Raw genomic sequence first — 55,965 nt, forward strand, 5'->3', positions numbered from 1 at the left:
CGCTGCGCTCCATCCGGGCTACCGAAAATCCTACAGCGCCTCGCCCTTCAACAGCCGCGGTATCTCACCGGTCAAACCCGCGGCTTGGCGGATAAAAAGATTCTTCAGCGGCGGGGCGCGATCGACGAGGCCGAGGCCGATGTCGCGGACGGTGCGCAGCAAGGTGGACTGGTTGGAGAACAGGAAGTTCAGCGAGTTGGTGGCAACGCCCATGGCCATGGTGTCGAAGCGGCGCCAGCGCTGATAACGTTCGAGCACGTCGACGCCGCCGATATCCATGCCGAGCCGCGCGGCGTCGACCACGACCTCGGCCAGCGCGGCGACGTCCTTCAGCCCCATGTTGAGACCCTGGCCCGCGATTGGGTGGATGACGTGGGCGGAATCGCCGACCAGCGCGAGGCGCTGGGCAATGAAGGAGCGTGCGACGAAATAGGACAGCGGAAACGCGCGCGGCTTGTCGAGCGCCTTCACCTCGCCGAGATGCAGGCCGAAGCGCTGCTCGAGCTCGCCGTGAAATTCCTCATCGCTCAACGCAATGATACGCGCGGCTTCGCTGCGACGCTCGGTCCATACCAGCGAGGAGCGCTTGCCCGAAAGCGGCAGGATAGCAAACGGACCCGCCGGCAGAAAATGCTCTTCGGCGCGGCCTTCGTGATCGCGCTCATGGCCGACAGTGACGACGATGCCGGATTGATCATATTCCCAGCCGTGGGTGGCGATGCCGGCGCGCTCGCGCAGTTTCGACTTCGCACCGTCGGCCGCAACCAGGAGGCTCGCTGCAATCACGCTGCCATCACCGAGCGTCACGTCGATACCTTCGGCCCGCGCGTCGTAAGACGACACTGTGGTCGCGCGGAGATCGACGCCCTCGGCCTCGGCGCGCACCACCAGCGCATCAATGAGGCGGCGGTTCTCGACCATATGCGCGAAGGGCTCGCCCGGCGCGACGTCGCCGGCAAAGTTGAGGAACGCCGGACGGGTGGCGTCTTCCAGCTTGGAATCGGTGACGATCATGTCGAGGATCGGCTGCGCCTCGCCCCTTACGTCGTCCCAGGCGCCGATCGCCTCGAACAGGCGGCGGCAGGCGGCCACGATCGCGGTCGCGCGCGGGTCCCGGCTCGGACGTGTGGAGAGCGCGGGGTCGGCGACGATGACGGGGATCTCGGGGCCGAGCCCCTGGCGCAGCGCCAGGGCCAGCGCCAGGCCCGCAAACGCGCCGCCACCGATGACAATGCTACCCTGTACCGACATACCCAATTCCCGGCTAAATCCTGGCCTTGCTAGCAGACTTGAGGTGGGCGAAACAGTGCGGTGAAACAAGGGCGGACAGCCCCCATTGTGTCAATCCGGAGCAGCGAACCCCGGGGCGGCAAGGCGAAAGCTGAAATCCATGTCCAAGAGCCTGATCGACCTCATCTCGATCCTCGACCTCGAACAGCTCGAGGTGAATCTGTTCCGCGGCAACAGTCCGAAGACCAGCTGGCAACGGGTGTTCGGCGGCCAGGTGATCGGACAGGCGATGGTTGCAGCGTGCCGCACCGTCGAGGGCCGGCTGCCGCATTCGCTGCATTGCTATTTCATCCTGCCGGGCGATCCGCAGATCCCGATCATCTACCAGGTCGAGCGCCTGCGCGACGGCAAGAGCTACTCGACGCGACGCGTCACCGCGATCCAGCACGGCAACGCGATCTTCTCGATCATGGTGTCATTCCATGCGGAGGAAGAGAGCGCGTTCGATCACCAGGACAAGATGCCCGACGTGCCGCCGCCGGAAAAGCTGACGGCGGAGGAAGTCGCGAAGCAGCCGATGTTCAAGGAGATGCCGGAGTTCATCCGCCGCTATTATGAATCCGACCGTCCGATCGAGCTGCGCCCGGTCGAGCTCGGCCGTTATTTCGGTGAGAGGATCGAGGACGGCCGCATCCATGTCTGGATCAAGACCGCGGCAACGCTGCCGGACGATCCGGCGCTGCACATGTGCGCGCTGGCCTATGCGTCGGACTTCTCGCTGCTCGATGCGATTATGGCGCGCTACGGCCGCACCCTGTTCGACAAGCGCATGATGCCCGCGAGCCTCGACCACGCGATGTGGTTTCACCGCCCGTTCCGCGCCGACGAATGGCTGCTCTACGCACAGGATTCGCCGAGCGCGCGAAGCGGCCGCGGCTTGACCCGCGGCTCGATCTTCAAGCCCGACGGCACGCTGGTGGCCTCCGTCGCGCAGGAAGGCTCGGTGCGCGAACGGAGAGCCTAAGAGGCACAAGCACGATCGATCGCGCTTGTGCCTTTCGAGGTCAGGCCCGGAGCGATCCCCGCGGAGCCAGAACCGTCTCCGACGCGAACCAGTTCATGATCCAGCGATAGACCCACGGGATCGGGATGATGAAGCCGCACAGGAATGCGGCCACGATGCCCCGCCAGAGAATCCCGAGACCGCTGCCGTTGAACACGATCTCGCGCCGCGTGCCTTCGATGCTGCGGCAGAACCAGCGCATCTGAGCCGCGGCGACCCAGGCCCAGCCGATGATGGTGATGATGGAAATCGCGAACAGCAGGCTCCAGCCGACATAGGCCCAAACCGTGCCGGTGAAGCTCAGGCCGAGCGGCTGCCCATTGGAGGCGAGATTCGCGACCATCCATTTGATCAGGAGCCAGTACAGAACGAGCTGGGCGATGAACAGCAAATTGCTCAGCAAGGGAACGCCGATGTAGCCGATCACGACCGCCAGAACGATGAAGCCGAAATACCAGGGCACCAGCGTCATCGCATTGCCGGTGAAGCTGAGATTGGGCCGCCCGGGGACCTTCACGCAGGACACGATCCATTTCGTGTACCAGACGAACACCCACGGCACCGGGATGATGAAGCACATGCCGATCAGCATCACGATGCTGCGCCAGGTGAACTCGAGGATGCCGAAATCGACCGCCAGCGATCCTCCGGCGCCACCGCCGCCGTAGCCCCCGGAGCCCATCATCGGCGGGCCGCCAGCCGGCATCATCGGGGGCGCACCGCCCCCGCCGATCAGGCCGGGGATTTCGGCCGCCTTCTGCCAGCCGGCCATGCCCTCCGACCACACCAGCGTATCCGGACGCACGACTCCCTGGGCGACGAGGTCACGGAATTGCCCTTCCGGATAGGGCCCCTGCTGCTTGCCCTCGGATGCGTAGAACCAACTCGCCATGAAGCGTCCCCCTCGAACATAGTTTTGTACCGGCCGCGACGCTTGGGTTCATCGCATCCATGCCAAAAACGCATTGTGGAGGATGAACGGCTGCCCTGTACAGAGGCGGCCGTTCACATGGCCCAACGATTTTCCGCTTCAATCTGCAAGTTTTTTATGCCATTTGCCCGGAAAGATGCCAGATTGACGCTGCGCCGGGGACATACGGCGCGGCGCATCCCGGGGAATAGGCCTGACCATGAAACTCGTCGTCGCGATCATCAAACCCTTCAAGCTCGATGAGGTCCGTCAGGCCCTGACGGCGATCGGCGTCCACGGCATGACCGTGACCGAAGTGAAGGGCTATGGCCGCCAAAAGGGCCACACCGAGATCTATCGCGGCGCCGAATATGTCGTGAATTTCCTGCCGAAGCTGCGGATCGAGATCGCGGTTGCCTCCGATATCGCCGAGAAGGCCGTCGCGGTCATCACCGCGACCGCGCGCACCGGCCAGATCGGCGACGGCAAGATCTTCGTCACGCCGATCGATCACGCGACCCGCATTCGCACCGGCGAGACCGACAGCGACGCGCTCTAGATTTTTGCTTTGACGCGTTTTCTTTTCGCGAACCGGTAACCGCTTCGCTCGACAACGCTCTTCTTCGATCGCACCGGGCAACGGCGCCACGGCGTGCGACACAATCAATAGCTGGGGGAAACGACATGGCGGGATTGTTGCGCCGCGCGGCTGCTATCGCCGCGCCGATCGGGCTTGGGTCGATCATGGCTTCGCCGGCGCGTGCCGCGGGCTCCGAGATCAACACTGCCGACACCGCCTGGATGATCGTCGCCACCGCGCTGGTGCTGATGATGACGATCCCGGGGCTCGCGCTGTTCTATTCCGGCATGGTGCGCAAGAAGAACGTCCTCGCCACCATGGCGCAGAGCCTCGCCGCAGTGACGATCATCTCCATTCTCTGGGTCGCGTTCGGCTATTCGTTGTGCTTCGTCGGCGACGGCCCGTGGATCGGCACGCTCGACCGCTGGTTTCTCTCCGGTATGACCATGGACAGCGTCAACCCGGCGGCGAAGACGATCCCGGAAGCGCTGTTCATGCTGTACCAGATGACGTTTGCGATCATCACGGTGGCGCTGGTCGCGGGCGCGGTGGCCGACCGGATGCGGTTCTCCGCTTATCTCCTCTTTTCCGTGGCCTGGTTCATCTTCGTCTACATTCCACTGGCGCATTGGGTGTGGGGCGGCGGCTTCCTCGCCGGAATGGGCGTGCTGGATTTCGCCGGCGGCCTCGTGGTGCATCTGTCGGCCGGCACCGCCGGCCTCGTCGCGGCGAAGGTGATGGGACGCCGTCACGGCTACGGCACCGAAAATCTCTCGCCGTTCGATCTGTCGCTTGCGGTGATGGGCACCGGCCTGTTGTGGGTCGGCTGGTTCGGCTTCAACGGCGGCTCGGCGGGCGCAGCCAATTCGCGCGCGGTGCTGGCGATCATCGCGACCCATCTCGCAGCCTGCTCCGGCGCGCTGACCTGGGGCGCGATCGAATGGTCGACGCGGCGCAAGCCATCCGTGCTCGGCATGATCTCCGGCGCGGTGGCCGGCCTCGGCACCATCACGCCGGCCTCGGGATTCGTGGCGCCCTGGCACGGCATCGTCATCGGCGTGATCGCAGGCCTCGTCTGCTACTGGGCCTGCACCTGGCTGAAGCACCGCTTCGACTATGACGATTCGCTCGACGTGTTCGGCGTCCACGGCATCGGGGGGATGACCGGGACCCTGCTGGCCGGCGTGTTCGCAACGAGCGCGATCGGCGGCACCGCCGGCGTGCTCGAAGGCCATCCGCAGCAGCTTCTTATCCAGCTCTACGGGGTCGCCGTCACCTTCGTCTGGTCGGCAGGCATGAGCTTCGTCCTGCTCAAGCTGGTCGGTCTGTTCGTGCCGTTGCGGGTCTCCCGCGAGCACGAACTCGAGGGCCTGGATATTTCGCAGCACGGCGAGGCGCTGCAGTAATTGGGCTTGCGCAACACATAAGCGTATGCTTATGTGTTGCCATGATCGAAGCCGACATCTTCAAAGCGCTGGCCGACCCGACCCGCCGCAAGGTCTTTGAGAAGCTTGCCGGCGGAAGCCTGAATGCCAGCGCCTTGCGCGACGGATTGGAGATCAGCCAACCGGCGATGTCGCAGCATCTCGCGGTGCTGCGCGGCGCGGGCCTGGTGCGCGAACAGCGGCAGGGCCGCTTTGTGAATTACGAAGTCGATCCCGAAGGAATCTCCGCGATCGGGGCCTGGCTTGCGCGCTACCGCGCCTATTGGCCGAAACGCATGGATGCCCTCGCCGATCTCTTGAAGGAGATGGATCAATGAGCGACGCCGTGAAGCCTGATCCCTCCGACGCAGACTTGGCGCTCAAAACAGACCTGGTGCTCGAATATGAATTCGATGCGCCGCCGGCCAAGGTCTGGCGCGCGGTGACCATTCCGGCTTTGCGCGAGCGCTGGTTGCCGGATTGCGATCTTGCGGGCGCCGAGCCGGAATCAGCGATCCCGGGCCAGGAGGTGCGCTACCGGCTTCGCGATTCCGAACCGCCGTTTCGCGAAAGCCATGTCATCTTCCGGATCGAGCCGAACGAGGACGGCGGCACCCGCTTTCGCATCATCCAGCAAGCCTGCGAGATCCGTATGAAGCTGCCGCAGCCGGCCAACAGCAATGGCTGCCTGATGCGCGCGGCCGCCTGACACCAACACCACTTCATCACCCGCAGAAAATGGAGGTCGCCGATGCGCGACATGCTTCAGCTCGTCCCTATGGTCGTCGAACAATCCGCCCGCGGCGAGCGATCCTTCGACATCTATTCGCGCCTGTTGCGCGAGCGCATCATCTTCCTCAATGGCGAGGTCAATGATGCGATGTCCGGACTGGTCTGCGCGCAGCTCCTGTTTCTGGAGGCGGAGAATCCGAACAAGCCGATCAATCTCTACATCAATTCCTATGGCGGCGTGGTCACCAGCGGCCTTGCGATGTACGACACCATGCAATTCATCAAGGCGCCGGTGCATACGCTGTGCATGGGCACCGCGCGCTCGATGGGCTCGTTTCTGCTGATGGCCGGCGAGCCCGGTCACCGCGCCGCCCTGCCCAATGCGAGCCTTCACGTGCATCAGCCGCTCGGCGGCTTTCAGGGCCAGGCGTCCGACATCCTGATCCACGCCACCGAAATGCAGGAAACCAAGCGGCGCATCATCCGGCTCTATGCCCAGCATTGCGGGCGCCCCGAACCGGACGTGGAACGGACCTTGGACCGCGACCATTTCATGACCGCGCAGCAGGCGGTCGACTGGGGGCTGATCGACCGGGTCTTCGCGGAACGCAGCGCCGCCTGACGGTCTCTGCCGGGGACCCGTCCGGCAAGTCTCGCCCGCTCAAGCAGGTTGGCCGGTTGCGCGCATTCCGTGAGCACAAGTGCGAGGGGCCCGATATTTCGCGGCACGACAAGCCCCGCAATAGGCGTCCGCCTTACGGAAATACCTTTCTGCTGCCCTACGTGTGAGCACCAATGTGTCGACAGCCTGTCGTGCCTTTATTTTAATCAGGCATGGTCAGGTATTGAGCGCGGCGTAATGGCGCACTGCACCGCACTACGCGTCAAACGCGAAAACACCCGTTTTCATAGTCCGTTAGGCAACACGCCCGATCTGGCACGGCATTTGATTCTAAGGGTCCTGGCTGTGCCCGCGTAGTGAACTTTCTCCCTCGTGGCGAACCAGTCGAGAAGCGCCCGGCCACGTCCGGACCGGGCCCAAGCGGGGATAGGACCCATGAAAATTGTTATGGCGATTATTAAGCCATTCAAGCTGGAAGAAGTCCGTGACGCCCTGACCGCCATCGGCGTTCACGGTCTCACGGTGACGGAAGTCAAGGGATATGGCCGCCAGAAGGGCCATACGGAAATCTATCGCGGCGCCGAATATGCCGTGAGCTTCCTGCCCAAGATCAAGATCGAGGTCGCTGTCGCCTCCGACCAGGTCGACAAGACCATCGACGCCATCACGACCGCCGCGAAAACCGGACAGATCGGCGACGGCAAGATCTTCGTCATCAATCTCGACCATGCGGTTCGCATCCGCACCGGCGAGGCCGATGCTGCGGCCCTTTGATTTCGCGCTCAATCAAAATTCAATCAGGAGTAAATGAAATGACGTTTAAGCGTCCCTATGGCGCGGGATTGGCGGCTCTCGCAGTCGGCCTGTTCGCTGCGACCGCAGCCTACGCCGAGCCAACGGTCAACAAGGGAGACAACGCCTGGATGCTGACATCGACAGTGCTCGTGCTGTTGATGACGATCCCCGGCCTCGCGCTGTTCTACGGCGGCCTCGTCCGTTCCAAGAACATGCTCTCCGTCCTGATGCAGGTGTTCTACACCGTCTGCGTCGTCACCGTGATCTGGGCCGTGTACGGCTACAGCCTCACCTTCACCGGCGGTTCCGACTTCATCGGCGGCTTCTCCAAGGCCTTCATGATGGGCGTCACCACCGACTCGAAGGCCGCGACCTTCTCGGTCGACGCCAACATCTCGGAGCTCATCTATATGTGCTTCCAGATGACCTTCGCGGCGATCACGCCCGCCCTCATCGTCGGCGCCTTCGCCGAACGCATGAAGTTCGCGGCGCTCGCGCTCTTCGTCCCGCTCTGGGTCACGCTGATCTACTTCCCGATCGCGCACATGGTCTGGTACTGGCCCGGCCCGGACATGATCCAGGACGCAGCCAAGGCTCTGGCTGCTGCGGCTGATGGCGCGGCGAAGACCGCAGCGCAGGCCAAGCTCGATGAGATCAACGCCGACGCAGGCTGGATCTTCAAGAAGGGCGCGATCGACTTTGCGGGCGGCACCGTGGTGCACATCAACGCCGGCATCGCAGGCCTCGTCGGCGCCCTGCTGATCGGCAAGCGCGTCGGCTACGGCAAGGAGCTGATGGCTCCGCACTCGCTGACGATGTCGATGATCGGCGCCTCGCTGCTCTGGGTCGGCTGGTTCGGCTTCAACGCCGGCTCCAACCTCGAAGCCAACGGCGGCGCAGCCCTCGCCATGACCAACTCCTTCGTCGCCACCGCAGCCGCCGCGCTGTCGTGGATGTTCGCGGAGTGGATCATCAAGGGTCACCCGTCGGTGCTCGGCGTCATCTCCGGCGCTGTCGCGGGCCTCGTGGCCGTCACGCCTGCCGCCGGCTTCTCCGGCGTGATGGGTGCGATCGTCCTCGGCCTCGTGGTCGGCGTGGTCTGCCTGTTCTTCTGCACCGTCGTGAAGAACGCGCTCGGCTACGACGACTCCCTCGATGTGTTCGGCGTGCACTGCGTCGGCGGCATCATCGGCGCCCTCGGCACCGGCATCCTCGTCAATCCGGCGCTGGGTGGTGCGGGCATCATCGACTACACCGCGATCCCGCCGAAGGTTGCCGATTACGACTTCGCGGCGCAGATGATCTCCCAGGTCTGGGGCGTCGGCACCACGCTGGTGTGGTCGGGCATCGGTTCGGCGATTCTCTACAAGGTCGTCGATGTGATCGTTGGCCTCCGCGCCAATGTCGAGAGCGAGCGTGAAGGCCTCGACATCACCGAGCACACAGAGCGCGCCTACAACATGTAAGTCTCCTCCCGGGCGCGGCCTCCTCGGAGGTCGCGCTCACAACTACGGTTTGGGGCACATACCCGGCAATGTCCCGACCGTTGAGGGGCTCCAGCGCAAGTTGGAGCCCCTTTCTTTTGGTCCCGTGCCGCTGGGCCGTCATAAGTTAAATTGCATTGCTGCGAGCTTGCTGAATATCATGCTCCCCGTTTGGAGCAGGATTTCATGCGTCTGCCCTATTGCCTGGTCTGGTGTTTCCTGTTGCTCGCTTTGTCGAGCCTCGATGCCCGTGCGGACAAGCGCGTCGCGCTGGTGATTGGCAACGGCGCCTACCGAAACGTTCCCCCGCTCGCCAATCCGACCAACGATGCGGCCGATGTCGGCGCGGCCCTCAAGCGATCGGGGTTCGATCCTGTGGTCGCGACCGACCTCGACCAGTCCGCCATGCAGGACACCATTCTTCGCTTCGCGCGTGAGGCCCGCGGCGCCGATGTCGCCCTGTTCTATTACAGTGGGCACGCGCTCCAGTTCGCCGGCGTCAACTATCTGGTGCCTGTCGATGCCGTCGTTCGCGACGAGGTCGATCTGCGCCGTCTGGTGCGCGCCGACGAGATCCTGGCGGATCTGCAGCAGGCCAAGAACCTGCGCATCCTCGTGCTCGACGCCTGCCGCGACAATCCATTTGCCGACGAGTTGCGGCGAAACGTCGGACAGGGCCGTGGCGTCACCGTCTCACGCGGCCTTGCCAAGATGGAAAGTCCCGAGGGCACCATCATTTCCTACGCGACACAGGCCGGCCGGACCGCCGACGACGGCAGCGGCCGCAACAGCCCCTACACCAGCGCGTTCCTGGAGCACATCGGCGACAAGGGCAACGTCAACACGGTATTTCAGACGATCAGCGCCGGCGTCTACCAGCGCTCCAAAGGCTCGCAAGTACCGGAGCTGTCGCTGTCGTTCTTCGGCGAGTTCTACCTGAACGGCAAGCCCGAGACGGCGGCGTTGTCGCCTGCGACGCCTCAGCTCGATCCCTGCGCGGAGGCCGGAGACCATTGGCGTAGCGCGGAAGCGCTGGGAACGCTCGCGGCATTCAAGGATCACCTCGCACGCTTCCCGGCCTGCGCGTTCGCAGATCTGGCAAAATCGCGCGTCGAGACCTTGGCGAAACCATCAGACACCGCCAAGCGCGTAACCGCATTCGATGGAACCTGGATCGCGAAGGAGACTTGCGAGAACAAGCCCCCATTTCCCGAGGCCTATTTCCAGTATGCCCTGCGCGTCAAGGATGGCGTGCTGCACACTCTCTCCGGGGAAGAGGGCAAGCCCGGTGCCACAATCTATAACGGGAAGATCGAAGCGGATGGCAGCGCGACTGTCACCGTCAACGGGCTGATTGGCGAGAAGGATCCGCTGCGCCGCACAGCCGGCGCGCCCTATCAGTACAAGCTCGCACTCGAGCTGAAAGGAACCACCGGCGCCGGCGTCCGCACCGATACCAGCCGACCGTGTCGGATGGAGCTCTCCAAGCTGACGACACAGAGCCCCGCTGCAAGTCCGGGCCAACCTGATTCGAAGCGGGCGCCCAAGCGCGAGGACAAGACGGCCGTGCTGCCGCCAGATCAGGCCGGCGCAGGGCAACCGCGGCAGACCGGAAGCGGCATGAGCTGTTCGTTCATGCGAAGCAGGTGCGCCACGGCATGCGTCGGTATGGGTGGCCGCGCGGATTGCGCTTCAACCGCTTGTCCACGGCTGGAAGCCGAGTGCATGAGCAGCGGGTGCTGGCGCGGCCGGGGATTCAACGGCTGCGGACTTGCCAAGAGATAGATGCACGAACCGGCTGCAGGCGGTCTGTCTTGGTCCGTCCAGGCGAAAGAAAAAGATTGCCATTCCACACCGCCCGCGCAGAAATATCGACCACAAGAAACAACAATCGGGAGGTCGTCATGCGTTTGGAAGGCGGATGCTATTGCGGCGAAGTGCGCTATGTCGCCGAGGGCGACCCGATGATGCAGGCGCAGTGTCATTGCCGCGAATGCCAGTACATCTCGGGCGGCGCGCCCAACACCTTCATCGCGATGCCGGCGGCTGGCTTCAGCTACATCACCGGGCAACCCAAGCAATTCGCGCGCAAGGACCTCGAACGCGCCGTCACGCGCGAATTCTGCGCTCAATGCGGGACCCATCTGGTGACCAAGGTTCCCGGCCTGCCGGCGGCGATCCTGAAGGTCGGCACGCTGGACGAGCCTGCGCAGTTCCATCCACAGATGGCGATCTACACCTGCGACAAGCAGGACTTCCACGCGATCCCCGCGGGCATGGCGACATTCGAGAAGCTGCCGGGGCATTAGGGCGCCTATCCGCCAAAGCCGTCATAAGCCGTCATGCCCGGGCTTGTCCCGGGCATCCACGTTCTTGGACGCCGTCGGAAAGGCCGTGGGTGGCCGGGACAGGCCCGGCCATGATATCGCCAAGACGTCCACCCCCTCGCAATGGCATGACCAGCTCCGAGAGCCGCCCGTGGCGTCATTATTCCTGCTCTGGACCGAGGCGGCGACCGATGGTTAATCGCGTCTTAACCTCGCCCTATCTATGGTGAACTGAACCGCTTCCCGCCGGCGCCGTGCTGCGACCGGCTGTTCCAAGAGTGCTGGCGTCCAGAATGGCTATGACCGCTTCATCCCGTGCGCCGCAGGACAGTGGAAGCTCCGATAGCGAACGCTCTCCCTTCGTCCGGCTGAACGAGCTGCTGGCACCGCATCAGCCCGGCAAGCCTTTGATTTCGCTTGCCGTCGGCGAGCCGCAGCATCCGGTGCCTGATTTCGTCGGCCCGGTACTGGCCAAGCACATCGCCGATTTCGGCCGTTACCCCGCGAACAAGGGCACCGACCCGTTCCGCATGGCCGCGGGCGCCTGGCTGTCGTCGCGTTTCAAGCTGCCGCGACCGCTCAATCCCGAGAGCGAGATTCTCGTCCTCAATGGCAGCCGCGAGGGGCTGTTCCTCGCCGCCATCGCGGCTGCGCGCTATGTCGGCCCGCGTCCCGGCAAGCCCGCGATCCTGATGCCGAACCCGTTCTATCCGGTCTATGGCGCCGGCGCCCGCGCCGCTGCTTGCGAGCCGGTCTACCTGCCGACCACCGCCGAGAACGGCTTCCTGCCCGATCTCGACGCCATCGACGAGGCGACGCTGGCGCGCACGGTGGCGTTCTATCTGGCCTCGCCCGCCAACCCGCAGGGATCGGTGGCCTCGCGCGATTATTTCATTCGCCTGAAGCAGCTCGCCGACCGCTACGGCTTCGTGATCCTCAGCGACGAGTGCTATTCGGAGATCTACACCCGCGAAGCGCCCGGCAGCGCGCTCGAATGCGCTGGCCCTGATTTCACCCGCGTGGTCGCGTTCCAGTCGCTGTCCAAGCGCTCGAACCTGCCGGGCCTGCGCGTCGGCTTCGCCGCCGGCGACAAAAAACTCATCGGCATGTTCCTCGAATTGCGCAACATCGCGGCGCCGCAGGTGCCGGTCCCGTTGCAGCATGTCGCGACCGTTGCTTACGGCGACGAGGCGCATGTCGAGGAGAACCGCAGGCTCTACCGCATCAAGTTCGATCTCGCCGACCAGATCATCGGCAATCGTTACGGCTATCGCCGGCCCGATGCCGGCTTCTGCGTCTGGCTCAACACGTCCGAAATCGGCGACGATGTGTCTGTGTGCCTGAAACTCTTCAAGGAAGCAGGCGTGCGCGTGGTGCCCGGCAGCTATCTGGCGCGGCTCCAGCCCGACGGCTTCAATCCCGGCGCAGGCTACATTCGCCTTGCGCTGGTGCAGGATGGCGAGACCACGGCGCAGGCGCTGCACCGCCTGGTCGAGACTCTGGGTTAGGCGGGGCCCATGAGCATGTCGACAATCGAACGTGTCGTTCCCTTGGTCAGCCATCTGCCGCCCTCGATCCGCGAGGGGCTGGCGCGGCGCGTGCGCGAGCTCAGCGGTCTCGGCCTGATCGCATTGTCGGGCGTCGCCTCGGCGGCGCTGATGACCTGGTCAGTGCAGGATCCCAGCCTCAGCCACGCAACGTCGCGGCCGATCCGCAATATTCTCGGCTATGCCGGCGCGATCGGCGCCGACCTTGCGATGCAGATCCTCGGGCTCGGCGCGATCATGCTGGTCCTGACCGTCGCGGTCTGGGGCTGGCGCATGCTGACCCATCGCCCGTTCGACCGCGAGGCGCTGCGGCTCGGCTGCTGGATTCTCTGCACGGTGATCGCGGCGGGCTTCGTCAGCTGCTGGCCACATGGCGGCGCCTGGCCGCTGCCGACAGGCCTCGGCGGCGTGGTCGGCGATGCCCTGGTTCGCGCGCCCGCGGTGATCTTCGGACCGCCGGGCATGATCTATCGCATCGTGCTCGGCACGATCCTGTTCGCCGCGATGGCGGCGACCTTCCTGATCGCCTGCGGCCTCGGCGCACGCGAGCATGACGACGAACTCGCTGAGATCGAGGACGATGACAAGCCGCTCGACCTGGACGAGGAGAGCGATCGCGGTTCGGTATCGCTGGGCTGGCTGTTCCACGCCTTGATGAGCACGAAGGCACGGCTGATCTGGTTGCTTGGCGCGGCCTACCGCTCGCTGGTCTCGAGCGGACCGAAGACCAAGGCCGTTGCCTTCAGCCGTCAGGAGCCGAAGCTCGGTGGCGGCCGCGCCGCGCCGCCGATCTCGCCGCAGTCCGAAGACGAGCACGACGAGGACGAGCACGAAGAAGACCACGAGGAGGAAGAGGAGGAGGAGCCCGCCGCGCGCGCGCCGCGCAAGAAGGCTGCTCCAAAGGCTGCTTCCAAGAAATCTTCCGACAAGTTCGAGCTTCCGTCCGTGTCGGTGCTGGCCGCGCCCAAGGCCGGCGATCGCCAGCCGCTCAGCAAGGCCGAGCTGGAAACCAATTCGCGCGCGCTCGAAGGCGTGCTGCAGGATTTCGGCGTTCGCGGCGAGATCGTGAAGGCCCATCCGGGTCCCGTGGTCACGCTGTACGAGCTGGAGCCGGCGCCGGGGATCAAATCGTCGCGCGTGATCGGACTTTCCGACGACATCGCCCGTTCGATGAGCGCGCTGTCGGCGCGCGTCGCCGTCGTGCCGGGCCGCAACGCCATCGGCATCGAGCTGCCGAACGCGCATCGCGAAAAGGTCTATCTGCGCGAGCTGCTGGTCGCCAAGGAGACTGTCGATTCGGTTGCGAAACTGCCGCTCTGCCTCGGCAAGACCATCGGCGGTGATCCCGTCATCATCGACCTCGCACGCACGCCGCACATGCTGATCGCCGGTACCACCGGCTCCGGCAAGTCGGTCGCCATCAACACCATGATCCTCAGCTTGGTCTATCGGCTGCGCCCGGACCAGTGCCGCCTGATCATGGTCGATCCGAAGATGCTCGAACTCTCCGTCTATGACGGCATTCCCCATCTGCTCACGCCCGTCGTGACCGACCCGAAGAAGGCGGTGGTCGCGCTGAAATGGGCCGTGCGCGAGATGGAAGAGCGCTACAAGAACATGGCCAAGCTCGGTGTGCGCAACATCGACGGTTACAACACGCGCTTGCTCGAATTGAAGGCCAAGGGCGAAGAGCCGACGCGCACGGTGCACACCGGCTTCGACAAGGAAACCGGCAAGGCGATCTACGAGGAAGAGAAGCTCTCGCTCGACCCGCTGCCCTACATCGTCATCATCGTCGACGAAATGGCCGACCTGATGATGGTTGCCGGCAAGGACATCGAAGGCGCGGTGCAGCGCCTCGCGCAGATGGCGCGCGCCGCCGGCCTGCACGTGATCCTCGCAACGCAGCGTCCATCGGTCGACGTCATCACCGGTACCATCAAGGCGAACTTCCCAACCCGCATCGCCTTCCAGGTGACGTCCAAGATCGACAGCCGCACGATTCTCGGCGAGATGGGTGCCGAGCAGCTGCTCGGCCAGGGCGACATGCTCTACATGGCCGGGGGCGGTCGCATCAGCCGCGTGCACGGACCTTTCGCGTCGGACGAGGAAGTCGAGAAGGTGGTGCGCCACCTCAAGACGCAGGGACAGCCGGAATATCTCGAAGCCGTCACGGCCGAAGAACCCAGCGAAGACGAGGACGGCGCGGTGTTCGACGCGTCCGCCATGGGCGCGGATGGCGGCGGCGATTTGTTCTCGCAGGCTGTTGCGATCGTCAAACGCGACCGTAAGGCCTCTACCAGCTATATCCAGCGCCGCCTGCAGATCGGCTATAACCGCGCCGCATCGCTGATGGAGCGCATGGAACTGGAGGGCATCGTCGGACCCGCCAACCACGCCGGCAAGCGCGAGATCCTGGTCGAGGAAGAAGACAGCCATATGTGAGGCGAGCCGCCTCAAACCATCATTCACGCAAAAACGTTATCTGCTTTTGGCCGAAATCACGCTAAAAGGGCGCCCAGCCACACAGGACGACGCGTTGATCAGACATCCGGACATTCGATTCGCTGCCATTGTCGCCGCGCGGAGCGCGCGCATGGCCGGCGTAATTCTCGTCACCGCCGCGATGGTGATCACGGCGTCGTTCGCGCAGACCGTTCCCGTGCCGAAGCCTGCACCGAAGGGCCGCGACGGCGGTCCGGCCGTTGGAGGGCCCGCGGTCACCGGCGCGACCCAGACGCCGCCCAATCCGGTGATTCCGGATCCACGCCGCAACGTGCCGAGCAGCATCTTCCAGACCTTCGATGCGAACCAGAAGGCCCAGGCCGCCAAGGTCAGCGCCTATTTGTCGTCATTGTCGACGCTGGTCGGGAATTTCGTCCAGGTCGGCCCCGACGGCAGCAAGACGCAAGGCGACTTCTACATCCAGAAGCCGGGCAAGGTGCGCTTCGAATATGACGCGCCGAGCCCGATCGACATCGTCGCCGACGGATCGTCGCTGGTGGTGCGCGACCGCAAGCTCGCGACGCAGGACGTCTATCCGCTGTCACAGACACCGCTGCGTTTCCTGCTGTCCGACCGCATCGACCTGATGAAGGACACCAACGTCGTCAACGTCTCGGCCGACGACGTCTTCGTCAGCGTCACCATCGAGGAGAAGCAGGCGCTGGTCGGCACCAGTCGCCTCTTGCTGATGTTCGGCGCCAAGGACGGCCAGTTGAAGCAGTGGACCGTCACCGACCCGCAGGGCTACGACACCACGATCGCGGTCTATAATCTGGATACGAGCAAGAAGCTCGATCCCGGCATGTTCAAGATCGATTTTACCAATTACGGCCCGTCGCCGGGCTGAGACTTACTCGCTGCTGCGATGATCGACATGCCCGGGCTTGTCCCGGGCATCCACGTTCTGGACCTACAATCTGGACCTACAAAAAGGCGTGGATGGCCGGGTCAAGCCCGGCCATGACGGATGGAGTTTGTTAGATCAATCTCATGCGTTTTTCCCTGACAACCTGGAACATCAATTCGGTTCGGCTGCGCATCGATCTGGTCGCAAAATTTCTCAAGAGCGCGCGGCCGGACGTGCTGTGTCTCCAGGAGACCAAGTGCATCGACGACGCTTTTCCGCTGAAGCGCTTCAAGCGGCTCGGCTACGAGCATGTCGCGTTGAACGGACAGAAGGGCTATCACGGCGTCGCCATCGTCTCGAAGATTCCGTTCGAGTCGAAGGACATCCGCACCTTCTGCGACAAGGTGGATTCACGCCACATCTCGGTGTCGTTTGGTGAGAGGGCCGGGATCGCGAAACCCCTGGTGGTGCATAATTTCTACGTGCCCGCCGGCGGCGACATTCCCGATCCCGCGCTGAACGAGAAATTCGATCACAAGCTCCGCTTCCTCGACGAGATGAAGGCGTGCGAGCCGTTGCATCCGCGCGGCGAGGATCGCCACATCCTGGTCGGCGATCTCAACGTCGCCCCGCATGAGAACGACGTCTGGTCGCACAAGCAGCTTCTGAAAGTGGTGTCGCACACGCCCATCGAAACCGAGAAGCTGCAAGCCGCGCTCGCCGCCGGTGAGTGGGTCGACGTCGCGCGCGAGCGCATTCCGATGTCGGAAAAGGTCTACACGTGGTGGAGCTACCGCTCCGCCGATTGGACTGTCGGCGACCGCGGCCGCAGGCTCGACCACATCTGGGTCTCGCGCGCGATGAAAGATGCGGTGAGTGATTTCAAGATTTTGCGCGATGCGCGGAGCTGGGAGCGTCCGTCGGATCATGTGCCGGTGACGGTGACGCTCGAGGTTTAATGTCGCTCTGGCGAAAGCCAGGCCCATTACCACCAATCTTCGTTGTTGCGCGAGGACATCGGCAATCGCACCAAGCCAGAAACATTTGGGATGACGGGTCCTGGCCTTCGCCAGGACGACATCACGACGTCAGCTTCGCACCCGCCATCAATATATCGCTGGCGATCTGGCTGGAGCGCACCGCGAATTCGTCGCGCAGGCGGACGGCGGCGGCGGGGTCGCTTTCGAGCACACGCTGAAACAGGCTGCGCGCGACGCGGATGACGGAGGCGTGCTCGATCGCGATCGCGCTCGACGGCCGCTTCATCGGCACGATCAGCGCGAGCTCGCCGATCAACGCACCGGGACTTGCGATCATCTCCGCACCGGCGCCGTCGTCGACCCGGAAGGCGCCGCGCTGGACCACGAAGCCGGCATCGGCATCGTCGCCGAGATTGAACAAGACGTCGCCGCGGACGAAGTCACGCTGCTCGGAGCCGATCGCCAGCATGCGCAACGAAGCGTCTCCCAACAGGCGCAGTGTCGGGACACGCTCGAGAAGCGCTACATCATCGTCGATTGACATTCAGGTCCGGGGCTCAAGGGCACGCAATCTAAAACGATTCGCACGCCCCTGAAGCGTATCACGGCACCAGCTTGTAGCCACCGGCTTCCGTGACCAGGATTTCCGGGTTCGCGGCGTCCTTCTCGATCTTCTGGCGAAGCCGGTAAATGTGGGTTTCCAGCGTGTGGGTGGTGACGCCGGAATTGTAGCCCCAGACCTCCTGGAGCAGGGTCTCGCGCGAGACCGGCATCTGGCCGGCCCGGTAGAGGAAGCGGAGGATGGCGGTTTCCTTCTCCGTCAGCCGGACCTTGCGCGCATTGGCGGCGGTCAGCATCTTGGAGCCGGGCCGGAAAGAGTAGGGGCCGACCGAGAACACTGCGTCCTCGCTGGCTTCGTGCTGCCGGAGCTGGGCGCGGATGCGCGCCAGCAGTACGGCGAAGCGGAAGGGTTTTGCGACATAGTCGTTGGCGCCGGATTCCAGCCCCAAAATCGTGTCGGAGTCGGTGTCATGCCCGGTGAGCATGATGATCGGAGCCTTGAACCCGCCCTTGCGTAAGGAACGGACCACTTCGCGGCCATCGGTGTCGGGCAGGCCAACATCCATCAGGACGAGATCGGGGGCATTGGCCTTCGCGGCGCTCGCGCCCTTGGCGCCGGTATCGACCGCGGAGGCTTCAAATTCTTCGTGCAGCGACAATTGCTCCACCAACGTATCGCGCAGATCGGTATCGTCATCCACGATCAGGATCTTGCGGGCATTGGCCATAGGGGGTCATCCTTTTGGGGTCCGGCGCGGCGCGCATCCATGCTGCACCCAGCCGAGAGGGAAGTTTAGGGGTCGCCGTTATTATTGTTGTTCGTCTTGAAGTAGTGGGCTGTTACCGATTCACAAGCCAGAACCACTCTAACCTAGAATAGCAGGCCGTTTTGATGAATGTCCTGTAATGAATTCGACATCGCACGTTCACATGAAAAATAAAGCTGCTTCAGCTAGTTACACCATGAACCGGAGCGCCGGGCCGCTCTCGGTGATCCGCGTTAAGCCTGCCGCCGGGAAGCCGCGCCGGGGCTGGCTGACCGCCGGAGCGCTGACGATTCCGGTGGCGCTCGGACGCGGCGGCATTCTGGCGAACAAGCGCGAGGGCGATGGCGGCACCCCGCGGGGCAGCTTCCGTCCGAGGCGATTGTGGTGGCGGGGCGACCGGCACAGCCGCCCGCAGACCTTCCTGCCGGCCCGGATCATCACCGGCGAGGACGCCTGGTGCGAGGATCCCAAGGACCGTCATTACAATCAGGGAATCCGCCTCGGCGAGGGGCAGGGCGGCGACCGGCTCAAGCGGGCCGACCATCTCTATGACTTCATCATCGAAATCGACCACAATACGAGGCCGCGGATCGCCGGCCGGGGCAGCGCGGTGTTCTTGCATCTGGCCCGCGACAATTTCGGCCCCACCGCAGGCTGCGTCTCGATGACCGAAGCGGCGATGCGACAATTGCTGCGGCGGCTTGGACCAAAAACAAAAATCATCATCGGATGAGGACACATGCTCGACAAGGATCAGATCGCCGCCGCTTCGCAGGTCCTGGTCAAACATTGGCGCGACGGCACCAAGCTTGACGCGCTGGAGCCAGAGTTGCGGCCTCAGAACCGCACCGAGGCTTACGCCGTGCAGGCTGCGCTCAGCGGGACTTTGTTCGGCTGGAAGATCGCGGCAACGAGCGAGTCCGGACAGAAGCACATCAATGTCGCGGGACCGTTGGCCGGTCGGATCATGAGCGACACCGTGATCGCCGATGGCGGCACCGCCTCGATGAAGGGCAACGCGATGCGCGTCGGCGAACCCGAGTTCGCTTTCGGCATGGGGCGCGATCTGCCGCCGCGCGCGGCGCCATATACTGTCGACGAGGTGCTCGCCGCCGTGGACAGCTTGCATCCCGCGATCGAGATTCCCGATTCGCGCTTTGCCGATTTCGCCAGCGCCGGCGAGGCGCAGCTCATCGCCGACAACGCCTGTGCGCATCTGTTCGTGCTGGGCGCAGCGACGAATGCGAACTGGCGTGCCATGGACCTCGTCGAACAGCGGCCGCAGATCACGCTGCGCGGCCAGCGCTATCTCGGCCACGGCAAGAACGTGCTCGGCGATCCCCGCATTGCCCTGGTCTGGCTGGCCAACGAACTGCGTGGCCTCGGCATCCCCTTGCGGGCAGGGGAGGTGGTGACCACGGGCACGTGCCATCCGCCGCTTCCGATCCAGGCGGGTGATCGGTTTGTCGCGGACTTTGGCGCGCTGGGGAAGGTGGCAGTGGGGTTTGAATAGGCCCCACATACACCACCGTCATTGCGAGCGCAGCGAAGCAATCCAGAATCTTTCCGCGGAGGGACTCTGGATTGCTTCGCTGTGCTCGCAATGACGAAATCGAGAGTTCGTATGGCGCTCTGCCGTCGCTAACGGCTCTCACCGGCGCCCGAAGATCGCACTGCCCACGCGCACATGGGTGGCGCCGAGCATGATCGCGGTCGCATAATCCGCGCTCATGCCCATCGAGAGCTTCTTCAATCCATTGCGCGCGGCGACCTTGGCGGTCAGCGCGAAATGCGCCGCCGGCGGCTCGTCTAGCGGCGGGATGCACATCAACCCCGAGATCGTCAGCCCGTAGGTGTCGCGGCAGCTCGCGATGAAAGCATCGGCCTCGCCGGGCGCGATGCCCGCCTTCTGCGGCTCCTCACCGATATTGATCTGCACGAACAATTCCGGGTGCTTGTTCTGGGATTCGATTTCCTTGGCTAACGCCTGGCAAATGCTCGGGCGATCGACCGAATGGATGGCATCGAACAGCGCGACTGCCTCTTTCGCCTTGTTGGATTGCAGCGGGCCGATCAGATGCAGCGCGATATCGGGGTAAACAGAAGTTAACGCGGGCCACTTGCCTTTGGCCTCCTGCACGCGATTCTCCCCGAATACGCGCTGTCCGGCATCGATGACCGGGGTAATTGCATCCGCGGCGAAAGTTTTCGACACCGCGATCAGCGTCACGGAGGCACGCTCGCGCCGCGCATCCTTGCAGGCGCGCGCGATTTCGGCTTCGACCGCGGCGAGCGCGTTTGGTGAATGGCCGGTTAGCGGCGCGGCGTTGGCTTCAGTCATGATGTCGCATCGGAGCTGGTTGTTGCGGAGCTAGTTCTAATTTTACCGAGTTCAAGAAAGAGTTTTTGAACCCCTCGCTTTACCTTAGCCGCGGGGTGGGCAGCGAAGATGTCAAACGTCAGTTTCAACCGCAAACGAGCGAAACTCAAGCAGGTTCTCGGAATCCGGGCGCGGCTTGCGTTGCTCGCGGTGATTCTGGTGACGCCTTTGATGTTCGAACGCATCCGATCGCTGGAAGACACGCGCACACGGCAGATCGCACAGGCCACAGCCGAATTCACCACCGTTGCAAGACACAGCGCCGATGCGCAGCGCGAGGTGATCTCGTCGGTCGAGACCATCCTGAAATCGGAAGCTTTCATCCGCGCCTCCGCCGGCGGCATCAGCAAGAGCTGTGACGTGCTGCGCGCGAGCCTGCCGTCGAATCTTCCCTGGATCCGCACGCTTCTGATCGCCGGCCAGGACGGGCGCATCCAGTGCGCCACCAACAACATGTATGTCGGCCTGGACCTCAGTGACCGCCCGTATTTCCAGCAGGCGCAGGAAACCGGCCGCTTCGTCCTGAGCGACTTCATCCTGTCGCGCCCGGTGCTGACACCGACCGTCATGGCGGTTTACCCGGTGTCCGCCTTCAGCGGCGTAGCGGATGCCGTCGTGCTCGCCACCGTCAACCTCGACTGGATGTCGAAGGTCATGAGCAATCTGGGGGGTCGCGCCGGCATCACGGCCGTGCTGGTCGACAGCACCGGCACCGTGCTGGCGGCACCGGCCGACCAGCATAGTGCGATCGGCCGTCCGCTCGACAACATGCCGCTGATGTCCGCGATCGCCGACAAGGCGCTGAGGTCTGACCAGGACGAAGGTTCACTCTCTTTCCTCGCTGCCGACGGCTCCCGCCGCGCGGTCAGCTATATCCGCATCGCCGGTACCAATGCCCGCCTGATCGCCAGCATCGACGAGGACAAGGTGTCCGCGGCCGTGAGCCGCGACATCCGCACCGCCTATCTCCAGCTCGCTTTCGTCGTGGTATTCGTGCTGCTCGGCGCGCTGATCGCAGCCGAGAAACTGGTGATCAAGCCGATCAGGATGCTCGCCGACATGGCCAAGCGTCTGGGCGAGGGTGATCTGTCGGCGCGTGCCGCGCGCAATCGCCTGCCGGCCGAGTTCGTGCCGCTCGCCCGCGCGTTCAACGCGATGGCCGCACAGCTTAGCCAGCGCGAACGCGAGCTGATGGCGAGCAATGACCGACTCACGGTGATGGCCTCGATCGACATGTTGTCGGGGCTTGCCAACCGCCGCGGCTTCCAGAGCCGCCTCGATTTCGAATGGATGCGCGCGCAGCAATATGGCAGCGACCTCGCGCTGTTGATGATCGACGTCGACCATTTCAAGCTGTTCAACGACACCTACGGCCATCTCGAAGGCGATTCTTGCCTGACCAGGCTCGGCGAATCGCTGTCCGGCATCGCCGCCGACACGATGGGCTTCGCGGCCCGCTACGGCGGCGAGGAATTCTGCCTGTTGCTGCCGAACACCGACGTGGCGCGCGCCGTCGAAATCGGCGAACAGGCGCGTGCGGCCGTGCTGAAGCTGGGCCTGCCGCACATCACCTCCGACCACATGATCGTCACCGTCTCGATCGGCGTTGCCGCGACCAAGCCCAACGAGAGCTTGCGTCCGGGCGATTTGATCGAAGCCGCCGACGCCGCGCTCTACGCCGCCAAGCACCGCGGTCGCAACAACGTCGTCGAGCATGGCATCACGGTGATCGACAACGGCGCGGCGGAAATGATGATGGCGGGCTGAGGGCTAACCCGCAGCCCGGACGCGATCGACCTCGCTCTCGGTGACCAGGCCCGGCGAGCCGAACAGGACTCTCCGTATTTTTGCGGAGCAGCCTTGCGGCGCCGCGCCGCCAGCGGCAACCCATTGACCCCCCGAGGACTTCTATGGCCTAGTCCGCCGTCTTTAGACGGCCAGATCCACGAAAACCCAACGATTCCATGACCTCCGAACGCTACAACGCCCGCGACGCCGAACCGCGCTGGCAAGCCGCCTGGGACCAACAGGCGATCTTCGTCTCCAAAAACGACGATCCGCGGCCGAAATACTATGTGCTGGAGATGTTCCCCTACCCGTCGGGGCGCATCCATATCGGCCATGTCCGCAATTACACGCTGGGCGACGTACTGGCCCGCTTCATGCGCGCCAAGGGTTTCAACGTGCTGCACCCGATGGGCTGGGACGCTTTCGGCCTGCCGGCCGAGAACGCCGCGATCGAGCGCAAGGTCGCACCGAAGGCCTGGACGTACGCCAACATTGCCGCGATGAAGAAGCAGCTCCGTTCGATCGGGCTGTCGCTGGACTGGAGCCGTGAGATCGCGACCTGCGATCCCTCCTATTACAAACACCAGCAGAAGATGTTTCTGGACTTCCTGCGCGAAGGCCTCGCCGAGCGCGAGAAGCGCAAGGTGAACTGGGACCCCGTCGACATGACCGTGCTCGCCAACGAGCAGGTGATCGACGGGAAGGGCTGGCGTTCGGGTGCCGTTGTCGAGCAACGGGAAATGAACCAGTGGGTCTTCAAGATCACGAAGTACTCGCAGGAGCTGCTGTCTGCACTGGATACGCTGGACCGCTGGCCCGACAAGGTGCGGCTGATGCAGCGCAACTGGATCGGCCGGTCCGAGGGCCTGCTGATCCGCTTCGCGCTCGACGCGGCGACGACGCCGGCCGGCGAGAGCGAGCTGAAGATTTTTACGACACGCCCCGACACGCTGTTCGGCGCGAAGTTCATGGCGATCTCGGCCGATCATCCGCTGGCGCAGGCAGCCGCGGCCAAAAATCCTGAGCTTGCCGAGTTCATCGGCGAGATCAAGCGGATGGGCACGGCGCAGGAGATCATCGACACCGCCGAGAAGCAGGGCTTTGACACCGGCATACGCGCGGTCCATCCGTTCGATCCGAGCTGGAAGCTGCCGGTCTATGTCGCCAACTTCGTGCTGATGGAATACGGCACCGGCGCCATCTTCGGCTGTCCCGCACACGACCAGCGCGACCTCGATTTCGTCAACAAGTACGCTCTCGGCAACACGCCGGTGGTGTGCCCCGAGGGCCAGGATCCGAAATCGTTCGTCATCACCGATACCGCCTATGACGGTGACGGCCGCATGATCAATTCGCGTTTCCTCGACGGCATGACCATCGATCAGGCCAAGGACGAGGTGGCGAAGCGTCTTGAGACCGAGCTGCGCGGCAACGCGCCGGTGGGCGAGCGCCAAGTGAACTTCCGTCTGCGCGACTGGGGCATTTCGCGCCAGCGCTATTGGGGCTGTCCGATCCCCGTCATCCATTGCCCGAAATGCGACGCCGTGCCGGTGCCGGATGCCGATCTGCCCGTCGAACTGCCGGACGATGCGACCTTCGACAAGCCGGGCAACGCGCTCGATCATCATCCGACCTGGAAGCACGTCACCTGTCCGCAATGCGGCGGCAAGGCTAGCCGCGAAACTGACACCATGGACACCTTCGTCGATTCGTCCTGGTACTTTGCGCGTTTCACCGATCCCTGGAACGAGAACGCGCCGACGACGCCAGAGGTCGCCAACCGGATGCTGCCGGTCGACCAGTATATCGGCGGCGTCGAGCACGCGATCCTGCATCTGCTCTACAGCCGCTTCTTCACCCGCGCGATGAAGGCGACCGGGCACATCGCCCTGGACGAGCCGTTCGCGGGCATGTTCACGCAGGGCATGGTAGTGCACGAGACCTACCAGAAGGCCGACGGCACCTACGTCCAGCCGGTCGAGGTGAAGGTCGAGACCGGCGCCAACGGCCGCCGCGCCACGCTGCTAACGTCAGGCGAAGACATCCAGATCGGCCCGATCGAGAAGATGTCGAAGTCGAAGAAGAACACGGTCGATCCCGACGACATCATCGAGACCTATGGCGCCGACGTCGCCCGCTGGTTCATGCTGTCGGACTCCCCGCCCGAGCGCGACGTGATCTGGAGCGACGAGCGCGTCCAGGGCGCCTCGCGCTTCGTGCAGCGGCTGTGGCGGCTGGTGAACGATTCTGTGGAACCCGGCAAGGGCGCGCCGACGGCCCGGCCGGCCAGCTTCGGCCCGGACGCCACCGCCTTGCGCAAGGCTGCCCATGGCGCGCTGGACAAGGTCACCACCGGTATCGAGCGACTGCACTTCAACGTCTGCCTCGCCCATATCCGCGAATTCACCAATGCGTTTGCGGAGATCTTGCAACGTCCCGGCCAGCCGGCTCCAGATTTGGCCTGGGCGATCCGGGAGGCCAGCCAGATCCTGGTCCAGCTGTTCTCCCCGATGATGCCGCATTTGGCCGAGGAGTGTTGGCAGGTTCTGGGCCATAGCGGGCTGGTTTCCGAGGCCAATTGGCCCCAAATCGAACGCGATTTGCTGGTTGAAGACAGTGTGACCCTGGTGGTCCAGGTCAACGGTAAGAAGCGGGGCGAGGTCACAGTTGCAACAGCGGCCGAGAATCCGGAAATCGAGGCTGCCGTTTTGGCCCTCGATGCGGTAAAACTGGCCTTGGATGGCAAACCCGTCCGCAAGGTGATTATCGTCCCCAAGAGGATCGTGAATGTTGTCGGCTAGGATCCGCATCGCAGCCCGCTTGCTGGCGGTTGCCGCACTGGCGGCCATGACGGCCGGCTGCTTCCACCCGATGTATGCCGAGCACACCGACGGCACCCCCGGTCTGCGCGAGAAGCTGATGGGGGTCGATCTGCCCCCGATCGCCAAAGCCAATGCCTCACGCGAGGCCCGGGTCGGCGTCGAGGTCCGCAACGCGCTGGCCTTCAAGCTCTATGGCACCGCCACCGGCATGCCGCCAACCCACCGCCTCGAGATCCGCTTCGCAAGCAGCAAGACGTCGCTGATCGTCGATCCCAACACCGGCCTGCCCAGCAGCGAAAACTACGGCCTCGACGCCCAGTACAATCTGATCGAGGTCGTCAGCGGCAAGTCGGTGATGACAGGCACCACGTTCTCCCGCGTGTCCTACGACATGCCCGGCTCCTATCAGCGTTTCAGCCGCAACCGCGCGGTACGTGATGCCGAGGATCGTGCCGCCAACGAGATCGCCGAGAACATCACGACTCGACTCGCCTCGTTCTTCACCGCGGGCACTTAATTCATCCCGTCACCCCGGTTCGCCCGGAATGACGAGTCACAGGCAACATGGTCGCGCTGCGCGGAAAAGAGATCGACGCCTTTCTCGCCCGCCCCGATGCGGGCCGTCCGATCATCCTGCTCTATGGTCCCGACGCCGGCCTGGTCCGCGAACGCGCGGATGCGCTGATCGCCTCGGCCGTCGACGATCCCAATGATCCCTTCTCGCTGGTCAAGGTCGATGGCGACGAGCTCTCCGCCGAGCCGTCGCGCCTCGTCGACGAGGCCATGACGGTGCCGCTGTTCGGCGGCCGCCGCGCCATCCACGTGCGCGCCGGCTCGCGCAGCTTTGCCAGTGCTATCGACACACTGGCGGAGATGGGCGTCAGGGATTGCCGCATCGTGATCGAGGCCGGCGAGCTGCGTCCGGAATCGCCACTGCGCAAGGCCTGCGAACGCGCCAAGACGGCCGTCGCGATCGCCTGCTATCCCGATACCGAGCGCGATCTCGCCAAGCTGATGGAAGACGAGCTCCGCATCGCCAATTTGCGCATCGCGCAAGATGCCCGCGCGGCGCTGATGTCGTTCCTCGGCGGCGATCGCCAGGCCTCCCGCAACGAGCTGCGCAAGCTCACGCTCTATGCCCATGGCAAGGGCGAGATCACGCTGGATGACGTGATGGCTGTCGTCGCCGATGCGTCGGAACTGAAACTCGATCCGATCGTCGATGGCGCCTTCGCCGGCCGGCCCGAGATCGTCGAGAACGAGTTTGCCAAAGCCATGATCGCCGGCACCTACCCCGGCGTGATCATCTCCGCGGCGCAGCGTCAGGCGGCGTGGCTGCACAAATCGGCGCTCGCAATCGCCGACGGCACGCCCGCATCCGCGGTGCTCGACAGCGGCTATCCGCGCCTGCATTTTTCGCGGAAGCCCGCGGTCGAAACCGCATTGCGCAATTTCAGCGTGGCGCGGCTCGCCGTCATCATCGAGCAGCTCGCGACCGCCGCGCTCGATACCCGCAAGCAATCCACCCTCGCCGCCGCCATCGCCCAGCGCACGCTGATGGCGATCGCCGCAAACGCGAAGCGGCGGAGCTGAGCTTCCCGCACTGTCCCCTCGTCATTGCGAGGAGCCCTTGCGACGAAGCAATCCAGAATCTCTCCGCGGAAAGATTCTGGATGGCTTCGCTGCGCTCGCAATGACGTGTGGATCGGCATGAGGTCCTGGCTTTCGCCAGGACGACACCAAGCGGCTACAGCGCGCCCTTCGCCAGCCGCCGCATCACCTCGTCGAGCTGATCGAGGTTGCGGTAGTTGATCTGGACCGAGCCGCCGGGGTCTCGGTGGCTCACCGTGACCTTGAGCCCGAGCGCGTCGCTGACGCGCTTTTCGAGGTCGACCGTGTCAGGGTCTTTTTCCTTCGCCCCCGAGCGCGCCTTCTGCGGCTTGCGCTCCGGCACGCCCTCTTCATGCGCCAGCGCCTCGGCCTGGCGGACGTTGAGGCCCTCCTCGACGATGCGCTTGGCGGCCGCGAGCGGATCAGGCACGCCGATCAGCGCGCGGGCATGACCTGCGGTCAGCTCGCCGCTCGTGATCAGGGTTTGCACCTCGGCGGGAAGCTTCGTCAGCCGCATCATGTTGGCGATGTGGCTGCGGCTCTTGCCGACGACTTTGGCGATGTCGTCCTGGCTGCGTTTGAACTCGTTGGCGAGCGCGTGATAGCCGAGCGCCTCTTCCATCGGATTGAGGTCTTCGCGCTGCACGTTCTCGACGATCGCGAACTCCAGCGCATCGCTGTCGCTGATGTCGACGGGGACGATCGGCACTTCGTGCAGGCCGGCCATTTGCGAGGCGCGCCAGCGCCGTTCGCCGGCGATGATCTCGAAGCGGTCCTGCGCACCCTTCACCGGGCGCACCACGATCGGCTGGATCACGCCATGCTGCCTGATCGAATCGCTGAGCTCCCTGAGCTCGCTCTCCGAAAAGGTGCGGCGCGGGTTGCGCGGATTGGGCTTGATGAACTCGATCGGCACCTTGCGTTGCGCGCGCGGCCGATCGACATGCTGAGCCTCGCCGCCGACGTCACCGATCAGACTCGCAAGACCCCGGCCCAGTCGCGAACGCGCTTCGTCGGCCATCGCCAGCTCCCTTGGATTCACGATGCAGCACTCCAGAACTGAATTGTCGAAACTCGTAACTCGTAGGATCAACGCCGCTTCAATGCGTCGTGCGAAGCTCGCGCTCGCGCTGGATCACTTCGGTGGCGAGCCGCAAGTAGGCTTCGCTGCCGACGCATTTGAGATCGTAGACCAGCACCGGCTTGCCGTAGGACGGCGCCTCCGAGATGCGCACGTTGCGCGGGATCATGGTCTTGTAGACCTTCTCGCCCATGAACTGCCGGACGTCGGCAACGACCTGGTTCGAGAGATTGTTGCGCGAGTCGAACATGGTCAGCACGATGCCGTGGATCGACAAGTTCGGATTGAGCGTCGAGCGCACCTGCTCCACCGTCTGCAGCAATTGCGACAGACCTTCGAGCGCGAAGAACTCGCACTGCAGCGGCACCAGGATCGCGTCGGAAGCCGCCATCGCGTTCACGGTGATCAAGTTGAGCGAGGGCGGGCAGTCGATCAGCACATAGGTGTAATCGGCGTCGGGCGAAACGTTGTTGTTGAGCGCGCTGATCGCGTCGCGCAGCTTGTACGCACGACCAGACGTGGTGCCGAGCTCAAGCTCGAGGCCGGAGAGATCCATGGTCGAGGGCGCGATATGCAGCCGCGGCACTGCCGTCGACACCACCGCTTCCCGCAGGCTCGCCTCGCCGATCAGAACGTCATAGGTCGAGCAGGAGCGGTTGCGGCGATCGATGCCGAGTCCGGTCGAGGCATTGCCCTGCGGATCGAGATCGACGATCAGGACGCGTTCGCCGATCGCAGCGAGCGCTGTCCCGAGATTGATCGCCGTGGTTGTTTTTCCCACGCCGCCCTTCTGATTCGCCAGCGCCAGGATGCGCGGATGGCCCTGCGGGACGGCGGCGGTCTGTTCTTGCTGCGGTTCGTCAATCACGCTCATCGCAAATTCCCCACTCGGCCCCTGACGCCTCACCCGCGCCGTTCGACGGAAGCCAGCTCGACGATCCAACCGTCGCCTGTACGGCTGTGGTGGAGCTGCGGCTGAATATTCCAATATTTAGTGGCTTCGGTCAATTCAGACTCTACATCTTGACCCTTGAGAAACAACGCTTTTGCGCCCCGGCGCATCAGCGGCTCCGCAAAGCCGATGAGTTGATGTAGCGGAGCCAGCGCACGCGCGGTGACGCAATCGACCGGGCCGGTGATTCTATCCACATTATCCCCGATCTCAGCGAGATGTACGACTCCCGGAGATGTCGTGACGCGCACGGCTTCGCGCAGGAAGGCTGCCTTCTTGGCGATTCGCTCGACCAGATGGACGCTCGCCCCGGCCGTCCCGGCCATGGCGCAGGCCAGGACGATCCCGGGAAAGCCGCCACCGCTGCCGAGGTCGGCCCAACGTTTGGCCGATGGGGCGAGAGCGACGAGCTGAAGCGAGTCGGCGATGTGCCGGGTCCAGAGGTACGGCAATGTCGAGGGCGCGACGAGGTTGGTCTTGGCCTGCCACTCCCGTAGCAGTGCAATGTAGCGATCGAGCCGGGCTTCCGTTTCATGTGAAACAGGCGCGAGGTTGAGCGCCGCAACCTTGTCGGCTGCAATGACGACGTCCCACGATCGATCGTTGGCGCTGGCCTTGTCGATCTTTGGCCGGGCAGGCGCCGGTTCGGAGCGAACACCGGCACCCTCACCCGCCGAGGGTTTTCCTGATGACGATCTGCCGCCGCCGGTCCCGCGCTGTTTCACGTGAAACCTATGCGATTGCTTTGGAAGTCTTCCGCGCTTCGCGGCGGAGATAGGCCGCAAGAATGCCGAGCGCGGCAGGCGTCATGCCGTCGATTCGGCCGGCCTGGCCAACGGTGAACGGCCGCGCGTTCTCCAGCTTGGCCCGCACCTCATTGGAGAGACCGGGGACCTGCTGGTAATCGACGTCCGACAACACCATCCCCTCGTCCCGCCTGAAGGCTTCGACGTCCGCGCTCTGGCGCTCCAGATAGACATCGTACTTCGCGTCGATCTCGAGATGGGTGGCAATGACGGGATCAATGCCGGACAGCTCGGGCCAGATCGCACGGACCTGGCTCCAGCCAATATCGGGATAGGCCATCAGTTCGAAAGCCGAGCGCCGCTGGCCGTCCCGGTTCAGGGTCAGACCCTGCTTAATGGCCTCGTTCGGGGTGACCGTCAGCGACTTCGAGAGCGCTCGTGCCGCATTCAAGGCGTCCATCTTGGCGCGGTGATGCACGGTCCGGGCGCTCCCGACGCATCCCGAGGCGATGCCCTTCTCGGTTAGACGCTGGTCGGCGTTGTCCGCACGCAGTGTCAGCCGGTACTCGGCCCTGGAGGTGAACATCCGATAGGGTTCGCTGATGCCGCGGGTGACGAGGTCGTCGATCATCACGCCGAGATAGCCATCAGCTCGGTCGAACACTGTCAGCGCGGCGCCGCTCGCAGCCAATGCCGCGTTCAGCCCGGCCACGATGCCTTGGCCGGCGGCTTCCTCGTATCCGGTCGTGCCGTTGATCTGGCCAGCCAGGAACAAGCCGCGCAGACGCTTGGTCTGGAGGGTCGGATCGAGCTCACGCGGATCGATGTGGTCGTATTCGATGGCATAGCCCGGCCGGACCATCTTCACCCGCTCCAGGCCGGGAATGGTTGCGAGGATGGCGAGCTGAACCTCCTCCGGCAGCGAGGTCGAGATGCCGTTGGGATAGACAGTGCTGTCGTCGAGCCCTTCCGGCTCCAGGAAGATCTGGTGACCGTCGCGATCGCCGAAGCGAACGATCTTGTCCTCGATCGAGGGGCAATAACGCGGTCCGGAGCTCTTGATCTGGCCGGAGTACATCGGAGAGCGATGAACATTGGCCCGGATCACCTCGTGAGTCGCGGAATTTGTCCGGGTGATCCCGCACTGGATCTGTGGCGTCGTGATCCGCTCGGTCATCACGGAAAACGGCTCCGGAGGCTCGTCCCCCGGCTGCATCTCGACCGCCGACCAGTCGATCGTCGTCCCATCCAGACGCGGCGGGGTCCCTGTCTTGAGCCGTCCGAGGGTGAACCCCGCGCGCTCGAAGGAGGTCGAAAGGCCCATCGCTGGCGCCTCGCCGACCCTGCCGGCGGGCCAAATCTTCTCTCCGAGATGGATCAGACCGCGGAGGAAGGTGCCGGTGGTGACGACGACGGCCCCTGCCCGAAGCTCGCGGCCATCTGCCAGGCGCAGGCCGATCACCCGTCCCTCGACCACGATCAGCTCGTCCGCTTCGCCTTCGACCACGGAAAGACCCTCGGTCTCCCGGATCGCCGCCTGCATCGCGGCCGCATAGAGCTTCCGGTCGGCCTGCGCGCGCGGACCACGGACCGCTGGGCCCTTACGGCGATTGAGAACGCGAAACTGAATACCGCCGGCGTCGCCGACCCGGCCCATCAGACCATCGAGCGCGTCGACCTCGCGAACCAGATGGCCCTTGCCGAGACCGCCAATGGCGGGATTGCAGGACATCGCGCCGACCGTGGAGAAGCGGTGCGTGACCAGAGCGGTCGCCGCGCCCATCCGGGCAGAGGCAGAAGCGGCCTCACAGCCGGCATGGCCGCCGCCAATCACAATGACGTCGAAGCTCTCTCGCTCTGTTCGCATGGACGGACTTCTAGCTCAGAGGCGGGGAAGCCGGAAGCGGAAACTGGAAAGGCGGTTGTTTCACGTGAAACGGTGCAAGCGGAGCCCAGATGTTTTCGCGAAACAACCCCATGCATAGTAGAACCGCCCTTGGAAAAATTATCATTTTCAGCGGTAGAAAACGGAGCTCCCGAAGCATAAAGTGTCTACTGAAGGGCCGTAACGTCCAGATGCGGCCCGGTCTCCGAAGCTCGATGGCAGCGGCATACTCCCATCATCGCGAGCGGAGTGATCCGGGATCTCTCCGCTCACCCGCTCCCTTAGCTGCCACGTTTGCCAGCAAATATGGGTAATGGAGCCACGTTTCACGTGAAACGTCTCGGAACGCGACTGTTTCACGTGAAACGAAGAAGTGGAACAAAGGCTAGTTCTACAATGAAGAACTAGGTCTACTTCCCAACGCAGAACTTCTGAAAAATCGCCCCCAGGACGTCCTCGACATCCACCCGACCCAGCAGCCGGCCCAAGGCATAGGCCGCAGCGCGCAGCTCTTCGGCGGCAAGCTCCTCGCTGTCTTCTACAAGCTCCAGACTCCGCCGCAAGCTGTCCGACGCTCGGCGCAGCAAATCCCGCTGCCGGGCTCGCGTCACCAACGCGCCCTCAGTCGTTCCGAAGAAGTCGGCGGCGAATTTCACCATAGCATGGACCAGCTCGGGAATGCCGTCCCCCCGGCTGGCGGCGATTCCGAACTCACCGTGCAGGCCGACGTCCTCGACCCCGCCGAGATCGATCTTGTTGCGCACGATCCAGACCGAACCGCCGGAGCGGCTGCCTGCGTTGCCGGACTTCCCCAGCAACGGCATTGCGGCCGGATCGACCGCGCGCCCCGCCTCCACCAGCCACAACACGAGGTCGGCGTCTTCGGCTCGGGCTCGCGCCCGGCGAACACCCTCCTGCTCCACCGGATCGTCGGTCTCGCGAATGCCGGCCGTGTCGATCACCGTGACGGGATAGCCATCAAGATCGAGCTGCACCTCGATCACATCGCGTGTCGTGCCGGCATGCGGCGAGACGATCGCGACGTCGCGGCGCGCGAGCTGGTTGATCAGCGTCGACTTGCCGACATTCGGCTCGCCCGCGATCGCAACCACCAGGCCGTCGCGCAAGCGTTCAGCTTGTCCCTGTGCCGCAAGGACTTCTGCGATTTCGTCATGCAGCGCACTGATCGCCTTGACCGCAGGCGCTCTCAACTCGGCGGGCACATCGCCCTCGTCGGAGAAATCGATGCCGGCCTCGATCAAGGCCGAGGCGTCGATGATGCGCTCGCGCCAGTCGCGCGCGCGGTTGCCGAGGAGACCCTGCAACTGCCGCAACGCCTGGCGGCGCTGGCGGTCGGTGTCGGCATGAATGAGATCGTCGAGGCCCTCCGCCTCGGTCAGGTCGAGCTTGCCGTTCTCGAAGGCGCGCCGGGTGAATTCGCCCGGTTCGGCAGCTCGCATATTCGGAATTACGGAAATTGCGGTAAACAGTGCGGCCAGCACCGCGCGGCCGCCATGGACGTGAAATTCGGCGACGTCCTCGCCGGTCGCGCTGCCGGGCCCCGGAAACCACAACACCACCGAATCGTCGATCGGCTGGCCCACGCCGTCATGAAGGAGCCGGCGGCTGGCCTGCCTCGGCGCCGGCAGCTTGCCCGCCAGCGTCGTCAGCACCAGGCTGGCGCCTGGCCCGGAGACACGCACCGCCGCAAGCGCACTTGGCGGACGGCCAGACGACAGTGCAAAGATGGTGTGGTCTCGCGGATACATAGCCTATTTGTCCGGCTGAAAGGGAAAAGGCAAACATCCGTTTCGGCTGACCATCGAGCGATTATGCTGCATGGATTCTCGCAGCAAAACCTATGGTGCGATGCAAAAAACTCCCGAGCGTCTCCTGCAAGACCCACTTCCAACGGAATGAGCGGCATCCCTCGATCCCGCTATTCATAAATTATATCAACATCTTAGACGGCGCCTACTCCAGACGACAAACGCCAGCCATGCTGCAGCTCCGCTGCAACAAAGCCGCACAAAGAAAAAGGGCGCCCGAAGGCGCCCTTTAATCATGTTGCATTGCAATCAGGTGTTCATCGAATCGAAGAACTCGGAATTGCTCTTGGTCGAGCGGAGCTTGTCGAGCAGGAAGTCGATTCCGTCCATCGTCCCCATCGGATTCAGGATGCGGCGGAGCACGTACATCTTCTTCAAGACCACCGGATCGGTGATCAGCTCTTCCTTACGGGTGCCGGAGCGCGAAATGTCGATCGCCGGGAAGGTCCGCTTGTCCGACACCTTGCGATCGAGGATCAGCTCGGAGTTGCCGGTGCCCTTGAACTCTTCGAAGATGACTTCGTCCATACGGCTGCCGGTATCAACCAGCGCAGTCGCGATGATCGTCAGCGAGCCGCCCTCTTCGATGTTGCGGGCGGCGCCGAAGAACCGCTTCGGCCGCTGCAGCGCGTTGGCATCGACACCACCGGTCAGCACCTTGCCCGATGACGGCACCACGGTGTTGTAGGCGCGGCCGAGGCGCGTGATGGAGTCCAGCAGGATCACGACGTCGCGGCCATGCTCGACCAGACGCTTGGCCTTCTCGATCACCATCTCGGCGACCTGGACATGGCGCACCGCCGGCTCGTCGAAGGTCGAGGAGACGACCTCGCCCTTCACCGAGCGCTGCATGTCCGTGACTTCTTCCGGACGTTCGTCGATCAGGAGCACGATCAGATAGCACTCGGGATGATTATGCGCGATCGAGTGCGCGATGTTCTGCATCAGCACGGTCTTGCCCGTGCGCGGCGGCGCGACGATCAGCGCGCGCTGACCCTTGCCGATCGGCGCAACGATGTCGATCACCCTTGCAGACAGGTCTTTCCGCGTGGGGTCGTCGATTTCCATGCGGAAGCGCTGATTCGGAAACAGCGGCGTGAGGTTGTCGAAATTGACCTTGTGCTTGGCCTTTTCCGGGTCCTCGAAATTGAGCGTGTTGACCTTCAGCAGCGCGAAATAGCGCTCGCCCTCCTTCGGGCTGCGGATGTGGCCTTCGATAGTGTCGCCGGTGCGCAGGCCAAAACGGCGGATCTGCGAGGGCGAAACGTAGATGTCATCCGGGCCCGGCAGATAATTCGCATCGGGCGAGCGGAGGAAGCCGAAGCCGTCGGAGAGAACCTCGACGACGCCTTCGCCGACGATGTCGGTCTCGGCGAGCGCAAGCTGCTTGAGGATGGCGAACAGCAGCTCCTGCTTGCGCATGGTGCTGGCATTCTCGACCCCATTCTCTTCCGCGAACGAGACGAGTTCGGCCGGCGTCTTCGACTTGAGGTCCTGGAGTTTGATTTCCCGCATTGGGGTGGTCCTGTGGGGTAACCTGGGAGGGGGGTGCGAGGAGGCTCTGAAATGCGGACGCGAAAAGGTAAGGTCCGCAGGTCTGGCAAGGAGAGCGCCGGTGAGGCTTCAAACCTGATGGGGTGTCCGGCCTCTGGAAAGCTCAGACACGACCACATCCGCCTGCGTTGGGTGGGATATCGCTAATATAGAAAATCGCCTCACACTCCGCAAGCAGAAGCACTGAGCGATTGTTCGCGACCGCTGCCTAGAACGGCTTCACGATCACCATGATGACGATCAGAATCATCAAGGCAGTTGGTACCTCGTTGATAATCCGATAGAATTTCTGGCTCCGGGGGCGCCGGTCCGCCGCGAAATCCTTCAGCCAGCGCGAAAAAAAGCCGTGGACCGCGGACATCGCCAGGACCAGTGCCAGTTTTACGTGCAGCCAGCCGAAAGTGAACCAGTGTCCAGCCCAGGCGAGGTAGAGCCCGGCGAGCCAGGTCACGATCATAGCGGGGTTGATGATCGCCTTGAACAGCCGCCGTTCCATGATCTTGAACGTTTCCGACTGCTGCGAGCCGACTTCAGCCTCGCAATGATAAACGAACAGCCGTGGCAAATAGAGCATGCCCGCCATCCAGGAAATGACGGCGATCACATGCAGCGCCTTGATCCAGAGGTAGACGTCTTCAAACATGTCTGGGGGTCCGGATTCCTGCCCAGCCGAGGGGAACGCTGGGGATAGTAAGAACTCGTTAAGGTCTTGCCTGCACACATATCCGTCCGTAGCGCCCTTCTCCAATAAGAATCTTAGATTCTTAAGGTTTGAGTCTATGTGACGGTGAATTGGACTCACACATTTCCGTCCGCCCGTTCACACGCGCTTGTTCACATCCATCAACATATCCTCTGACAGCTCCGGCCGCTTTCGATAAGTCGGTCAGCTTCAAAGGCTTGCGCGTTTCTGTCGGCAGCTTATCAAGAGGGTTATCGACGCAATCCCGTTTCCCTTTCGGGAGGGCGTCGAAGTTGTTCTCAGGGGCAGCGGTGTGAAGAAAATCGGCCGTTGTCCCGCCCCCGGTGTCGCACATCCCTTTCCGGGAGGTTAAGCTCCACAGAAATCCACAAACCACACCGACTCCATACAAAGGGCTTTTGTGCCGACTTCGAACAATTATTTCCATCTGCACCTCGTCTCCGACTCCACCGGTGAGACGCTGATCACGGTCGCGCGCGCCGTTGCCGCCCAGTACGCCAACGTGACCCCGGTCGAGCACGTCTATCCGCTGGTGCGCAGCCAGAAACAGCTCGATCGCGTGCTCGACGAGATCGAGGAAGCGCCGGGAATCGTGCTGTTCACGCTGCTCGAGAAGGATCTGGTTTCGAGGCTCGAGGATAAGTGCAAGGGGATCAATGTTCCGAGCCTGTCGATCATCGGGCCGGTGATGCAGTTGTTCGAGGCCTATCTCGGAGCTGCCACGACCGGCCGGGTCGGCGCCCAGCACGTGCTCAATGCCGAATACTTCAAGCGTATCGACGCGTTGAACTACACGATGATCCACGATGACGGCCAGCATGTCGAAGGGCTCGACGACGCGGACGTGGTGCTCGTCGGCGTTTCCCGCACCTCCAAGACCCCGACGTCGATCTACCTTGCCAACCGAGGCATCCGCACTGCCAACGTGCCGCTGGTTCCAGGCATTCCGGTGCCCTCGCAACTGGAGACGTTGACGCGACCGCTGGTGGTGAGCTTGCATGCGACGCCGGAACGATTGATCCAGGTGCGCACGAACCGCCTGCTCTCCATGGGGGCCGATTCCAGCAGCGACACTTATACCGACAAGCAGTCGGTCGCCGAGGAGGTCGCATTTGCCCGCAAGCTGAGCGCCAAGCACGATTGGCCGCTGCTCGACGTCACGCGGCGCTCGATCGAGGAAACCGCCGCGGCGATCATGAAACTCTACAGCGATCGTCAGCGTAACCGGCCTTCTGAATAGCTTTGGGATAGTTTCGCGATGGGTCTGTGGCTCGGCAAATTTTCGTTGATCCTGGCCTCGCAGAGCAGCGCGAGAAAGATGCTCCTGGCCAATGCCGGGCTCGAGTTCAAGGCGATCACGGCTGATATCGACGAGCGCGGCATCCAGGCCGCCTCCGGGCTTTCTGGTCCGCGCGAGATTGCCCTGCTGCTGGCGCGCGAAAAAGCCAAGGCAGTCTCGGCCCATCACGCTGGAAGCACCGTCATTGGTGCGGATCAAACGCTGGCGCTTGGCGATCGCCTCTTCAACAAGCCTGCGGGCCGCGCCCAGGCGCTGGCGCAGCTGCGCGATCTCTCCGGCCATAGCCATGAGCTGAATTCCGCCGTGGCGATCGCACGCGATGGCGAGATCATCTTCGAGGACGTCTCGGTTGCCCGCCTCACGATGCGGCAGATGACCGAGGCCGAGCTTTCGGCCTATCTCGACATCGCCGGCGGCGCCGTCAGCACCAGCGTCGGCGGCTATCAGCTCGAAAGCCTGGGGATCCATTTGTTCGAGCGTATCGAGGGCGACCACTTCACCATTCTCGGCTTGCCGCTGCTGCCGCTGCTTGCGTTCCTGCGGCGCGAGCGGCTAGTTGCGGTGTGACTGGCAGATATGGTTGGGCGCTGATGCGGATCCTGGGACTGACCGGCTCGATCGGGATGGGCAAATCGACCACCGCGAAATTGTTCGCGGAGGCTGGCGTGCCTGTCTACGATGCCGATGCGGCCGTCCATCAGCTCTATGAGGGCGAGGCCGCACCCGCGATCGAGGCCGCCTTCCCCGGCACTACCGCGAACGGCAAGGTTGATCGGCCAAAACTCTCGGCGCGTGTGGTGCACGATCCTGCGGCCATCAAGCAGCTCGAGCAGATCGTCCATCCGATGCTCGGCGCTTCCCGGAAAAAGTTCTTCGCCGACGCCGAAGCCGCCAACGCGCCGGTCGTGGTGCTGGACATACCGCTGCTGTTCGAGACGGGTGGCGAGACGCGGGTCGATGCCGTAGTCGTCGTCACCACGTCTCCGGAACTGCAGCGCGAGCGGGTGCTGGCGCGCGGCACGATGGACGAGGCCAAGCTCGACGCCATCATCGCCAAGCAGACACCCGATGCGGAAAAGCGCAGGCGTGCCGATTTCGTGGTGGATACATCCCACGGACTCGAACCGGTGCGCGCCCAAATCGCGCACATCCTCGCCGACGTCGTTAAGATGCCGCAGCGGCGCGCCTGATTCGCCGCCTGACACGGCTTCCCAGATCATGCGCGAAATCGTTCTCGACACAGAAACCACCGGCCTTGACCCGTTGCGGGGAGATCGCCTGGTCGAAATCGGCTGCGTCGAGATGCTCAATCGCATGCCGACGGGGCAGAGTTTCCACGTCTACATCAATCCCGAAAGGGACATGCCGGCAGAAGCCTTTGCGGTGCACGGGCTGTCGGCCGAATTCCTGGCGACGAAGCAGCTGTTTCACGAGGTCGTCGACGATTTTCTGGAGTTCATCGGCGACGCGCCGCTGGTGATCCACAATGCCTCGTTCGACATCAGCTTCATCAATGCCGAGCTCGACCGGATCAAGCGCCCGGCGATCCCGCGCGAGCGGCTGGTCGATACGCTGCTGCTGGCTCGGCGCAAGCATCCCGGCGTGTCGAACCGGCTCGACGATCTCTGCTCACGCTATGCGATCGACAATTCACGCCGCACCAAGCACGGCGCATTGCTCGACGCCGAGCTGCTTGCGGAAGTCTATGTGGATCTGGTCGGGGCGCGGCAGTCGCAGCTGCTGCTTGCTTCGGAATCCGAAGAGACTCGCGCCAATGGGGCTGCCGATGCGCCTCGGCGGCAACGGCCGGCGCCGCTCACCCCGCGCATTTCGGACGCCGAGCGCGAGGCCCACCGGGCCTTCATCACAACGCTCGGCGACAAGGCGATCTGGAACGAGTTCTTGCCCGCTCCAGCCGCCCCTTTGGCTGGTTAAGCCTGGCCGCTCGGCTGAGCGGCCATTTGCCGCTCCATGTTCTGGCGATAGAGGCCGACGAAGTCGACCGGATCCAGCATCAAAGGCGGGAACCCGCCGTCGCGCACGGCAGTGGCGATGATCTCACGGGCAAACGGGAACAGCAGGCGCGGGCATTCGATCATGACCAGCGGATGCAAATTGTCCTTCGGCACGTTGGAGATGCGGAAGACGCCGGCATAAGCGAGCTCGAACGAGAACATGATCTTGCCGGCGGTCTCGGCCTTGCCCTCGACCGACAGCGTCACCTCGAACTCCTGTTCGCTGAGATTGTTGGCGCTGACATTGATCTGGATGTTGATCTGGGGCGGCTGGCTCTGCTGCTGGAGCGAGCTGGGCGCATTCGGATTTTCGAACGAGAGGTCCTTGGTATATTGCGCCAGGACGTTGAGCTGGGGAGCCTGGGCCGCCTCGGGAGGGGTGCCGTTACCGTTGGTCATAAGAGTGTCTCCTTACCCGATTGGGCTGAATTTCGCGGCGGTTGGCTAACATAGGGCTACCTCGTTCCACAAGGACGAACGGTCCCGGATGGGGAATTCCGGCCACGCCCACAACTGTGGCGTTCACCCCGGCGATCCAGCGCAACTGCGCCTTAAACGATTGAAGATGCGCGATTTCCGGGCAGGATCGGGTTTCCCCTTAAGCATAAAACGCGCTACACTCGGTGTGCCAAAAGGCGCCATTGGCCGGGCAAGATTTCGTGCCTACATCCCACGGACCTGACGCGCGGACCCAAAATGGTGATGTAGACTTGCCGTTCCGGTATGGAACGGTCTACTGGCCGGATCGATTTTCCCGGCACGATCCTTTCGAGACGGCCCCTTCTACAGACGACCAGAAAGCGAATACGACGTGGACATCTACACCATCATCTTCCTGGCGCTGGCGGTCTTCATCTTTCTGAGGCTGCGCAGCGTGCTGGGGCAGCGCACGGGCAACGAGCGGCCGCCGTTCGACCGCAACGCGCTCCAGGGCGCCCAGGACAAGAACGTCGTCACCATGCCGGGCAAGGTCATCGACCAGGCTCCCTTGGCGCCGGCGGCCGAGCCGACCCCGCCCTCCGACCGTTGGAAGGGCCTGACCGAGCCGGGCACCGTGCTCGCCCAGGGTCTCGACGCCATCGTCGAAAAGGATTCCACCTTCGATCCGCGGCATTTCATCTCCGGCGCCCGCGGCGCCTATGAGATGATCGTGCTGGCCTTTGCCAATGGCGACCGCCGCGCGCTGCGCGACCTGCTGTCGTCGGAGGTCTATGAAAGCTTCGATGCCGCGATCAAGGAGCGCGAGAAGAACGAGCAGAAGACCGAGACGCGTTTTGTCTCGATCGACAAGGCCGAGCTCGTCGGCGCCGAACTGCGCGACCGCACCGCCCAGCTCACGATCCGCTTCGTCTCGCAGATGATCTCGGCCACCCGGGACAAGGCCGGCAACATCGTCGACGGAAGCGCCGACACGGTCGCCGACATCACCGACATCTGGACTTTCGCCCGCGACATCACTTCTCGCGATCCGAACTGGAAGCTGGTTGGCACCGGAAGCGCGAATTAAGGTTTTCCTGAAGACCAGCGCGACGGCGCTTTGCGCAGGTGCCGTCGCGCTGTCGTCGTTTTCACTCGGCGCTGAGGCGGCGCGGCGCCACTATCGCAGCCATCACCATCATCTCCCGGAATTGCCTGCCGCGCCGCCGCGCGCCTTGCCATATCCGCAGCTTCCCCTGCCGCTTGAAATTCCCGGCGCCCAATATCTGCCGCTGGCCTGGGCCGACGTGAAGGGCTGGGGCGACGACAATCATCTTGCCGCCTACAAGACCTTTCGCGCGAGCTGCCGTCCGATCAACGCGCAGACCGGCGCTCCCGAACCGAAGGCTTTGGGCGCCTCGCTGGGCGAACCCTGCCGGGTCGCCAAATCGCTCGAGCTTACCGACGACGCTCGGGCCAAAACCTTCTTCGAGGAGAATTTTGCGCCGCTGCGGATCTCGCGCCTCGGCGAGCCCGATGGTTTCGTCACCGGCTATTACGAACCGGTGCTGGAGGGATCGCGCACGCAGACCGACGTCTACAACGTCCCGGTCTATCGCCGCCCCTCGAATCTCTTTGTGCGCGGTTACAAGCAGGATTCGGTCAGCCTGCCCAACAAGGGCCCGGTCTATCGCAAGATCGGCCGCCGCAAGCTCGTGCCTTATTACGACCGCGCCGAGATCGAGGACGGCAAGATCGCCGGCCGCGGACTCGAGATTGCCTGGCTGAAGGACCCGACCGATCTGCTGTTCGCCCAGATCCAGGGTTCGGCGCGGATCAAGTTCGACGACGGCGGCACGGTCCGGCTCAACTACGACGCCTATAACGGCTATCCCTATACGGCGGTCGGTCGCATCCTGATCGAGCGCGGCATCATTCCAAAGGAAGAGATGTCGATGCAGAAGATCAGGGAGTGGATGGCGCAGACCCCTGACGGTGCCAAGGAGCTGCGCCGCCAGAACCGCTCCTACATCTTCTTTCGCGAGGTCAATCTATCCGACAAGGAGGAGGCGGTCGGCGCGCAAGGCATTCCGTTGACGGCCGGCCGCTCGATCGCGGTCGACAAATCGCTCCACGTCTACGGCACCCCGTTTTTCATCGAAGGCGAGCTGCCGATCGATTCCGAACGCGCGAAGACGCCGTTCCATCGCTTGATGATCGCGCAGGACACGGGCTCGGCCATCATCGGTCCGGCGCGCGCCGATCTCTATTTCGGCGCGGGTCAGGATGCCGGCCGGGTCTCCGGACGGCTGCGCCATGCCATGCATTTCGTGATGCTGGTGCCGAAGAGCCTCGATCCCACAACGCGCGGCGCGCGGCTCCCGGTGCCGGACCCGCGGCCCTCGGAGAAGATCGCAAAGCTGTTTCCGCAAACGGAGCCTGCGAAGGACAAGCCGCCTGCCGAGCTGCAAAGCAAGAGCGAGACGGTCGCTGTCGCCGGTCCAGTCCCGCTGCCGGTGCCGCGTCCCGTGATCGAGCCAGTTCAGGAGCCGCGGCGGCCGGTGAAAAATCGCTCCCATCGGCAACAATGAAGCGATCGTCCCGTCCGCCCGTGCTGGAGCCTCGTCCCTCGCCGCGCCGTCGCGTGCTGAGTGAGGAAGAGCGCGCGCTGTGGGATACGGTCGCAAAGCAGGTCAAGCCGCTGAGAAAGCATCGTGCGGCGAAGGCGCAAGCTGCACCACGCACCGAGTCTTCGCCTGCAGCGCCCGCCCCCCGGATTGCGCCGTCGCCACGTCCGATTGCCGCTGCCCCGGCACCGCGCGCAGCGAAGCCGGCGGTGCCGCCGCTGGCGCCGCTCGGCAAGCGCGAGCGCACAAAGCTGTCGCGCGGGCGCAGCGAGATCGAGGCGCGGCTCGATCTGCACGGCATGACCCAGATGCGTGCCCACCGCGCGCTGAGCGGCTTCCTGCACCGCGCCCATCATGACGGCCTGACCTTCGTGCTGGTCATCACCGGCAAGGGCCGAAGCGGCGGCGAAAGCGGCGTGCTGCGCCGTCAGGTGCCGGAATGGCTGAGCCTGCCGGAATTCCGGGCCTTCGTCGTCGGATTCGAAGAGGCCGGTATCGGCCATGGCGGCGAGGGCGCGCTCTACGTGCGGATCAGGCGGGCGAGATATTAGAACGGCCGCACGATTCCGACGCGCGGGATCAATGTGACAATCAGGCCGAAGATATTTGTCGTCTGATCTTCCGCCGAAATCAGCGGCGTCTCGCGTGCGGCGGGCAGCATCTTCACCGCGTGCAGGATCAGGAACATGCAGACTGCCCAGTTCGAGATCCAGCGCGAATAGTCGAATACCATCGCGAACATCACGACACAGGCGAGGCTGACGCCGATCAGCGCCGCAATGACGAGGCGGCGATGCGTGTCGCTTGCGAGCGCGCCGATCAAATTCGCAAAATAGCGCCACAGCGGTGTGTGCAGCCAGATCAGCAGCGCGAACACGGGCACGCCGAGGATGTTGTGCGGCAGGCGGCCCCAGGTGTCGGAAATCTCCTTCGCCAACGGCTGATACCAGATGTAGGCAAACTGCAGCAGGTCGGTCCGCGACGGATCGGCCATCCGGCTCTTCAGATAGGCGACGAAATCCGCCTCCGGGACCGGCATCGTTCCCCAAAACTGCGCGGCGAAGAACAGCGCGGAGACGGCCAGCAGGGCCATGATGCCGAACGCGACATTGGTGCGATCGCAGCCATGCGCTAGATAGTGCCTGATCACGACGATGGTGATGATGGTCGGCACATACATCAAGAGATGGATGTGGTGGATCAGGACGAGAACGATCGAGAACAGCGCAGCCAGCGCCACGAATAGCAGCGAGCCGGCCGGCACCAGCAGCAGGACGATCGCCAGCGCGCAGCCATAGATGTCGAAATGGCCGAGCGTGTGCATGAAGTTCTTGAGGAAGAACGGCGAGCCCGCGATGAAGACGAACGTCGGCAATGTCTTCGCGGTGAAGCCGAACGTTGTCTGGAAGAGTCTTGCGTACAGCCCGAGCGTCACCAGCCATGTCGCGCCGCCGAGCGCGAACACCAGCCATAGCGGCACCTTGTCGGTGAACAGCGCGACGATCGTCCCGATCAGCGCGCGCTTGATGAAGCCAAAATGGTAATCGACGAGGAGGTGGATGTAGGGGACGTAAGGCGGCAGCTGGATCTTGTGAACCAAGACGCCAACGATGATTGCCGCGTTGATCGCGAGCAGCAGGCGCCAGGGGTTTTGCAGGAAGCGTGCGGTCACGCCGCATCCATAGCGCGACCGTCCGGAATTACAAAATGAACCGGCTCAAATCCGCGTTCTTGGCGAGGTCCCCGACGTGCTTCTGCACGAAATCGGCGTCGACCCTGATGGTCTCGCCGCTGCGATCTGGGGCGGTGAAGGAGATCTCGTCCAGCACCCGCTCCATCACGGTCTGCAGCCGCCGCGCGCCGATGTTCTCGACGGTGGAATTCACGGCCACCGCGACGTCCGCAAGCGCGTCGATGGCGTTGTCGGTGATGTCGAGCGTGACGCCTTCGGTCTGCATCAAAGCGACATATTGCTTGATCAACGAGGCCTCGGGCTCGGTCAGGATGCGGCGCATGTCGTCGCGGGTCAGCGCCTGCAGCTCGACGCGGATCGGCAGGCGGCCCTGCAGTTCCGGCAACAAATCGGACGGTTTGGCGACGTGGAAGGCGCCTGAGGCAATGAACAGGATGTGGTCGGTCTTCACCGCGCCGTGCTTGGTCGAGACGGTGGTGCCCTCGATCAGCGGCAGCAGGTCGCGCTGCACGCCCTCGCGCGAGACGTCGCCGCCGGCGCGGCCTTCGCGGGCGCAGATCTTGTCGATCTCGTCCAGGAATACGATGCCGTTGTTCTCGACCGCGCTGATCGCCTCCATCGTCAACTGATCGCTGTCGAGCAGCTTGTCGGATTCCTCGTTGATGAGGATCTCGTGCGAGCTCTCCACCGTCAGCCGCCGCGTCTTGCTGCGGCCGCCGAGCTTGCCGAAGATATCGCCGATCGACACCGCGCCCATCTGCGCGCCAGGCATGCCCGGGATCTCGAACATCGGAAAGCCGCTGCCGCCGCCTTGCGTCTCGATCTCGATTTCCTTGTCGTTGAGCTCGCCCGCGCGCAGCTTCTTGCGGAAGGAGTCCCGCGTCGCGGCGCTGGAATTGGCGCCGACCAGGGCATCAAGTACGCGCTCCTCAGCGGCGAGCTGCGCACGTGCCTGCACGTCTTTGCGCTTGCGCTCGCGGACCTGGGAAATCGCGACCTCGACGAGATCGCGCACGATCTGCTCGACGTCGCGGCCGACATAGCCGACCTCGGTGAATTTCGTCGCCTCGACCTTCAGGAACGGCGCGTTGGCAAGCTTGGCGAGCCGCCGCGCGATCTCGGTCTTGCCGACCCCGGTCGGGCCGATCATCAGGATGTTCTTCGGCAGCACCTCTTCGCGCAAGGAGCCTTCGAGCTGCTGCCGCCGCCAGCGGTTGCGCAGCGCGATCGAGACGGCGCGCTTGGCATCGGCCTGGCCGACGATGAAACGGTCGAGTTCGGAAACGATTTCGCGGGGGGAGAAGTCTGTCATGGGACCTTAGCTAGGATCAGATGCGGGGCGGGACAAGCCGCTTTTTTTGGCCGTCAGATGATCGGCGGACCCGATTGCCATAGTTTCACGGCCTCGATCGGATGGATCAGCATCAGGATATTGAGCGTCAGATTGTCGCGAATATGCAGCGCCAGCATGATTTCGAAGGCGAGCCCAAGCAGGATGGTCACTGATACAGGCAGCAGGCGCGCTACGAGGAAGCCCAGCATCATGGACAAATTGTCAGAGATCGAATTGACGATGCTGTCGCCGAAATAATCCAGCGAGATCGTGCCGGCGCGGTAGCGTTCGATGATGAAGGGCGAGTTCTCGACGATCTCCCAGGCACCTTCGATCAGAATGGCGATGATCAGGCGGGCGGGCCAGGACAGAGACACGAACGGCAGCCGCGCGAACAGCAGCCAGGTCAGCCCGTAAAGCAGGAAGCCGTGCAGGATGTGCGAGAAGGTGTACCAGTCGGCGATGTGCTGCGAATTCTCCGAGCTGTTCACCACGCCATGCCACAGCTTGACATAGCCGCAGGTGCAGATCGGCACCCGGCCCATCGCAAGCAGGATCGAGGCCTGCATCGCCAGCAGCAGCAGCGCGATGCCGACCCAGGCGAGCGGCGGAAACGCGGCCCTGCTCTCATGCGTGGTTGCCAGCGTCATGGCTCGCGCACCATCAGGAGTGCGGGCCCGTCGGGCGTCTCGACCATGCGTTCCCGGACAAAGCCGGCCTTCTCATAGGCGCGCACGGCGCGCGCGTTGAGCGGATCAGGATCAGTGACGATGCGCGGCAGGCCCTGCCGCAACTGCGCGTCGGCGAATTGCCGGATGAATGCCGAACCGTGCCCGCGCGCGATCATGTCGCTTTCGCCGATGAACTGATCGATGCCACGGGTGGCCTCCGGTTGCGGCCCAAGACCCGTATTCCAGGCGGTCAGGCGGTAGCATTGAAGATAGCCGAACGGCTTACCGTCGGCCAACACGATGAACTGGTCCATTGCCGGCTCGCCGAGATCGCCGCTCACGAGCGCGAACTGCTCGTCCGGATCGCCCCACCATTCCCGCACATGCGCTTCGCCCAGCCATCGCCGAATCAGCGGCAGAACGGCCGCGGTCATCGGGCGGAAGGTGTAGGCGAGGGCCATGGCCTACCCGGCCGACAGCGCTTCGATGGTCACATTGCGGTTGGTGTAGACGCAGATATCGGCGGCGATGTCGAGGGAGCGGCGGACGATGGTCTCGGCGTCCTTGTCGGTGTCGAGTAGGGCACGGGCGGCCGCCAGCGCGTAATTCCCGCCGGAGCCGATCGCCATGACGCCGGCTTCGGGCTCCAGCACGTCGCCGGTGCCTGTCAGCACCAGGGAGACGTCCTTGTCGGCGACGATCATCATGGCCTCCAGCCGCCGCAAATAACGGTCGGTGCGCCAGTCCTTGGCGAGCTCGACGGCGGCCCGGGTCAATTGCCCCGGATATTGCTCGAGTTTGGCTTCCAAACGCTCGAACAGCGTGAAGGCGTCGGCGGTGGCGCCGGCAAAGCCGCCGATGACGTCGCCCTTGCCGAGTTTCCGGACCTTCCTGGCGTTGTGCTTGATCACGGTCTGGCCGATCGAGACCTGGCCGTCGCCGCCGACCACCACCTTGCCGCCCTTGCGGACCGTCAAAATCGTGGTGCCGTGCCAGCCCGGCGAGCTGTTTGGGGAGTCCTGCATGAATGATCCTCGTTGACCGGGCTGATTTAGGCGGTCGGGAGCGGGGGCACAACGGGCCGCTCCGGGCCCAATTCGCTCACCATAGGCAGAAGTAGAGGCCCGGCCAGCCGTTGCCGCAGTAGCGAAGGCGTCATTTGGCTGTTAAAAGACCGGCGTTTTCGGCCCGAACTAGGATGGAAGCGTGTTTTGATGCGCACCGCGACGATCAAGCGCAAGACCAAGGAAACCGACATCGAGGTCACCGTGAACCTCGATGGCTCCGGCGTGTCCAATATCGCGACCGGCATCGGCTTTTTCGACCATATGCTCGATCTCCTCGCCCGCCATTCCCGCATTGACCTCACGGTCAAGGCGGTCGGCGATTTGCACATCGATCATCACCATACCACCGAAGACACCGGCATCGCGCTCGGCCAGGCCGTCAAGCAGGCGCTCGGCAACATGGCGGGCATCACCCGCTATGCCGGCGTGCACATGCCCATGGACGAGACGCTGTCACGCGTGGTCATCGACATCTCGGGCCGCCCGGTCCTGGTGTTCAAGGTCGACTTTCCCCGCGACAAGATCGGCGAGTTCGACACCGAGCTGGTGCGCGAGTGGTTCCAGGCCTTCGCCATGAACGCCGGCGTGACTCTTCACGTCGAGACCCTATATGGCGATAACAGCCACCATATCGCCGAGTCCTGCTTCAAGGGTCTGGCACGGGCGCTGCGCACCGCCGTCGCGATCGATCCGAAGGCGGTGGGCGAAATCCCGTCCACCAAGGGCTCGCTCGGCGGCTGACATCTTTCGGCCCGCGGCCCGCGCCGTTTGCGGTATCACTGAATTCCTAGGGAACGGGGCATCGCCATGTCCGTCTACACAGTTCATGCTCCCTCCCCCGCAGGATCCGATCTGCGCGCGACCGACAAGTTCGTCTTCGTGCGCGACGGCTTCCATTTCTGGGCGATGATCTTCGGACCGCTCTGGCTGCTGTGGAATCGGCTGTGGCTGGCGCTGATCGGCTGGGTGATCTTCGTTGCCGCCTTCAACGTCGGGCTGTCCAGCCTCGGTGTCGGCCGTTCGTCGATCTTTTTCGCCGACATCATCGTCGCGCTGCTGATGGGATTCGAGGCCTCCAGCCTGCGCCGCTGGACGCTCTCGCGCGGTAAATGGCGACAGCTCGACGTGGTGATTTCCGACGACGAGGACACCGCCGAGCGCCGCTTCTTCGAGCGCTGGAGCCAGAAGCAGCGCGGCATCGTCAACGATCAATGGGCCGTCGATCGCGGCGGCCCGCCGCCGACCCGCAACGTGCCGGGTCAGCAATTCTCCAACCCGCCGCCAATGCCGGCGGGTGGCATCATTGGTTTGTTTCCAGAACCGGGAGGGTCAAGATGAGCGTCGCGATCATCGATTACGGTTCAGGCAATCTGCATTCGGCTGCCAAGGCGTTCGAGCGCGCCGCGCGCGGCATGGACAACCCGCAAAAGGTGTTCGTCACCAGCGATCCGGACCAGGCCTACGGCGCCGACCGTCTGGTACTGCCGGGCGTCGGTGCTTTCGCTGATTGCCGGCGCGGGCTCGACGCCGTCAACGGCATGGTCGAGGCGATCACCGAAGCGGTGCGCGTCAAGGCGCGGCCGATGTTCGGCATCTGCGTCGGCATGCAGCTGTTCGCCACTCGCGGCAAGGAGCATGTGACCACGCAAGGGCTGAACTGGATCGGCGGCGACGTCGAGAAGATCACGCCGAACGACGAGAGGCTGAAGATCCCGCACATGGGGTGGAATACGCTCGATGTGCTGCGCGAGCATCCGGTGCTGGACAGGCTGCCGCTCGGCCCCAAGGGCCAGCACGCTTATTTCGTGCACTCCTACCACCTCAACGCCACCAACGAGGCGGACGTGCTCGCGCGTGCCGATTACGGCGGGCCTGTCACCGCGATCGTCGGCAAGGACACGGCGATCGGGACGCAGTTTCACCCCGAGAAGAGCCAGCGCTTCGGCCTCGCCCTGATCTCGAATTTTTTGCGATGGAAACCGTGATTCTCTTTCCCGCGATCGACCTCAAGAACGGCCAATGCGTGCGCCTCGAGCAGGGCGACATGGCGCGCGCGACCGTGTTCAACCTCAATCCCGCTGCGCAGGCGGCGAGCTTCGTCGCGCAAGGCTTTGAGTATCTCCACGTCGTCGACCTCGACGGCGCGTTTGCCGGGAAGCCTGTGAACGCGCAGGCCGTCAAAGCGATGCTGAAGACGATCACGATTCCGGTGCAGCTCGGTGGCGGCATTCGCGATCTCGCGACTGTCGAAGCCTGGCTCGAAAAGGGCATCACCCGCGTCATCATCGGCACCGCCGCGGTGCGCGACCCCGAATTGGTGAAGGCTGCCGCCAGGAAATTCCCCGGCCGCGTCGCGGTCGGGCTCGATGCACGTGACGGCAAGGTCGCGGTCGAAGGCTGGGCCGAGACCTCGCAGGTGACGGTGCTGGAGATCGCACGGCGTTTCGAGGATGCCGGCGTTGCCGCCATCATCTTCACCGACATCGCGCGCGACGGCCTGCTCAAAGGCTTGAATCTCGATGCGACCATTGCGCTGGCGGATGCGATCTCGATTCCCGTGATCGCCTCCGGCGGCCTCGCCTCGATCGAGGACGTCAAGGCGATGCTGACGCCGCGCGCGAAAAAGCTCGCCGGCGCGATCGCCGGCCGCGCGCTCTATGACGGCCGACTCGATCCCGCTTCCGCCCTCGCCCTGATCCGCAACGCAGGCGCTGCCTAGGAGACCTCCGATGTTCAAGGTGCGCGTGATCCCCTGCCTCGACGTCAAGGACGGCCGGGTCGTCAAGGGCGTCAACTTCGTCGATTTGCGCGATGCCGGTGACCCCGTCGAAGCGGCGATCGCCTATGACGCCGCCGGCGCCGACGAGCTCACCTTCCTCGACATCACCGCGACCCATGAGAATCGCGGCATCATGCTGGACGTGGTCCGGCGCACTGCGGAAGCCTGCTTCATGCCCCTCACCGTCGGCGGCGGCGTGCGCGAGGTGAACGACATCAAGACCCTGCTGCGCGCGGGCGCCGACAAGGTCTCGATCAACAGCGCCGCGGTGTCACGGCGTGAGTTCGTCAAGGAAGCCGCCGAGAAATTCGGCGGGCAATGCGTGGTGGTCGCGATCGACGCCAAGCGGGTCAAGCGCGCCGGTGGCGGAGAGCGCTGGGAGATCTTCACCCATGGCGGCCGCAATTCGACCGGCATCGACGCCATCGAATATGCCCAGGAAGTGGTCTCGCTCGGTGCCGGTGAAATCCTGCTCACCTCGATGGACCGCGACGGCACGCGGCAGGGTTTTGACATCCCGCTGACCCGGGCGATCGCCGACAGCATTCCCGTTCCTGTGATCGCCTCGGGCGGCGTCGGCAATCTCGACCACCTCGTCGACGGTATTCGCGACGGCCACGCCACCGCCGTGCTGGCCGCCTCGATCTTCCATTTCGGGGAATTCACCATCCGCGAAGCCAAGGAGCACATGTCCCGGCGCGGGCTGCCCATGCGCCTCGATGCCTGAGGACTCCCGTTCCTAAAAATGCTAAATCATCGGCGGGAACCGGCTTATCCCGTCAGATAACCGGCCAATCATCGGCCAAGGCGCGTTTTCCGAGTATTTGTATGCCGCGTTTCACGATCCACGATCTGGCCGAGACCATCGACGCCCGCGCGGCAGCGGGTGGCGAGGCGTCCTATACCCGCAAGCTCCTCGACAAGGGCGCCGAACATTGCGCCAAGAAGTTCGGTGAGGAGGCAGTCGAAACCGTAATCGCAGCAGTCGAAAACGATCGCGCGCATCTGATCGCCGAGGGCGCCGACCTGCTCTATCATTTCCTTGTGCTGCTCAAGGCCCGCGGCGTAAAGCTGGAAGAGGTCGAGGCCGCATTGGACAAGCGGACCAATATGTCAGGGTTGGAAGAAAAGGCGTCGCGTAAGGGCGGCAGCTAGCCGAGGTGGAGAGTCGCGTCATGGATATCCGCGCACCCGAGCAGCAGTATAATCCGTACCGCGTCTATACGCGCGAGGAGTGGTCGCGACTGCGCGACGACACGCCGATGACGCTGGAGCCGGGTGAGTTCGACCGGCTACGCTCGCTGCACGACCGCCTCGATTTGCAGGAGGTCGAAGACATCTACCTGCCGCTGTCGCGCCTGCTGTCGATCTACGTCGATGCGATGCAACGGCTTTATTACGCGGAGCGCCAGTTCCTCAACATCCGCGACCGCAAGATGCCCTACATCATCGGCGTCGCCGGTTCGGTCGCGGTTGGAAAATCCACCACGGCCCGCGTGCTTCAGGCGCTGCTGGCGCGCTGGTCGCCGCGTCCCAAGGTCGAGCTGATCACCACCGACGGATTTCTGTATCCCAACGCCGTGCTGGAGCGGCAGGGCATCATGCAGAAGAAGGGCTTTCCGGAGAGCTACGACCTGCCGCTGCTGCTCAGCTTCCTCTCCGACATCAAGGCCGGCCGCCGCCATGTGCGCGCGCCGGTCTATTCGCATTTGACCTACGACATCGTGCCGAACCAGTGGGCCGAGATCGACCAGCCCGACATCCTGATCGTCGAGGGCGTCAACGTGCTGCAGACCGGCAAGCTGCCGCGTGACGGCAAGGCCGTGCCCGTGGTGTCCGACTTCTTCGATTTCTCGGTCTATATCGACGCGGACGAGGCGGCGCTGCGGCAGTGGTACATCAGGCGCTTCCTGTCGCTGCGCGACACCGCGTTCACCAATCCAAAATCCTACTTCAATCGCTACGCGCTGTTGTCGGACGAGGAAGCCACCGCCACCGCGATCGCGATCTGGGAACGCACCAACCTCGCAAATCTCGAGGACAACATTCTGCCAACCCGTCCCCGCGCGACCCTGATCCTGAAGAAGGGCGCCGATCACACGGTGGCGAGCGTGGCGCTCAGGCGGCTGTAGCAGCCTTGATGGACGGCGCCCTTTGTCAAATTTCGGGCTGAGTATCTTTTGTTGCAGACCGGCGAGGGGTATTTGGTTATGGCTTTCGGAAACGCAAACGGGTCCCATGGTTGATCGTCTCAGAAGCGCCGCCGAGCAGCTGGAAGCACCGACCTGCCCGGAGTGCCATATCGAGATGAAGTGGTTCCGCTCCGAACTGCTCGCGGACGAGCCGACCCCGATCATCGCGCATCTCTTCGTGTGTCCGCATTGCAAGCGCGCCGCCCAGGTAGACACCATGTTCAGGGGAGGCCAGGCGCCGCATGACAAGCTGTCTGCGCCGCGGTTTATGGCTTATGCCGCATAACGGTTCATCCCGTCGGAGCGCGCAGTGATGCCGGGCGCCCGGCCTGCTCCGCACCCAAGCTGACGTGCGTCGCCGGCAGGTGGCTCACTTGCCTGCCTTCGCGATCCAATCCGCAGGCTTGATGCGTCCTGCAAAGGTTGCGGGACCCGAGCCGCCGGCCTTGTAGACGAAGGCTTCACCTTCCTGCACGTCCCCGGCCTCCTTGCCGAAGGCATCGGCGATGTTGGTCTTGTGGGTGACCAGGAAGGTGTTTGTGCCGGCCTTGGGCGGCGCATCGACGAGCTGCCGCACGGCCTGGCCCGCCTTTGCATTTGCACCGGTCGGATTTGCCATGCCCGACGCACTCGCGTTACTGCTGTCCGTCAATGCGTCGACCGGCTTGATCTCGCGGCCGGAGATCAGCCTGCCGGCCTCGATCGCGCGGTTCAGCTTGCTGGTGTAGACGTCGCCGATCGGGATCGCGAGTTCCTTGATGGCCGTCCCGATCTGGCGCGCCATGTCCCGGCCCTTTTCACTGAGCTGACGCTGGGCGCTCATGTCGTCGAATTTGAAAGGGTAGACATCCTTTTGGCTGTCGTCGGTAGCGGTGTGGCGAAACACCAGCACGTAGCCGCCTTGCTTGAGCGAGGCGATCAGTTGCGAGCTATCGGCCGCGGCGGCTTGAGTGGAACCACAGAGAAGGATCACGAAAGCGAGGCGGCAAAGCACGTTCATGCGAAATCCTCTGTTTAAATGCCCCAGAGGATGGTGACGTGCGACGCGGTCGATTTCAATTGTCGATTACCGGCCGAGATCAGGTTCCTATGAAATCCGAATCAAACCGCGAGCTGCCGCGCCGCCGCCAGTCCGGCCAGCGCCTCTTCCAGCTTCTCGCGATCGAGCGGCTTGATCAGAAACCCGTTCATGCCCGCTTCAAAGCAGGCGTAGCGATCTTCCACCAGCGTATTGGCGGTGAGCGCGAGGATCGGCGTGTGATGGCCGCCTCTAGCTGCCTCATGCGCACGGATTCGTTTTGTCGTTCCGATGCCGTCAAGCTGCGGCATCTGGATGTCCATCAGCACGAGATCATAGGGCGTGCCGGCCGATGCCGCGCCGAGCCAGGATTCCAGCGCGGCCTCGCCATTGATCGCGATGACGACGCGGTGGCCGAGTTTCGTCAGCAGCGAGCGCATCAACAGCGCGTTGATCTCGTTGTCCTCGGCGACGAGAACCGACAGGCCTTTCGCCGGTACCGCGGCGGTGGATGGGGCCGAGGGCTCCGGCGCGAGATCGGGCGAGGCGACCTCCGGGGGTAGCGTGAGGCGTGCGGCGAGCGAGGCCGCGCGCAGCGGCTTCACCAGGAAGCCCGTGAAGGCCGGCGAAAGTTTCTCGTGGCGCGAGCCGGACGTCAGCAGCACGAGGCGTTGCGTCGCATGACTGCGTGCGGCTTCGCCGAGGCGGTCGGCGGTGGCAGCGCCGAGCGCGCGATCGATCAGGACCGAATGCCATGAGCGTTCCGGCAGCAGCGCTTCCGCCACCGCGACGTCCGTCACCATGCAGGTCTGGCCGCCCCAGCGCTCCAGCCGGCGCGCGATCAAGGAGGCCTCGATGCCGTCGGCGATCAGCAGGATCGACTTGCCGGTGAGATCGGGGACGGGGAACGCCGTCTGTTCTGCGCCAGCGTGCGCTGGCGCGAGCGGAATCGCGACCTCGAAGGTCGAACCCTTGCCCGGCTCGCTCGTGAGCGTGATGCGGCCGCCCATGCGCTTGACGATGCGCTCGCTGATGGCGAGACCGAGGCCGGTGCCGCCATAGGTGCGGGCGACGCGTTCGTCGGCCTGCTCGAATTCGCGGAAGATGCGCTGTTGCGCGTCGGCTGCGATGCCGATGCCGGTGTCGCGCACCAGAAAACTGATCTCGTTCGGCCAGATGCCGGGCTCGACGATCAGCGCGACGCCGCCGCTCGCAGTGAACTTGATGGCGTTGCCGGCGAGGTTGAGCAGCACCTGGCGCAGCCGCGCGGCGTCGCCGACCACTTCGAGCGGCAGCCGCTCGTCGACATAGGCGGCGATCTCGAGCTGCTTCGCCTGCGCGCGCGGCGCGAGCAACTCGGTGATGTCCTCGATCAGGGCCGAGAGCGAAAAGGGACGCTGCTCGAGATCGAGCTTGCCGGCTTCGATCTTGGAATAGTCGAGCAACTCCTCGATCAGCGCCACCAGCGCTTCGCCGGAGGTCTTCACGGCCTTGGCGTAGGTCGACTGCTCAGGCGTCAGCGTGGTGTCGAGCAGCAGCCCGCCCATACCGATGATGCCGTTCAGCGGCGTGCGGATCTCGTGCGACGCCATCGCCAGGAAGCGCGATTTGGCCCGGTTGGCGGCGTCGGCCTGATCGCGGGCGTCGGACAGCGCGCGCTCGGTCTCGGTGCGGTCGGTGACGTCGCGTCCGACGCTCTGCAATTCGGCGGGCTGGCCGGCGTCGAGGCGGACATAGCCTTCGCGCCAGGCGATCCAGCGCGCGCCGAGCGGGGTTGCGATCTTCTGGTCGTGAATCCGCGTGCCGTTGCTCTCGCGAGCGCTGTCGCCCTGCTCCAGCACGGCGAAATCAAAGCGCGTGCCGACCAGCGCGCCGCGCGCCTGTCCGGCAAGCGCGCAATAGGCGTCGTTGGCGAAGGTGATGCAGCCGCTTGTGTCGCGCAGCACGATCAGATCGCCCTGCTGTTCGAACAGGCTGCGGGCGCGTTCTTCCGCTTCCTTCAACTCCCAATTGCGGTCGATCAGCGTTTCGTTGTGGGCAGCCAGCGCCCGCATCCGCTTGTTGACGAAGCGCAGGCGCATGCTGAGCGTGGCGAGGCCGAGGCAGGCGAGCGCGAACAGGAAGCTGACGCCGATCGCAAACGCATTGGGATCGTAGCCGGACGTCTCGGACCGGCTGCCGGAGACAAACCCATAGGCGCCGCCGAAGGTCGCCGAGAAGATCATGAAGGAGCGGATCGCAAAGGCGATTCGGGGGTGCTGTCGCCTGAAGCGGCGCATGCGCACCTTGATCCGGAACGTCCGACCCATCGCCACCGACCCGACTGTTTTCATAAAACGCTACGCTCGCTGTAAACGACGATGTGCCGCCGACCTTGCGAACAGTTTGAGGCCCTGCGACCGCCTCCAAACAGGGTTGACGAGGCGTTAACGGCGCAAAGCGACGCGGCTCAAAGCGAGGCGGCCTGGAGACGGCGGTGGCCGCCGCGGGCGCCGACGATCAGCGCCGCCGCCTCGCGCTGCGAGAAGGTTTTCGAGCGCACATAGACACGGTAATCCGCCGGCCCCTCGGTGGAGAGATAGATCACCTGACCGCCGTCGACGGGCTGCGCGGCAATCGAGATCAGGCGAGTCGAGGGGTTGGCCTGGCAGGACTCCGATTCCGAGCCGAGGCCGTCGTCGACGACGGCGAAGTCGGCCGCGTCCGCATCCTCGGTGATCTGAACCCGCACCGTGGCGCGCGCGGGATCATCGGTGAAGGCGACATGCACGCCGGCGGTCCAGAACAGCGACGTCAGCTCGACCGAGGTGTCGCCGAGGGCGATGCAGGGATGCGAGACCGATCCGATCTCGCTTCGGGCAAACACCGCGGCCGCCAACAGGGGAACAACCGACGCCAGGATCTTGAAACGCAACATGACGCGCTACTCGCCGGGCCCGGTACGGGGAACTGATGGGCCTTATGGTTTGCAGAGCGTAAAGGAAACTCGTTACCGCCGGGTTGATGCCGGTATCCGGGGATGAGGATCTCAGTCGGTTAGGCGCTTCTGTTCGTTTTTCGCTCGACTTCAGTGAGAACCAAATAGCTGTTCTTGCCGAAGCTGATCGCCCACAGCGCCGCCCAGGCAC

57 protein-coding genes (1 of these 57 only partly in view) are annotated in these 55,965 nt (G+C 63.9%); 35 read left to right on the forward strand and 22 right to left on the reverse strand.

Annotated features, from left to right (window positions below; genetic code table 11):
- Positions 1-30: 30 nt before the first annotated feature.
- On the reverse strand, positions 31-1,251 hold the full coding sequence (locus tag AC0L23_RS28630) for a ubiquinone biosynthesis hydroxylase (RefSeq protein ID WP_085359591.1): 1,221 nt from the start codon (positions 1,249-1,251) through the stop codon (positions 31-33).
- Positions 1,252-1,390: 139 nt separating this feature from the next.
- On the opposite strand from AC0L23_RS28630, the gene tesB reads away from it, so the two are divergent.
- Complete coding sequence (gene tesB / locus AC0L23_RS28635) at positions 1,391-2,254, forward strand: acyl-CoA thioesterase II (RefSeq protein WP_018459668.1); 864 nt, start codon at positions 1,391-1,393, stop codon at positions 2,252-2,254.
- Positions 2,255-2,294: 40 nt separating this feature from the next.
- Here tesB and AC0L23_RS28640 read toward each other — a convergent pair whose 3' ends face one another.
- Entirely contained in the window at positions 2,295-3,185 is an 891-nt protein-coding gene (locus AC0L23_RS28640) for a DUF4339 domain-containing protein (RefSeq protein ID WP_085359589.1), read from the reverse strand.
- Positions 3,186-3,423: 238 nt separating this feature from the next.
- On the opposite strand from AC0L23_RS28640, the gene AC0L23_RS28645 reads away from it, so the two are divergent.
- From AC0L23_RS28645 to xth, 13 genes are all read left to right on the forward strand, one after another.
- A complete protein-coding gene (locus AC0L23_RS28645) occupies positions 3,424-3,762 on the forward strand; it encodes a P-II family nitrogen regulator (protein WP_007598647.1) in 339 nt (112 codons plus the stop codon).
- 125 nt (positions 3,763-3,887) lie between these two features.
- A complete protein-coding gene (locus tag AC0L23_RS28650) occupies positions 3,888-5,189 on the forward strand; it encodes an ammonium transporter (protein WP_085359587.1) in 1,302 nt (433 codons plus the stop codon).
- Between the two features lie 41 nt (positions 5,190-5,230).
- Entirely contained in the window at positions 5,231-5,545 is a 315-nt protein-coding gene (locus tag AC0L23_RS28655) for an ArsR/SmtB family transcription factor (protein ID WP_018459665.1), read from the forward strand.
- A complete protein-coding gene (locus tag AC0L23_RS28660) occupies positions 5,542-5,916 on the forward strand; it encodes an SRPBCC family protein (RefSeq protein WP_018459664.1) in 375 nt (124 codons plus the stop codon). Before AC0L23_RS28655 ends, AC0L23_RS28660 begins: the two co-directional genes overlap by 4 nt.
- Positions 5,917-5,958: 42 nt before the next feature.
- Positions 5,959-6,561, forward strand: a complete 603-nt coding sequence (locus AC0L23_RS28665; protein WP_018459663.1) for an ATP-dependent Clp protease proteolytic subunit — start codon at positions 5,959-5,961, stop codon at positions 6,559-6,561.
- A 435-nt stretch (positions 6,562-6,996) separates the two neighbouring features.
- On the forward strand, positions 6,997-7,335 hold the full coding sequence (locus AC0L23_RS28670) for a P-II family nitrogen regulator (RefSeq protein WP_007598642.1): 339 nt from the start codon (positions 6,997-6,999) through the stop codon (positions 7,333-7,335).
- Positions 7,336-7,373: 38 nt separating this feature from the next.
- Complete coding sequence (locus tag AC0L23_RS28675; protein ID WP_018459661.1) at positions 7,374-8,822, forward strand: ammonium transporter; 1,449 nt, start codon at positions 7,374-7,376, stop codon at positions 8,820-8,822.
- Positions 8,823-9,026: 204 nt separating this feature from the next.
- Positions 9,027-10,625: a caspase family protein gene (locus tag AC0L23_RS28680; protein ID WP_085359666.1), complete on the forward strand. Its 1,599-nt coding sequence runs from the start codon at positions 9,027-9,029 to the stop codon at positions 10,623-10,625.
- A gap of 119 nt (positions 10,626-10,744) precedes the next feature.
- Positions 10,745-11,149: a GFA family protein gene (locus AC0L23_RS28685; protein ID WP_018459659.1), complete on the forward strand. Its 405-nt coding sequence runs from the start codon at positions 10,745-10,747 to the stop codon at positions 11,147-11,149.
- A gap of 311 nt (positions 11,150-11,460) precedes the next feature.
- Entirely contained in the window at positions 11,461-12,675 is a 1,215-nt protein-coding gene (locus AC0L23_RS28690) for an aminotransferase class I/II-fold pyridoxal phosphate-dependent enzyme (RefSeq protein WP_162496342.1), read from the forward strand.
- A gap of 9 nt (positions 12,676-12,684) precedes the next feature.
- Positions 12,685-15,159, forward strand: coding sequence for a DNA translocase FtsK (locus AC0L23_RS28695; protein ID WP_085349228.1), 2,475 nt, complete (start codon positions 12,685-12,687; stop codon positions 15,157-15,159).
- Between the two features lie 151 nt (positions 15,160-15,310).
- Positions 15,311-16,066, forward strand: a complete 756-nt coding sequence (locus AC0L23_RS28700) for an outer membrane lipoprotein carrier protein LolA (protein WP_018459655.1) — start codon at positions 15,311-15,313, stop codon at positions 16,064-16,066.
- Positions 16,067-16,209: 143 nt separating this feature from the next.
- A complete protein-coding gene (xth, locus tag AC0L23_RS28705) occupies positions 16,210-17,025 on the forward strand; it encodes an exodeoxyribonuclease III (RefSeq protein ID WP_085359585.1) in 816 nt (271 codons plus the stop codon).
- Positions 17,026-17,146: 121 nt separating this feature from the next.
- Here xth and AC0L23_RS28710 read toward each other — a convergent pair whose 3' ends face one another.
- Together AC0L23_RS28710 and AC0L23_RS28715 are read right to left on the reverse strand one after the other, a co-directional pair.
- Complete coding sequence (locus AC0L23_RS28710; RefSeq protein WP_007598631.1) at positions 17,147-17,590, reverse strand: cyclic nucleotide-binding domain-containing protein; 444 nt, start codon at positions 17,588-17,590, stop codon at positions 17,147-17,149.
- Between the two features lie 58 nt (positions 17,591-17,648).
- A complete protein-coding gene (locus AC0L23_RS28715; RefSeq protein WP_007598630.1) occupies positions 17,649-18,335 on the reverse strand; it encodes a response regulator transcription factor in 687 nt (228 codons plus the stop codon).
- Positions 18,336-18,537: 202 nt separating this feature from the next.
- Between AC0L23_RS28715 and AC0L23_RS28720 the strand changes: the two genes are divergently transcribed.
- Together AC0L23_RS28720 and AC0L23_RS28725 are read left to right on the forward strand one after the other, a co-directional pair.
- Complete coding sequence (locus AC0L23_RS28720; protein WP_085384735.1) at positions 18,538-19,107, forward strand: L,D-transpeptidase family protein; 570 nt, start codon at positions 18,538-18,540, stop codon at positions 19,105-19,107.
- A 6-nt stretch (positions 19,108-19,113) separates the two neighbouring features.
- Positions 19,114-19,887 carry a 2-keto-4-pentenoate hydratase gene (locus tag AC0L23_RS28725; RefSeq protein ID WP_085359583.1) on the forward strand — a complete coding sequence of 258 codons (774 nt, stop codon included), beginning with the start codon at positions 19,114-19,116 and terminating at the stop codon, positions 19,885-19,887.
- 138 nt (positions 19,888-20,025) lie between these two features.
- Here the strand turns inward: AC0L23_RS28725 and AC0L23_RS28730 are convergent, their stop codons facing one another.
- Positions 20,026-20,715, reverse strand: a complete 690-nt coding sequence (locus AC0L23_RS28730; RefSeq protein WP_085359581.1) for a YggS family pyridoxal phosphate-dependent enzyme — start codon at positions 20,713-20,715, stop codon at positions 20,026-20,028.
- 108 nt (positions 20,716-20,823) lie between these two features.
- On the opposite strand from AC0L23_RS28730, the gene AC0L23_RS28735 reads away from it, so the two are divergent.
- The 4 genes from AC0L23_RS28735 to holA all read left to right on the forward strand — a co-directional run bounded on the left by AC0L23_RS28735 (position 20,824) and on the right by holA (position 26,957).
- Positions 20,824-22,521, forward strand: a complete 1,698-nt coding sequence (locus AC0L23_RS28735) for a diguanylate cyclase domain-containing protein (RefSeq protein WP_085349233.1) — start codon at positions 20,824-20,826, stop codon at positions 22,519-22,521.
- 197 nt (positions 22,522-22,718) lie between these two features.
- Positions 22,719-25,343 carry a leucine--tRNA ligase gene (leuS, locus tag AC0L23_RS28740; RefSeq protein WP_085359579.1) on the forward strand — a complete coding sequence of 875 codons (2,625 nt, stop codon included), beginning with the start codon at positions 22,719-22,721 and terminating at the stop codon, positions 25,341-25,343.
- Positions 25,330-25,881 carry an LPS assembly lipoprotein LptE gene (gene lptE, locus AC0L23_RS28745; protein WP_085349235.1) on the forward strand — a complete coding sequence of 184 codons (552 nt, stop codon included), beginning with the start codon at positions 25,330-25,332 and terminating at the stop codon, positions 25,879-25,881. Before leuS ends, lptE begins: the two co-directional genes overlap by 14 nt.
- A 47-nt stretch (positions 25,882-25,928) precedes the next feature.
- Positions 25,929-26,957 (forward strand): DNA polymerase III subunit delta, encoded by a 1,029-nt coding sequence (holA, locus tag AC0L23_RS28750; protein WP_085359577.1) that lies wholly within the window; start codon positions 25,929-25,931, stop codon positions 26,955-26,957.
- 154 nt (positions 26,958-27,111) lie between these two features.
- Here holA and AC0L23_RS28755 read toward each other — a convergent pair whose 3' ends face one another.
- The 7 genes from AC0L23_RS28755 to hemJ all read right to left on the reverse strand — a co-directional run bounded on the left by AC0L23_RS28755 (position 27,112) and on the right by hemJ (position 35,665).
- Positions 27,112-27,996: a ParB/RepB/Spo0J family partition protein gene (locus AC0L23_RS28755; protein ID WP_085384736.1), complete on the reverse strand. Its 885-nt coding sequence runs from the start codon at positions 27,994-27,996 to the stop codon at positions 27,112-27,114.
- A 79-nt stretch (positions 27,997-28,075) separates the two neighbouring features.
- Positions 28,076-28,930 (reverse strand): ParA family protein, encoded by an 855-nt coding sequence (locus AC0L23_RS28760; protein WP_085349238.1) that lies wholly within the window; start codon positions 28,928-28,930, stop codon positions 28,076-28,078.
- 29 nt (positions 28,931-28,959) lie between these two features.
- Positions 28,960-29,733, reverse strand: coding sequence for a 16S rRNA (guanine(527)-N(7))-methyltransferase RsmG (gene rsmG / locus AC0L23_RS28765; RefSeq protein WP_085359575.1), 774 nt, complete (start codon positions 29,731-29,733; stop codon positions 28,960-28,962).
- Between the two features lie 7 nt (positions 29,734-29,740).
- Positions 29,741-31,621, reverse strand: coding sequence for a tRNA uridine-5-carboxymethylaminomethyl(34) synthesis enzyme MnmG (gene mnmG, locus AC0L23_RS28770; RefSeq protein WP_085359573.1), 1,881 nt, complete (start codon positions 31,619-31,621; stop codon positions 29,741-29,743).
- Positions 31,622-32,049: 428 nt separating this feature from the next.
- Positions 32,050-33,408 (reverse strand): tRNA uridine-5-carboxymethylaminomethyl(34) synthesis GTPase MnmE, encoded by a 1,359-nt coding sequence (mnmE, locus tag AC0L23_RS28775; RefSeq protein WP_085349241.1) that lies wholly within the window; start codon positions 33,406-33,408, stop codon positions 32,050-32,052.
- Positions 33,409-33,717: 309 nt separating this feature from the next.
- Positions 33,718-34,983, reverse strand: coding sequence for a transcription termination factor Rho (gene rho / locus AC0L23_RS28780; RefSeq protein ID WP_007598612.1), 1,266 nt, complete (start codon positions 34,981-34,983; stop codon positions 33,718-33,720).
- Between the two features lie 247 nt (positions 34,984-35,230).
- The gene (hemJ, locus tag AC0L23_RS28785) at positions 35,231-35,665 is read right to left on the reverse strand and encodes a protoporphyrinogen oxidase HemJ (RefSeq protein WP_018459641.1); all 435 of its coding nucleotides are present in this window, start codon (positions 35,663-35,665) and stop codon (positions 35,231-35,233) included.
- Between the two features lie 460 nt (positions 35,666-36,125).
- Here hemJ and AC0L23_RS28790 point away from each other — a divergent pair, with 460 nt between their 5' ends.
- From AC0L23_RS28790 to dnaQ, 4 genes are read left to right on the forward strand one after another with little or no spacing between them, the layout of a single operon-like run.
- The gene (locus AC0L23_RS28790) at positions 36,126-36,965 is read left to right on the forward strand and encodes a pyruvate, water dikinase regulatory protein (RefSeq protein WP_018459640.1); all 840 of its coding nucleotides are present in this window, start codon (positions 36,126-36,128) and stop codon (positions 36,963-36,965) included.
- Positions 36,966-36,983: 18 nt separating this feature from the next.
- Positions 36,984-37,592 carry a Maf family protein gene (locus AC0L23_RS28795; RefSeq protein ID WP_085349242.1) on the forward strand — a complete coding sequence of 203 codons (609 nt, stop codon included), beginning with the start codon at positions 36,984-36,986 and terminating at the stop codon, positions 37,590-37,592.
- A 23-nt stretch (positions 37,593-37,615) separates the two neighbouring features.
- A complete protein-coding gene (gene coaE, locus AC0L23_RS28800; RefSeq protein ID WP_085349243.1) occupies positions 37,616-38,215 on the forward strand; it encodes a dephospho-CoA kinase in 600 nt (199 codons plus the stop codon).
- A 28-nt stretch (positions 38,216-38,243) separates the two neighbouring features.
- Positions 38,244-38,960, forward strand: a complete 717-nt coding sequence (gene dnaQ / locus AC0L23_RS28805) for a DNA polymerase III subunit epsilon (protein WP_085349244.1) — start codon at positions 38,244-38,246, stop codon at positions 38,958-38,960.
- On the opposite strand, the gene secB is transcribed toward dnaQ, so the two are convergent.
- Positions 38,957-39,439 carry a protein-export chaperone SecB gene (secB, locus tag AC0L23_RS28810; protein WP_007598595.1) on the reverse strand — a complete coding sequence of 161 codons (483 nt, stop codon included), beginning with the start codon at positions 39,437-39,439 and terminating at the stop codon, positions 38,957-38,959. The genes dnaQ and secB overlap by 4 nt on opposite strands.
- A 412-nt stretch (positions 39,440-39,851) precedes the next feature.
- On the opposite strand from secB, the gene AC0L23_RS28815 reads away from it, so the two are divergent.
- Genes AC0L23_RS28815 through AC0L23_RS28825 form a run of 3 tightly spaced genes read left to right on the forward strand, consistent with a single transcriptional unit; the run spans position 39,852 to position 42,635 of the window.
- Entirely contained in the window at positions 39,852-40,547 is a 696-nt protein-coding gene (locus AC0L23_RS28815; protein ID WP_085349245.1) for a Tim44/TimA family putative adaptor protein, read from the forward strand.
- Positions 40,525-42,048, forward strand: coding sequence for a murein transglycosylase A (gene mltA / locus AC0L23_RS28820; RefSeq protein ID WP_018459636.1), 1,524 nt, complete (start codon positions 40,525-40,527; stop codon positions 42,046-42,048). Before AC0L23_RS28815 ends, mltA begins: the two co-directional genes overlap by 23 nt.
- Positions 42,045-42,635: a Smr/MutS family protein gene (locus tag AC0L23_RS28825; protein ID WP_085359571.1), complete on the forward strand. Its 591-nt coding sequence runs from the start codon at positions 42,045-42,047 to the stop codon at positions 42,633-42,635. Before mltA ends, AC0L23_RS28825 begins: the two co-directional genes overlap by 4 nt.
- On the opposite strand, the gene AC0L23_RS28830 is transcribed toward AC0L23_RS28825, so the two are convergent.
- From AC0L23_RS28830 to hslV, 5 genes are read right to left on the reverse strand one after another with little or no spacing between them, the layout of a single operon-like run.
- Positions 42,632-43,756, reverse strand: a complete 1,125-nt coding sequence (locus tag AC0L23_RS28830; protein ID WP_085359569.1) for a hypothetical protein — start codon at positions 43,754-43,756, stop codon at positions 42,632-42,634. The two genes, AC0L23_RS28825 and AC0L23_RS28830, sit on opposite strands and share 4 nt — an antisense overlap.
- A gap of 28 nt (positions 43,757-43,784) precedes the next feature.
- A complete protein-coding gene (gene hslU, locus AC0L23_RS28835; RefSeq protein ID WP_085359567.1) occupies positions 43,785-45,089 on the reverse strand; it encodes an ATP-dependent protease ATPase subunit HslU in 1,305 nt (434 codons plus the stop codon).
- A 53-nt stretch (positions 45,090-45,142) separates the two neighbouring features.
- Positions 45,143-45,760 (reverse strand): DUF2585 domain-containing protein, encoded by a 618-nt coding sequence (locus tag AC0L23_RS28840; protein WP_085359565.1) that lies wholly within the window; start codon positions 45,758-45,760, stop codon positions 45,143-45,145.
- Entirely contained in the window at positions 45,757-46,242 is a 486-nt protein-coding gene (locus tag AC0L23_RS28845; RefSeq protein WP_085359563.1) for a GNAT family N-acetyltransferase, read from the reverse strand. The genes AC0L23_RS28840 and AC0L23_RS28845 overlap by 4 nt, the downstream gene beginning before the upstream one ends.
- A 3-nt stretch (positions 46,243-46,245) precedes the next feature.
- Positions 46,246-46,806 (reverse strand): ATP-dependent protease subunit HslV, encoded by a 561-nt coding sequence (hslV, locus tag AC0L23_RS28850; protein WP_018459630.1) that lies wholly within the window; start codon positions 46,804-46,806, stop codon positions 46,246-46,248.
- 189 nt (positions 46,807-46,995) lie between these two features.
- Here hslV and hisB point away from each other — a divergent pair, with 189 nt between their 5' ends.
- The 8 genes from hisB to AC0L23_RS28890 all read left to right on the forward strand — a co-directional run bounded on the left by hisB (position 46,996) and on the right by AC0L23_RS28890 (position 52,105).
- Positions 46,996-47,589, forward strand: coding sequence for an imidazoleglycerol-phosphate dehydratase HisB (gene hisB / locus AC0L23_RS28855; RefSeq protein WP_007604059.1), 594 nt, complete (start codon positions 46,996-46,998; stop codon positions 47,587-47,589).
- A gap of 66 nt (positions 47,590-47,655) precedes the next feature.
- Positions 47,656-48,186, forward strand: coding sequence for a DUF2628 domain-containing protein (locus tag AC0L23_RS28860; protein ID WP_018459629.1), 531 nt, complete (start codon positions 47,656-47,658; stop codon positions 48,184-48,186).
- Positions 48,183-48,833: an imidazole glycerol phosphate synthase subunit HisH gene (hisH, locus tag AC0L23_RS28865; RefSeq protein WP_085384738.1), complete on the forward strand. Its 651-nt coding sequence runs from the start codon at positions 48,183-48,185 to the stop codon at positions 48,831-48,833. Before AC0L23_RS28860 ends, hisH begins: the two co-directional genes overlap by 4 nt.
- Positions 48,821-49,567, forward strand: coding sequence for a 1-(5-phosphoribosyl)-5-[(5-phosphoribosylamino)methylideneamino]imidazole-4-carboxamide isomerase (hisA, locus tag AC0L23_RS28870; RefSeq protein WP_085384739.1), 747 nt, complete (start codon positions 48,821-48,823; stop codon positions 49,565-49,567). The genes hisH and hisA overlap by 13 nt, the downstream gene beginning before the upstream one ends.
- Before the next feature lie 10 nt (positions 49,568-49,577).
- Positions 49,578-50,354, forward strand: coding sequence for an imidazole glycerol phosphate synthase subunit HisF (gene hisF / locus AC0L23_RS28875; RefSeq protein WP_085359559.1), 777 nt, complete (start codon positions 49,578-49,580; stop codon positions 50,352-50,354).
- A 101-nt stretch (positions 50,355-50,455) separates the two neighbouring features.
- On the forward strand, positions 50,456-50,782 hold the full coding sequence (locus tag AC0L23_RS28880) for a phosphoribosyl-ATP diphosphatase (protein WP_007598445.1): 327 nt from the start codon (positions 50,456-50,458) through the stop codon (positions 50,780-50,782).
- A 20-nt stretch (positions 50,783-50,802) separates the two neighbouring features.
- The gene (coaA, locus tag AC0L23_RS28885) at positions 50,803-51,759 is read left to right on the forward strand and encodes a type I pantothenate kinase (protein WP_007598451.1); all 957 of its coding nucleotides are present in this window, start codon (positions 50,803-50,805) and stop codon (positions 51,757-51,759) included.
- 106 nt (positions 51,760-51,865) lie between these two features.
- On the forward strand, positions 51,866-52,105 hold the full coding sequence (locus AC0L23_RS28890) for a hypothetical protein (protein WP_085359557.1): 240 nt from the start codon (positions 51,866-51,868) through the stop codon (positions 52,103-52,105).
- Positions 52,106-52,189: 84 nt separating this feature from the next.
- Here AC0L23_RS28890 and AC0L23_RS28895 read toward each other — a convergent pair whose 3' ends face one another.
- From AC0L23_RS28895 to AC0L23_RS28910, 4 genes are all read right to left on the reverse strand, one after another.
- The gene (locus AC0L23_RS28895) at positions 52,190-52,819 is read right to left on the reverse strand and encodes a histidine phosphatase family protein (RefSeq protein ID WP_085359555.1); all 630 of its coding nucleotides are present in this window, start codon (positions 52,817-52,819) and stop codon (positions 52,190-52,192) included.
- Positions 52,820-52,920: 101 nt separating this feature from the next.
- Complete coding sequence (locus tag AC0L23_RS28900; protein WP_162496343.1) at positions 52,921-55,146, reverse strand: PAS domain-containing hybrid sensor histidine kinase/response regulator; 2,226 nt, start codon at positions 55,144-55,146, stop codon at positions 52,921-52,923.
- A gap of 140 nt (positions 55,147-55,286) precedes the next feature.
- Positions 55,287-55,754: a hypothetical protein gene (locus tag AC0L23_RS28905; protein ID WP_085349256.1), complete on the reverse strand. Its 468-nt coding sequence runs from the start codon at positions 55,752-55,754 to the stop codon at positions 55,287-55,289.
- Positions 55,755-55,873: 119 nt separating this feature from the next.
- Positions 55,874-55,965 carry the 3' end of a hypothetical protein gene (locus AC0L23_RS28910; RefSeq protein ID WP_018459621.1) on the reverse strand. The gene runs 250 nt beyond the window's last position, so the window shows 92 of its 342 coding nt (coding positions 251-342); its start codon lies off the right edge, out of view; it ends in the stop codon at positions 55,874-55,876.

The sequence above is a fragment of the Bradyrhizobium sp. MI1.4 genome (assembly GCF_055811315.1).

Bases quoted from the DNA above. Each gene is read 5' to 3' on its own strand.
- AC0L23_RS28630 (WP_085359591.1), bottom strand. From the start codon at position 1,251: ATGTCGGTACAGGGTAGCATTGTCATCGGTGGCGGCGCGTTTGCGGGC.
- tesB (WP_018459668.1), top strand. From the start codon at position 1,391: ATGTCCAAGAGCCTGATCGACCTCATCTCGATCCTCGACCTCGAACAG.
- AC0L23_RS28640 (WP_085359589.1), bottom strand. From the start codon at position 3,185: ATGGCGAGTTGGTTCTACGCATCCGAGGGCAAGCAGCAGGGGCCCTAT.
- AC0L23_RS28645 (WP_007598647.1), top strand. From the start codon at position 3,424: ATGAAACTCGTCGTCGCGATCATCAAACCCTTCAAGCTCGATGAGGTC.
- AC0L23_RS28650 (WP_085359587.1), top strand. From the start codon at position 3,888: ATGGCGGGATTGTTGCGCCGCGCGGCTGCTATCGCCGCGCCGATCGGG.
- AC0L23_RS28655 (WP_018459665.1), top strand. From the start codon at position 5,231: ATGATCGAAGCCGACATCTTCAAAGCGCTGGCCGACCCGACCCGCCGC.
- AC0L23_RS28660 (WP_018459664.1), top strand. From the start codon at position 5,542: ATGAGCGACGCCGTGAAGCCTGATCCCTCCGACGCAGACTTGGCGCTC.
- AC0L23_RS28665 (WP_018459663.1), top strand. From the start codon at position 5,959: ATGCGCGACATGCTTCAGCTCGTCCCTATGGTCGTCGAACAATCCGCC.
- AC0L23_RS28670 (WP_007598642.1), top strand. From the start codon at position 6,997: ATGAAAATTGTTATGGCGATTATTAAGCCATTCAAGCTGGAAGAAGTC.
- AC0L23_RS28675 (WP_018459661.1), top strand. From the start codon at position 7,374: ATGACGTTTAAGCGTCCCTATGGCGCGGGATTGGCGGCTCTCGCAGTC.
- AC0L23_RS28680 (WP_085359666.1), top strand. From the start codon at position 9,027: ATGCGTCTGCCCTATTGCCTGGTCTGGTGTTTCCTGTTGCTCGCTTTG.
- AC0L23_RS28685 (WP_018459659.1), top strand. From the start codon at position 10,745: ATGCGTTTGGAAGGCGGATGCTATTGCGGCGAAGTGCGCTATGTCGCC.
- AC0L23_RS28690 (WP_162496342.1), top strand. From the start codon at position 11,461: ATGGCTATGACCGCTTCATCCCGTGCGCCGCAGGACAGTGGAAGCTCC.
- AC0L23_RS28695 (WP_085349228.1), top strand. From the start codon at position 12,685: ATGAGCATGTCGACAATCGAACGTGTCGTTCCCTTGGTCAGCCATCTG.
- AC0L23_RS28700 (WP_018459655.1), top strand. From the start codon at position 15,311: ATGGCCGGCGTAATTCTCGTCACCGCCGCGATGGTGATCACGGCGTCG.
- xth (WP_085359585.1), top strand. From the start codon at position 16,210: ATGCGTTTTTCCCTGACAACCTGGAACATCAATTCGGTTCGGCTGCGC.
- AC0L23_RS28710 (WP_007598631.1), bottom strand. From the start codon at position 17,590: ATGTCAATCGACGATGATGTAGCGCTTCTCGAGCGTGTCCCGACACTG.
- AC0L23_RS28715 (WP_007598630.1), bottom strand. From the start codon at position 18,335: ATGGCCAATGCCCGCAAGATCCTGATCGTGGATGACGATACCGATCTG.
- AC0L23_RS28720 (WP_085384735.1), top strand. From the start codon at position 18,538: ATGAAAAATAAAGCTGCTTCAGCTAGTTACACCATGAACCGGAGCGCC.
- AC0L23_RS28725 (WP_085359583.1), top strand. From the start codon at position 19,114: ATGCTCGACAAGGATCAGATCGCCGCCGCTTCGCAGGTCCTGGTCAAA.
- AC0L23_RS28730 (WP_085359581.1), bottom strand. From the start codon at position 20,715: ATGACTGAAGCCAACGCCGCGCCGCTAACCGGCCATTCACCAAACGCG.
- AC0L23_RS28735 (WP_085349233.1), top strand. From the start codon at position 20,824: ATGTCAAACGTCAGTTTCAACCGCAAACGAGCGAAACTCAAGCAGGTT.
- leuS (WP_085359579.1), top strand. From the start codon at position 22,719: ATGACCTCCGAACGCTACAACGCCCGCGACGCCGAACCGCGCTGGCAA.
- lptE (WP_085349235.1), top strand. From the start codon at position 25,330: ATGTTGTCGGCTAGGATCCGCATCGCAGCCCGCTTGCTGGCGGTTGCC.
- holA (WP_085359577.1), top strand. From the start codon at position 25,929: ATGGTCGCGCTGCGCGGAAAAGAGATCGACGCCTTTCTCGCCCGCCCC.
- AC0L23_RS28755 (WP_085384736.1), bottom strand. From the start codon at position 27,996: ATGGCCGACGAAGCGCGTTCGCGACTGGGCCGGGGTCTTGCGAGTCTG.
- AC0L23_RS28760 (WP_085349238.1), bottom strand. From the start codon at position 28,930: ATGAGCGTGATTGACGAACCGCAGCAAGAACAGACCGCCGCCGTCCCG.
- mnmG (WP_085359573.1), bottom strand. From the start codon at position 31,621: ATGCGAACAGAGCGAGAGAGCTTCGACGTCATTGTGATTGGCGGCGGC.
- mnmE (WP_085349241.1), bottom strand. From the start codon at position 33,408: ATGTATCCGCGAGACCACACCATCTTTGCACTGTCGTCTGGCCGTCCG.
- rho (WP_007598612.1), bottom strand. From the start codon at position 34,983: ATGCGGGAAATCAAACTCCAGGACCTCAAGTCGAAGACGCCGGCCGAA.
- hemJ (WP_018459641.1), bottom strand. From the start codon at position 35,665: ATGTTTGAAGACGTCTACCTCTGGATCAAGGCGCTGCATGTGATCGCC.
- AC0L23_RS28795 (WP_085349242.1), top strand. From the start codon at position 36,984: ATGGGTCTGTGGCTCGGCAAATTTTCGTTGATCCTGGCCTCGCAGAGC.
- coaE (WP_085349243.1), top strand. From the start codon at position 37,616: ATGCGGATCCTGGGACTGACCGGCTCGATCGGGATGGGCAAATCGACC.
- dnaQ (WP_085349244.1), top strand. From the start codon at position 38,244: ATGCGCGAAATCGTTCTCGACACAGAAACCACCGGCCTTGACCCGTTG.
- secB (WP_007598595.1), bottom strand. From the start codon at position 39,439: ATGACCAACGGTAACGGCACCCCTCCCGAGGCGGCCCAGGCTCCCCAG.
- AC0L23_RS28825 (WP_085359571.1), top strand. From the start codon at position 42,045: ATGAAGCGATCGTCCCGTCCGCCCGTGCTGGAGCCTCGTCCCTCGCCG.
- hslU (WP_085359567.1), bottom strand. From the start codon at position 45,089: ATGACAGACTTCTCCCCCCGCGAAATCGTTTCCGAACTCGACCGTTTC.
- AC0L23_RS28840 (WP_085359565.1), bottom strand. From the start codon at position 45,760: ATGACGCTGGCAACCACGCATGAGAGCAGGGCCGCGTTTCCGCCGCTC.
- AC0L23_RS28845 (WP_085359563.1), bottom strand. From the start codon at position 46,242: ATGGCCCTCGCCTACACCTTCCGCCCGATGACCGCGGCCGTTCTGCCG.
- hslV (WP_018459630.1), bottom strand. From the start codon at position 46,806: ATGCAGGACTCCCCAAACAGCTCGCCGGGCTGGCACGGCACCACGATT.
- hisB (WP_007604059.1), top strand. From the start codon at position 46,996: ATGCGCACCGCGACGATCAAGCGCAAGACCAAGGAAACCGACATCGAG.
- AC0L23_RS28860 (WP_018459629.1), top strand. From the start codon at position 47,656: ATGTCCGTCTACACAGTTCATGCTCCCTCCCCCGCAGGATCCGATCTG.
- hisH (WP_085384738.1), top strand. From the start codon at position 48,183: ATGAGCGTCGCGATCATCGATTACGGTTCAGGCAATCTGCATTCGGCT.
- hisA (WP_085384739.1), top strand. From the start codon at position 48,821: ATGGAAACCGTGATTCTCTTTCCCGCGATCGACCTCAAGAACGGCCAA.
- hisF (WP_085359559.1), top strand. From the start codon at position 49,578: ATGTTCAAGGTGCGCGTGATCCCCTGCCTCGACGTCAAGGACGGCCGG.
- AC0L23_RS28880 (WP_007598445.1), top strand. From the start codon at position 50,456: ATGCCGCGTTTCACGATCCACGATCTGGCCGAGACCATCGACGCCCGC.
- coaA (WP_007598451.1), top strand. From the start codon at position 50,803: ATGGATATCCGCGCACCCGAGCAGCAGTATAATCCGTACCGCGTCTAT.
- AC0L23_RS28890 (WP_085359557.1), top strand. From the start codon at position 51,866: ATGGTTGATCGTCTCAGAAGCGCCGCCGAGCAGCTGGAAGCACCGACC.
- AC0L23_RS28895 (WP_085359555.1), bottom strand. From the start codon at position 52,819: ATGAACGTGCTTTGCCGCCTCGCTTTCGTGATCCTTCTCTGTGGTTCC.
- AC0L23_RS28900 (WP_162496343.1), bottom strand. From the start codon at position 55,146: ATGGGTCGGACGTTCCGGATCAAGGTGCGCATGCGCCGCTTCAGGCGA.
- AC0L23_RS28905 (WP_085349256.1), bottom strand. From the start codon at position 55,754: ATGTTGCGTTTCAAGATCCTGGCGTCGGTTGTTCCCCTGTTGGCGGCC.